This window comes from Propioniciclava sp. (assembly GCF_036744435.1).
GTDB lineage: Bacteria > Actinomycetota > Actinomycetes > Propionibacteriales > Propionibacteriaceae > Propioniciclava.
Window position 1 is genome coordinate 1 of sequence record NZ_DAIOIA010000007.1, and the last position, 50579, is coordinate 50579.

Annotated in this window: 43 protein-coding genes, 1 tRNA gene and 2 pseudogenes; 17 read left to right on the forward strand and 29 right to left on the reverse strand. The window is 70.3% G+C overall.

Going from position 1 to position 50579, the window contains the following annotated elements; translation table 11 throughout:
* Positions 1-108: 108 nt before the first annotated feature.
* The 10 genes from V7E09_RS01735 to V7E09_RS01780 all read right to left on the reverse strand — a co-directional run bounded on the left by V7E09_RS01735 (position 109) and on the right by V7E09_RS01780 (position 9934).
* Entirely contained in the window at positions 109-1344 is a 1236-nt protein-coding gene (locus V7E09_RS01735; RefSeq protein ID WP_324522942.1) for an MFS transporter, read from the reverse strand.
* Positions 1345-1356: 12 nt separating this feature from the next.
* A complete protein-coding gene (locus tag V7E09_RS01740) occupies positions 1357-2859 on the reverse strand; it encodes an ABC transporter ATP-binding protein (RefSeq protein ID WP_324510284.1) in 1503 nt (500 codons plus the stop codon).
* On the reverse strand, positions 2859-3593 hold the full coding sequence (locus V7E09_RS01745) for an energy-coupling factor transporter transmembrane component T (RefSeq protein ID WP_324510285.1): 735 nt from the start codon (positions 3591-3593) through the stop codon (positions 2859-2861). The genes V7E09_RS01740 and V7E09_RS01745 overlap by 1 nt, the downstream gene beginning before the upstream one ends.
* Positions 3594-3611: 18 nt before the next feature.
* Positions 3612-4220, reverse strand: coding sequence for an MptD family putative ECF transporter S component (locus V7E09_RS01750; RefSeq protein WP_324510286.1), 609 nt, complete (start codon positions 4218-4220; stop codon positions 3612-3614).
* A gap of 51 nt (positions 4221-4271) precedes the next feature.
* Entirely contained in the window at positions 4272-6035 is a 1764-nt protein-coding gene (locus V7E09_RS01755) for an ABC transporter ATP-binding protein (protein WP_324510287.1), read from the reverse strand.
* On the reverse strand, positions 6032-7672 hold the full coding sequence (locus V7E09_RS01760; RefSeq protein ID WP_324510349.1) for an ABC transporter ATP-binding protein: 1641 nt from the start codon (positions 7670-7672) through the stop codon (positions 6032-6034). Before V7E09_RS01760 ends, V7E09_RS01755 begins: the two co-directional genes overlap by 4 nt.
* Positions 7673-7855: 183 nt before the next feature.
* Positions 7856-8563 (reverse strand): TetR family transcriptional regulator, encoded by a 708-nt coding sequence (locus V7E09_RS01765; protein ID WP_324510288.1) that lies wholly within the window; start codon positions 8561-8563, stop codon positions 7856-7858.
* Between the two features lie 198 nt (positions 8564-8761).
* Positions 8762-9187, reverse strand: coding sequence for a hypothetical protein (locus tag V7E09_RS01770; RefSeq protein WP_324510289.1), 426 nt, complete (start codon positions 9185-9187; stop codon positions 8762-8764).
* 43 nt (positions 9188-9230) lie between these two features.
* Positions 9231-9303: transfer RNA gene (locus tag V7E09_RS01775), tRNA-Ala, on the reverse strand.
* 79 nt (positions 9304-9382) lie between these two features.
* Positions 9383-9934, reverse strand: coding sequence for a hypothetical protein (locus V7E09_RS01780; RefSeq protein ID WP_324510290.1), 552 nt, complete (start codon positions 9932-9934; stop codon positions 9383-9385).
* A 107-nt stretch (positions 9935-10041) separates the two neighbouring features.
* On the opposite strand from V7E09_RS01780, the gene V7E09_RS01785 reads away from it, so the two are divergent.
* The 3 genes from V7E09_RS01785 to V7E09_RS01795 all read left to right on the forward strand — a co-directional run bounded on the left by V7E09_RS01785 (position 10042) and on the right by V7E09_RS01795 (position 15040).
* Positions 10042-10992, forward strand: coding sequence for a DUF4192 domain-containing protein (locus tag V7E09_RS01785; RefSeq protein ID WP_324510291.1), 951 nt, complete (start codon positions 10042-10044; stop codon positions 10990-10992).
* Between the two features lie 1049 nt (positions 10993-12041).
* On the forward strand, positions 12042-12674 hold the full coding sequence (locus V7E09_RS01790) for a helix-hairpin-helix domain-containing protein (RefSeq protein ID WP_324510292.1): 633 nt from the start codon (positions 12042-12044) through the stop codon (positions 12672-12674).
* 86 nt (positions 12675-12760) lie between these two features.
* Positions 12761-15040, forward strand: coding sequence for a ComEC/Rec2 family competence protein (locus V7E09_RS01795; RefSeq protein WP_324522943.1), 2280 nt, complete (start codon positions 12761-12763; stop codon positions 15038-15040).
* An 81-nt stretch (positions 15041-15121) separates the two neighbouring features.
* On the opposite strand, the gene V7E09_RS01800 is transcribed toward V7E09_RS01795, so the two are convergent.
* The 7 genes and pseudogenes from V7E09_RS01800 to V7E09_RS01835 form a co-directional block, all read right to left on the reverse strand.
* Positions 15122-16234, reverse strand: a complete 1113-nt coding sequence (locus V7E09_RS01800) for an aromatic amino acid lyase (RefSeq protein ID WP_324522944.1) — start codon at positions 16232-16234, stop codon at positions 15122-15124.
* Positions 16225-16989, reverse strand: a pseudogene (locus tag V7E09_RS01805) (aromatic amino acid lyase); the annotation flags it as partial. The gene V7E09_RS01800 and the pseudogene V7E09_RS01805, both read right to left, overlap by 10 nt.
* Complete coding sequence (locus V7E09_RS01810) at positions 16902-18017, reverse strand: S-methyl thiohydantoin desulfurase domain-containing protein (protein WP_324522945.1); 1116 nt, start codon at positions 18015-18017, stop codon at positions 16902-16904. The gene V7E09_RS01810 and the pseudogene V7E09_RS01805, both read right to left, overlap by 88 nt.
* A gap of 128 nt (positions 18018-18145) precedes the next feature.
* Positions 18146-19884 (reverse strand): annotated as a pseudogene (locus V7E09_RS01815) (urocanate hydratase).
* 378 nt (positions 19885-20262) lie between these two features.
* Positions 20263-21129: a sugar phosphate isomerase/epimerase family protein gene (locus V7E09_RS01825; protein WP_324510298.1), complete on the reverse strand. Its 867-nt coding sequence runs from the start codon at positions 21127-21129 to the stop codon at positions 20263-20265.
* Positions 21126-22286: a Gfo/Idh/MocA family protein gene (locus tag V7E09_RS01830; RefSeq protein WP_324510299.1), complete on the reverse strand. Its 1161-nt coding sequence runs from the start codon at positions 22284-22286 to the stop codon at positions 21126-21128. Before V7E09_RS01830 ends, V7E09_RS01825 begins: the two co-directional genes overlap by 4 nt.
* 71 nt (positions 22287-22357) lie before the next feature.
* A complete protein-coding gene (locus V7E09_RS01835) occupies positions 22358-23401 on the reverse strand; it encodes a LacI family DNA-binding transcriptional regulator (RefSeq protein ID WP_324510300.1) in 1044 nt (347 codons plus the stop codon).
* Between the two features lie 333 nt (positions 23402-23734).
* Here V7E09_RS01835 and V7E09_RS01840 point away from each other — a divergent pair, with 333 nt between their 5' ends.
* The 6 genes from V7E09_RS01840 to V7E09_RS01865 all read left to right on the forward strand — a co-directional run bounded on the left by V7E09_RS01840 (position 23735) and on the right by V7E09_RS01865 (position 30848).
* Positions 23735-25021, forward strand: coding sequence for an ABC transporter substrate-binding protein (locus V7E09_RS01840; RefSeq protein ID WP_324510301.1), 1287 nt, complete (start codon positions 23735-23737; stop codon positions 25019-25021).
* A 94-nt stretch (positions 25022-25115) separates the two neighbouring features.
* Positions 25116-26039 carry a carbohydrate ABC transporter permease gene (locus tag V7E09_RS01845; protein ID WP_324510302.1) on the forward strand — a complete coding sequence of 308 codons (924 nt, stop codon included), beginning with the start codon at positions 25116-25118 and terminating at the stop codon, positions 26037-26039.
* A gap of 136 nt (positions 26040-26175) precedes the next feature.
* Complete coding sequence (locus tag V7E09_RS01850; RefSeq protein ID WP_442956819.1) at positions 26176-26967, forward strand: carbohydrate ABC transporter permease; 792 nt, start codon at positions 26176-26178, stop codon at positions 26965-26967.
* Between the two features lie 37 nt (positions 26968-27004).
* A complete protein-coding gene (locus V7E09_RS01855) occupies positions 27005-28327 on the forward strand; it encodes a Gfo/Idh/MocA family protein (protein ID WP_324510304.1) in 1323 nt (440 codons plus the stop codon).
* On the forward strand, positions 28324-29433 hold the full coding sequence (locus tag V7E09_RS01860; protein WP_324522948.1) for a dienelactone hydrolase family protein: 1110 nt from the start codon (positions 28324-28326) through the stop codon (positions 29431-29433). The genes V7E09_RS01855 and V7E09_RS01860 overlap by 4 nt, the downstream gene beginning before the upstream one ends.
* Positions 29430-30848 carry a tagaturonate epimerase family protein gene (locus V7E09_RS01865; RefSeq protein WP_324510306.1) on the forward strand — a complete coding sequence of 473 codons (1419 nt, stop codon included), beginning with the start codon at positions 29430-29432 and terminating at the stop codon, positions 30846-30848. The genes V7E09_RS01860 and V7E09_RS01865 overlap by 4 nt, the downstream gene beginning before the upstream one ends.
* A gap of 192 nt (positions 30849-31040) precedes the next feature.
* Here V7E09_RS01865 and V7E09_RS01870 read toward each other — a convergent pair whose 3' ends face one another.
* The 9 genes from V7E09_RS01870 to V7E09_RS01910 form a co-directional block, all read right to left on the reverse strand.
* On the reverse strand, positions 31041-31376 hold the full coding sequence (locus tag V7E09_RS01870; protein ID WP_324510307.1) for a cupin domain-containing protein: 336 nt from the start codon (positions 31374-31376) through the stop codon (positions 31041-31043).
* 11 nt (positions 31377-31387) lie between these two features.
* Positions 31388-33433 carry an FAD-binding protein gene (locus V7E09_RS01875; protein ID WP_324510308.1) on the reverse strand — a complete coding sequence of 682 codons (2046 nt, stop codon included), beginning with the start codon at positions 33431-33433 and terminating at the stop codon, positions 31388-31390.
* 8 nt (positions 33434-33441) lie between these two features.
* Positions 33442-34206 (reverse strand): 3-ketoacyl-ACP reductase, encoded by a 765-nt coding sequence (locus tag V7E09_RS01880; protein WP_324510309.1) that lies wholly within the window; start codon positions 34204-34206, stop codon positions 33442-33444.
* A 22-nt stretch (positions 34207-34228) separates the two neighbouring features.
* Positions 34229-35329 (reverse strand): sugar kinase, encoded by a 1101-nt coding sequence (locus tag V7E09_RS01885; protein ID WP_324510310.1) that lies wholly within the window; start codon positions 35327-35329, stop codon positions 34229-34231.
* 3 nt (positions 35330-35332) lie between these two features.
* Entirely contained in the window at positions 35333-35974 is a 642-nt protein-coding gene (gene eda / locus V7E09_RS01890; protein WP_324510311.1) for a bifunctional 4-hydroxy-2-oxoglutarate aldolase/2-dehydro-3-deoxy-phosphogluconate aldolase, read from the reverse strand.
* Positions 35975-36093: 119 nt separating this feature from the next.
* A complete protein-coding gene (locus V7E09_RS01895; RefSeq protein WP_324510312.1) occupies positions 36094-36576 on the reverse strand; it encodes a SixA phosphatase family protein in 483 nt (160 codons plus the stop codon).
* 144 nt (positions 36577-36720) lie between these two features.
* On the reverse strand, positions 36721-37743 hold the full coding sequence (locus V7E09_RS01900; protein WP_324510313.1) for an LLM class flavin-dependent oxidoreductase: 1023 nt from the start codon (positions 37741-37743) through the stop codon (positions 36721-36723).
* A 107-nt stretch (positions 37744-37850) separates the two neighbouring features.
* The gene (locus V7E09_RS01905; protein ID WP_324522949.1) at positions 37851-40145 is read right to left on the reverse strand and encodes a hypothetical protein; all 2295 of its coding nucleotides are present in this window, start codon (positions 40143-40145) and stop codon (positions 37851-37853) included.
* The gene (locus V7E09_RS01910; RefSeq protein ID WP_324510315.1) at positions 40145-41296 is read right to left on the reverse strand and encodes a Gfo/Idh/MocA family protein; all 1152 of its coding nucleotides are present in this window, start codon (positions 41294-41296) and stop codon (positions 40145-40147) included. The genes V7E09_RS01905 and V7E09_RS01910 overlap by 1 nt, the downstream gene beginning before the upstream one ends.
* A 135-nt stretch (positions 41297-41431) precedes the next feature.
* On the opposite strand from V7E09_RS01910, the gene holA reads away from it, so the two are divergent.
* The 3 genes from holA to lepA all read left to right on the forward strand — a co-directional run bounded on the left by holA (position 41432) and on the right by lepA (position 44690).
* Positions 41432-42427, forward strand: coding sequence for a DNA polymerase III subunit delta (holA, locus tag V7E09_RS01915; protein ID WP_324510316.1), 996 nt, complete (start codon positions 41432-41434; stop codon positions 42425-42427).
* A 90-nt stretch (positions 42428-42517) separates the two neighbouring features.
* Positions 42518-42778, forward strand: coding sequence for a 30S ribosomal protein S20 (rpsT, locus tag V7E09_RS01920; protein WP_324510317.1), 261 nt, complete (start codon positions 42518-42520; stop codon positions 42776-42778).
* Between the two features lie 79 nt (positions 42779-42857).
* Entirely contained in the window at positions 42858-44690 is a 1833-nt protein-coding gene (lepA, locus tag V7E09_RS01925; RefSeq protein ID WP_324522950.1) for a translation elongation factor 4, read from the forward strand.
* A 61-nt stretch (positions 44691-44751) separates the two neighbouring features.
* Here the strand turns inward: lepA and V7E09_RS01930 are convergent, their stop codons facing one another.
* The 3 genes from V7E09_RS01930 to V7E09_RS01940 are packed head-to-tail and all read right to left on the reverse strand — an operon-like array spanning position 44752 to position 46324.
* Complete coding sequence (locus tag V7E09_RS01930; RefSeq protein ID WP_324510319.1) at positions 44752-44934, reverse strand: DUF6191 domain-containing protein; 183 nt, start codon at positions 44932-44934, stop codon at positions 44752-44754.
* Between the two features lie 17 nt (positions 44935-44951).
* Positions 44952-45710 carry a rhamnogalacturonan acetylesterase gene (locus tag V7E09_RS01935; protein ID WP_324522951.1) on the reverse strand — a complete coding sequence of 253 codons (759 nt, stop codon included), beginning with the start codon at positions 45708-45710 and terminating at the stop codon, positions 44952-44954.
* Entirely contained in the window at positions 45674-46324 is a 651-nt protein-coding gene (locus V7E09_RS01940; protein WP_324510321.1) for a rhomboid family intramembrane serine protease, read from the reverse strand. Before V7E09_RS01940 ends, V7E09_RS01935 begins: the two co-directional genes overlap by 37 nt.
* A gap of 57 nt (positions 46325-46381) precedes the next feature.
* Between V7E09_RS01940 and V7E09_RS01945 the strand changes: the two genes are divergently transcribed.
* Genes V7E09_RS01945 through V7E09_RS01965 form a run of 5 tightly spaced genes read left to right on the forward strand, consistent with a single transcriptional unit; the run spans position 46382 to position 50524 of the window.
* A complete protein-coding gene (locus V7E09_RS01945) occupies positions 46382-46684 on the forward strand; it encodes a YciI family protein (RefSeq protein WP_324510322.1) in 303 nt (100 codons plus the stop codon).
* Positions 46684-47523 (forward strand): S-methyl-5'-thioadenosine phosphorylase, encoded by an 840-nt coding sequence (locus tag V7E09_RS01950; protein WP_324510323.1) that lies wholly within the window; start codon positions 46684-46686, stop codon positions 47521-47523. Before V7E09_RS01945 ends, V7E09_RS01950 begins: the two co-directional genes overlap by 1 nt.
* Positions 47524-47552: 29 nt before the next feature.
* Positions 47553-48812, forward strand: a complete 1260-nt coding sequence (hemW, locus tag V7E09_RS01955) for a radical SAM family heme chaperone HemW (protein ID WP_324510324.1) — start codon at positions 47553-47555, stop codon at positions 48810-48812.
* Positions 48813-48842: 30 nt separating this feature from the next.
* Complete coding sequence (locus V7E09_RS01960; protein WP_324510325.1) at positions 48843-49763, forward strand: DUF3097 domain-containing protein; 921 nt, start codon at positions 48843-48845, stop codon at positions 49761-49763.
* Complete coding sequence (locus V7E09_RS01965; RefSeq protein WP_324522952.1) at positions 49763-50524, forward strand: inositol monophosphatase family protein; 762 nt, start codon at positions 49763-49765, stop codon at positions 50522-50524. The genes V7E09_RS01960 and V7E09_RS01965 overlap by 1 nt, the downstream gene beginning before the upstream one ends.
* Positions 50525-50579 lie beyond the last annotated feature (55 nt).

Sequence of the window (50579 nt, forward strand, 5' to 3'; positions counted from 1 at the left end):
AGGTCACCCGCCGAGGCCCCGCCACCGCGCCGACCGCCTCCGAGATCGACGCCTTCCTGGCGAACTGGAGCGCCCAGGCGGACATGGCCTCCTCCTGAGAGACCGTTCTCACCCCGCTGGGGTCGGGGCCGTGCTTCGGAAGCGGGGATGAACCAGGACGAAACCGGTGACGAGCGCCATGATGCCGGTGGCGATGATGATCGGCAGCGGAGCCCACCACCCATAGAGCGCGGTGCCTGCCGTGGGGGCGATGACGAAGCTGAGGCCGCTGGTGGCGGCGGCGAGCCCGGCGAGCCCGCCTTGCTCCTCCCGGCTGACCAGCAGTGTCGGCCCGGCCGTGTAGCCGGGCGTCGCGACGCCGAGGCCGAAACCGATGAGCAAGATGGCGGCGAACAGTGCCACGGCACCGAGGTCGGGGATCAGCAGCGCGAACCCGAGGACGGCCACCGTGCCGCCGACGCGCAGCAGGGTGGGCGGCGTCCAGCGGCTGCGGGGAACGACGATCGCCTGGGCGACGATCATGCCCACCCCCGCGGCCAGCAGCACCCCGCCTGTGACGAGGCCGGTGGTGCGGGAGTCCAGGTGCAGGCGGTCCTGGACGATGAACCCGGCGATGACCTGAATGAAGCCGAGTGCGGTGAACATGCCGAATCCGGCGACCAGGAACGGCCACACCCGCGTATCGAACGGGCTGACGTGGGCGGGCCGCTCGATGAGTTCCTGGCTCGGTTCACGGCGCAGCCGGAAGATGAGAAGCAGGAGCGCGACGCACAACAGCAGCGGAACCACGATCAACGGGGTGAGGATCCCGGCCGCGGAGAGGACACCGCCCAGCACGGAGCCCCCCACCATGGCGATGCCCTGGACGGCGCCTACCCCGGCCAGGCCCTTCACGCGGGCTTCCCCGTCGGTCGTGACGTCGGCGATGTAGGCCTGGGCGGTGGGCGGGACGGCGGCCAGCGCCGTGCCGAATCCGATGCCCCGCAGCAGCACGAACAGCAGGAAGAGGGCGGTGCCGGTGATGACGCCCGTCATCCCCAGGTGGGCCAGCAGCGCGAAGAGCGCCATCACCGTGGTCCCGAGGGCGAAGGCGGCCACGAGGACCGGTTTGCGGCCCCAGGACTGGGATCGGCGCCCCCAGAACTGACTGGTGGCGACCACCATGATCGCGGCGGCGCTGATGGTGACGCCCACCTGCCATTCGGCCAGGCCCACCTCGCGCGACAGCGGCGCGATGATCGGGTTCAGCGTCATCTGGCCGAGGTAGGCGAGGAAGACCGCGGCCAGCAGGAGCGGGATCTGCGGCTTGTGGCGGGTGTCCGTCGCTGTCGGGTCTGTGTCCATGGGTGTGGTTCCTTACGAGGTCGGCTCGTGGGTGAGGTGGATGCGGGTGTGGGGGACTTCCTGGAGGAGTTCTTCGTCGTGAGTGGTGACGATCACCAGCGCCCCCGCAGCGGAGAGGTCTTCCAGGAGGTGGGCGACGCGCCGCATGTTGTCGGCGTCGAGTCCGCTGCTGGGCTCGTCGAAGACGAGGATGTCGGCGCCGCTGGCGACCGCCGCGGCGATCGCGAGGCGCTGTTTCTGCCCCCCGGACAGGCTCAGCGGGTGGTCGGAGTCGCGACCGGTCAGGCCCAGCTCGTCGAGGATCTGCCGGGAACGGTCGTCGGTGAGCTTCGGGTTGGAAAGCAGCAGCTCGTGGGCGACGGTGTCGCTGAAGAGCTGGTAGTCGGTGTCCTGCATCACGAAGAACGCCTGACGTACCCGCTGGCGTGTGGTCAGGGTCGCCCCGTCGACCTGGACGGCGCCCGAACGCAGCGGGGTGAGGCCGGCGATCACGCGGGCGAGCGTGGTTTTGCCCGCGCCGATGGGGCCCGTGATCGCGACGATCTCGCCGGGGCGGGCGGCGATGTCGCGGGTGAGCCGCTGCAGCACCGTCGCTCGTCCTGCCCGCGCCGTCGCCTCCTGAAGGGACAGCTTCCGGCCCGACGCCGAGTCGTTCGCGGCGCGCGTCCTCGGTTCTGCACGGTGAGTGATCGGCACCTGAATGTCCGGCTCGGCAGGCCGGGCGGTCGGCGCGTGCGCGCTCGGCTCAGCCGGGTCCGGGGTGGGGGCGTCGCGGGTGGCGCGCAAGCCCAGCTCCCGGAGCCGCTCGGCGGGCAACGCCCGGGCCACCGCCGCTGGCCATGCGTGGGTGATGGCCCCCTCGTCCAGGCGGACGATCCGGTCGGCGCGTCCGGTGAGGAACGCAAGGCGGTGCTCGGCGACGACGATGGTGTGGCCCAGATCGTGCAGCCGGTCGAGGACGGAGCCGAGCCGCGCGGTCGCGTCGGGGTCGAGGTTGGCTGAGGGCTCGTCCAAGAGGACGACGTCGGGGTGCGCGGCGATCGCCGAGGCGAGGGCGACGAGCTGCTTTTGCCCGGACGAGAGCCCGAAGATGGGTCGTCCGCGCAGGTTCCCGATGCCGGTGAGGCGGGCGGCCCGCGTCACATCGGCGTCGATCTGCGCGGTGGGCATGCCGAGGTTCTCGCACGCGAACGCGATCTCGTCGTCGACGGTGGTGGTGAAGAACTGGGAGCGCGGGTCCTGGAACACGACGCCGACGCGCTGCGCGATCTCCCAGCTCCGCATCGTCGCGATGTCGCTGTCGCCGATCCGCACGGTGCCGGTCAGGGTGCTCGGATAGGCGTGCGGAATCAGCCCGCACGCCGCCTTGACGAGGGTGGATTTGCCGCACCCGCTCGCCCCGGTCAGGACGACGAACTCGCCGGGCGCGATGGTCAGGCCGACCCCGGTGATGCTCGCCGCTTCGCGTCCGGCGTAGGTGAAGGTGACGTGGTCGAAGGTGACGCCCGTGCCCATCAGCGCACCACGCCGCCTTCGACGCCGACCACCACCGCGGTGGCGACCGCAAGGAGGGCGAGGTAGGCGGCGTCGGCCGCGCTGAAGCGGAGCGGGATGCGGGTGGTTCTGGTTCCGGGCCGTTCCAGTCCGCGCGTGATGGCGGCGGCGCTGAGCTCTTCGGCGATCGTCGTGCACCGCTGCACGAGCGGGACCACGACGAGTTCGGCCGTCCGGGCGGGGGCGCGCAGCAACGTGAGAGGGGTCAGCGGGATGCCTCGGGTGCGCAGCGCGTCGGCGATCTGGCGGAGTTCGTAGCCGATCGTGGGCGTGAACCGCAGCATCACCGCGAGCGTGACCGTGACGGCCCGCGGGACGCGGAGGCGCTCCAGGGCGGCCACGAAACGTGACACGCTCAGCGCCCGGGTGAACAGCAGGCCGGCGCCCATCAGCGGGCCGATGCGCACGAAGACGGTCAGCGTCGGGATCAGCAGGCTCAGCGGGGTCGCGGCCGCCCAGAGCTCGATCGACGCCCTCAGCCCGGCGAACACGACCCACAGGACGACCATCGCCGCACCCCCGCGCGGGCTCGCGACGACAGCGATGAATGCGGCTGTGAGGAGCACGAACACGGCGGTGGCTGCCAGCGTGTGCAGGCTGAACGTCACCGTGCCGATCAGCAGGATGTGCACCAGGACGGTCCGGGGATCCAGGACGATGCGTGGTCGCGGCGAGTGAACCGTTGCGGTGGTCACCAGGGGACCACTGGTCACCTATGCCTGCCCGGGTGAGAAGTGCTTGCGCAGCATGCGTCGCGCGAACAGCATGACCACCACCGCGAGGGCGACCATGACGCCGAGGGCGACGAGCGCCAGCTGGCTTTGCGCGGCACTGATCACGTCATTGATGTAGCCGGGGTCCTGCCCGATGCCCTCACCGGAGGCCCGGAACGAGTCGGCCGCGAACATCGCCGCGCCGAACACGCCGCCGTAGTTCGCGAGCGTGAACGCGATCCACGCACCCGTGATGCGGGAGAGCTTCGCGGCGCCGCCGCGGGCGAGCACCACCTCGCCGAACACTCCGGCGATCAGCATGAGCACCGTCAGCGGCCATCCTCCGAGCACGCCCCAGGCGACGCCAAAGATCGTGGCGGTCAGGAAGGCGGCTCCCCTCTTCTGCACGCGCGTGACGATGATCGCGTAGAACACGGCGCCCAGGAGCGCGAGGAGGGCCGGGTTGAAGAGGTACACCATCGGGTGGAGGGAGGTGACGGTTCCGGTGACGATGCTGAGCACGAACAGGAGGGCGGTGAAGATCCCGATCGTGGCGAGATCGCGCACCCCGAGGCGGTTGGTTGCGGTCGGGGCAGTCGGCGAGGACATGGCGGTGCCTTTCGAATGGGTTGGTCGCGGGTTCAGAGGAGGCGCGCGGTGTTAGGCGGTGACGACCGGCGCGCCCTGGTCGGCGTCGATCAGCCGCCAGCCCGCCGCCCGGGAGCGCTCGTTCCAGAAGTCGGCGTAGCGGCCCCCCGCAGCCAGGAGTTCGGGATGCCGGCCTCGCTCGACGATGGCGCCGTGCTCGTCGAGGACGAGGATCTGGTCGGCCTCGACGACCGTGGTGAGCTTGTGGGCGATCACCAGAAGCGTCGCCCGCTCCCGGAGCCGGGCCAGCGAGCGGTTCACGTAGCGTTCGTTTTCTGGATCCAGGGCGGCGGTGGCTTCGTCGAGCAAGACGATGGGGGCCTGCTTGAGGATCGCGCGGGCGATGGAGACGCGTTGGCGCTCACCCCCGGACAGGGCCGAGCCGCCCTCCCCGACGCGGGTGTCCCAGCCGTGCGGGAGCCGTTCGGCGATCTCGGTGACGCCTGCCAGCGCCGCGGCCTCGTCGATCTCCGCCTCGGTGGCGGCGGGGCGGCCCAGACGGATGTTGCCCCGCAGGGTGTCATCGAAGAGGTAGACGTCCTGGAACACCAGGGCGAGTTGCGCCATCAGATCCTCGGTGGTGAGGTCGCGCACGTCCGCCCCGCCGACGCGCACCGCGCCTGAGTCGACGTCGTAGAAGCGGGTGATGAGCCGCGTCATGGTCGTCTTGCCCGATCCTGACGGGCCCACCAAGGCCGTAAGGGTCTGGGGCTCGGCGGCAAAGGTGATGTCGGTCAGGACCGACGTGCCCGGCTCGTAACCGAAGTCGACCTTCTCGAACGTGACGCGTCCGGGCTGGGTCAGGGAAGTGGACGCTGCCGGGGCGTCCATCGGTGCGGTGTCCATCACCTCTTGGATGCGGGTGAGTTCGCCGCTGGCCGATCGGACGGCGCCGCCGAACTCGCCGATGTCGCTGAGGGGCTGCACGAACCGGGTCGCGATGCCGAGCAGCGCCAGCAGGTCGACGCCGCTGAGCGTGCCGCCCAGGGCGAGGAAGGCGGCGAGGACGATGACCGCCGCGAAGACGAACTGGATGACGATCGTGTTGAGCAGGAGGCCGAGCAGCGAGTCCGTCAGGCTGGTGCGCACCGCGCGTTGCTGCGCCTCGATGGCGTCGTCCAGGGGCTGGTACCGTCCGCCGCCGGTGCGTCCGGCCGCGCGGAGGGCTCCCTGGTTCCGGGCGAACTCGATGACCCGGTCGCTGGCTTCGACCGCCGTGTCGTGGGTGCGCTGTTCGCTGCGCGCGACGAACCAGGCGGCGAGCCGTCCACCGGCCCAGATGAGCGGGGAGGATGCGACGAGGACGAGCCCCAGGCGCCAGTCGAAGAACAGCATCAAGACGGCGACGGTGGCGGGCGCAGCGATGGCGACGGCGAGCGGCGTCATCAGGTGGGCGGCCGCGGTGCCTGCGGCCAGGGTGCCCTTCGACGCGATCTGGGCGATGCTGCCGACGCGTCCGGCGAACCAGCCGAGCGGCAGGCGGACGAGGTGGTCGCCGATGTTGAGGTGCATGGTGCGCAGCACGGTGATCGCGATGGAGAAGCCGCGCATCGCCTGCACGTAGTGCGCGACGGCGCACAGCAGCACGACCAGCGCCAGCACGCCGATCCACCGCCATGTGGCCGGGTAGTCGCCCGCGACCAGGCTGCGCGCAATCGGAACGAGCAGGCTCACGGCCGCGCCCTGGAGGATGCCGTAGGCGGCCACCCAGATGAGGAAAACGGTGTAGCCGCGCTGATGGTCGGGGCCCAGGATGGTGCGAAGCTGGCGGATCATGCCAGTGCTCCTTCGTGATCGGGTGTCGGCTCGTAGGCGCGCCACATGCGTGCGTAGAGGCCTGCTTCGGCGAGGAGTTCCTCATGCGTGCCGGATTCCGCGACGCGTCCCCGGTCCAGGACGACGATCCGGTCTGCGCCGGCGATGGTCGCCAGCCGGTGCGCGATCACCAGGAGCGTGCGTCCGGGGACGAGGTGGGCGAGGGCGTCTTGGATGCGGGCCTCTGACTCGGGGTCGGCGAAGGCGGTCGCCTCGTCGAGGATGAGGACCGGAGGATCCGCGAGGATCGCCCGCGCGATCGAGACGCGTTGGCCTTCGCCGCCTGAGAGCAGCGCGTCCTCCCCGATGACGGAGTCGTAGCCGCGCGGCAGCGCGAGGATGCGCTCATCGATCTGCGCCGCCCGGGCCGCGGTACGCACCTGCTCCAGCGAGGCGTCCGGAAGCGCCAGCCGGATGTTGTCGGCGACGCTGGCCCGCACGAGCTGCACGTCTTGGAGGACCATCCCGACGTGCCGGTAGAGCTCGGCGGTCGCGATGTTGCGCAGATCCACGCCACCCAGCAGGATCCGCCCCGCCTCGACATCGTGGAAGCGCGCCAGGAGGGTGGCCAGCGTCGATTTGCCGGAGCCCGAGGGGCCCACCAGCGCGGTGACGGTCCCGGGTTCCAGGTCGAGGGTGATGTCGTTCAGCACCCGGTGTTCGCCGTCGTAGCTGAAGCCGACCCCCTCGAAACGCACCTGGGCCGACGTCGGGGTCTGGGGGTCTGCCGGTTCGGGAAGGACGGGGGTGTCGAGCAGGGTGACCAGCCGGCCGGCGGCGGCCGCGGCCTGGCGGCGTGCCTGCATGCTGAAGCTGACGGTCATGATGGCCGTGGGCAGGGTCATCGCCACGAGGGCGGCGACGACGGCGTCCACGGGGTTGACCCAGCCGGAACTCACGAACCAGGTGCTTCCGATCAGGTTGACCAGCAGCACGACCGGGGCGGAGATGGCGATGGTGGCCAGGGCGTCGGTGCGCAGCATCGGTCGTACCCAGGCGCCGTACGCGTCCCCGAACTCGATCGCCGCCTCGCGATAGGCCTGATGGGCGCGTCCGGTCTGGCCGAAGGTCTTGACGACCGCGATGCCGGAGACGAACTCGACGATGGTCTGGCTGATCTTGGCGATGCCCGCGTTCATCTCGCGCATCTTCTCGCCCAAACCGCGCGTCATAGATGCGTAGACGGCCAGGTATATGGGGATCGTGATCACCCCGAGGATCGCGAGGCGCCAATCCAGCCACAGCAGGTAGCCGATGCCAGCCAGCGGCACGGTGATCGCGGCGGTCGTCTCCACGGCGCCGTGCGCGACGAGGTAGTGGATGTCGTTGATGTCGTTCTGGGTGGCTTTACGCACCAGTCCCGAGGAATGCTGGGTGAACCAGCCCAGCGGCACCCGGCCGAGCCGCTCCACGATGCGACGGCGCAGGATGCCTTGCATGCGCGTGTCGGCGAAGTGCGTCACCGACAACGCGCCGCCGCTCAGCACCGTACGGAGCACGAACCCCCCGACGACGACCCCGGCGATGGCCCACACGGTCCCTGCGGGAGCGGCGGCCCCCTGGGCGATGAAGAGTTTCGCGAGCTCCGCGATCCCGATGTAGGGGGGCGATCGCGGCGACGGAGCCGACGATCTGCAGCAGCACCGCGGTCACGATGGCCCCGCGCACCGGGGAGATGAGCGCGGAGAGCGCCTGCGGATCGGGAGCCTCCACGCCCTTCTCTTCGGTGGCTTCGTTCTTTGCGGACGCCTCAGTCGGCGGGTCTGCATGGGTGGTCGTGGTCATCGCTGCTCCTCGTGGGTGTGCTCGGGGGCGAGTTCGTGGTCGATTCCGGCCAAGACGATGCGCAGCTTCCCGTGGAACCACGCCGCCGGATCCTCGCGGATGGCCCGCACCATCTCCCCGCGTAGTTGCGCCGCGGCCTCGCTGGAGCCGTGCTGCGTGGCCCATTCGGCCTCCATCGCTTGGCGCACGGAGGCGGGCTGCGACTCCAACGTGGCGGCCATCGCCTCGACGCCGCGTCGGCTGTCGGCGGCCAAATCAAAGACCAGGTCGACGGCGAGCACCGCATTGCGCGGTGAGAAACCGCGGTCGACCAGGGCGAGCCCGATGCGATCCGATAACTCCACCATCGACGCGGGCACCACGCCACGGGTGGCCTCGGTCACCGCACCGGGGTAATGCTCCCAGGCGTGCCAGGACGCCAGCGACCACCGCTCCAGCAACTCGCGCCAGGAACCCTCCAGGTCGGGCCACTCGATGCGCCGCAACGCCAGATCCAGCCCCATCCGGACCAGCGCGTCACGATTCGCAGCATGCCGGTACAAGGTGGCCTGCCCGACGCTCAGCCGCTCGGCGACACCGGCGAAGGTCAGATCCCGGAACCCGACCGCGAGCACCGCCTCGGCGATCTCTGCCTCTCCGATGGCCGGCGGACGGCCCGGCCGACGCCGGCCCCGGCCCCAGGCCGTACTTCCTCTTAGGGTCACCTAAGTAGATTAAGATAGATAGCTCTCGAAAACAACGCGTGTCAGCAGGTGGGACTGGACGCATGGATAGGCGCGGGCCGCCCGGGAGCAGCAACCTCGAGTGAGGGTGCATGAGGTCCGCCCCCGGTTCGACAGCCTCGATGGGTGGAAGGTTGGCGCATCACACGGCCCGTGACAACGGCGAGAGCGTCATGTCGATCACCCGTATCGCCCAAGGTCCGATGTCACGACGCTTGTCTTCCTCGGCCGCGCCGCCAAGAAGACCGCCTGCACCTGCTCGCCGCGCACTTCGCCGACGCCATCGACCTCGACGCATTGAAGCGCCACCAAGACCGCATCCGTGCGGGCCTGGCCGACGTGAACCGCCGCGCCGTCGAGCACAGCGAGCATCACACGGGCGGGCGGGCGTTCCTCCATGACTCGCTGCGGCTGCTGACCGATGCACACCACGCCTACACGCACTCGGGCGACGCCGACAGGCGGATCGCGAACCAAGCCTTCTACACGCGCATGGACATCACCGACGACGAACAGCTCCGCCCCACACTCGCCGAGCCCTTCGCCACGATCTTCCGCGAAGCCCACCAGGGCGGCAATGAAGGCAAGGAAGCGAAACGGGAACACTCAACATCTTTCGATGTCGCGTGTTCCCGTAAGACACTTTGGGTGGAGCTAAGGGGATTCGAACCCCTGACCTCTTCCATGCCATGGAAGCGCGCTACCAACTGCGCCATAGCCCCAGGTTTCCCTGCGGAACGAGGTAGAACGTTACCTCCTCGCGGGGAGTTCCGCCAAATCGTTGCCGCAGGGGTGGGCTCGTCAGCCCGTGATCGGCAGGGCGGACATCTGGCGTCCGGCCTGGGTGGTCAGGATGAGGGTGGCGTCGCCGCGGGGGATCTCGAATCGCACGTAGCCGGTCGCCACTTCGCCGGCGGCCAGGCGTCCGGTGTCGAGTTCGGGGGCGGGGGCACCCGGGGAGGGATCGTAGACCTGCGTGCCCATGTTGGAGAACATCACGAATCCGTAGGTGATGGCGCCCTGATCGGCGGTGACCTTCACCCGGACCACTAGAGACTCGTCGCTCTCCCACGAGTGGCTGAGCACCTCCCAGCGTCCGGTGCTGTTGGTGGCGCCCGGCAACGAGAAGGGCATGCCGGGACCGGCCGAATCGGTCGGCGCGGAGGCGCTGGGAGAGGGGGCGGGCGTGCTGGTGCCCGGCCGGATGAACACCACCGCAAAGACGGCGGCCACCACCACAACGGCGAGCGCGATGAGCCAGCGGGCACTGCGGGGACGCTTCGGCGGGGCGTAGGCGTTGATGTCGACGGGGCGGCGCTGGTAGGGATCCTGCTGCGGCCACTGTTGCGTCATGCGGCGAGGCTACCTGACCGGTCGCCACCCCACCGCTGTCGGCTGTGGATGGCCCGCCAGCCTGTGGATCATGGCTCCAGAGCGCGGCGCCGGCCCAACTGTCCGGCATGAGTCATCCTGACCTCGAGCGACTCACCATCGCCACCACGACCGACCTGGTCGAGATCCTGCCCATGCTCTTGGGGTTCCACCCCGAGGAGTCCCTCGTCGTGGTCGCCGTCGATGCCAACCAGGTCGTCGTCACTGCGCGCACCGACCTACCAGGCCCGACCAGCACCCTCAGCCCGGCACTCGGCCAGTTGTGGGCCCGCTTCCCGAGTGCATGTTTCGTGTTCATCGGGCTGTCCTCGCGCCCGCACCGCGCCTGGGAGGCCCTGCGAGCGTTGGACGCGGACCTGCCCGAGGGCACGCAACGGCGCTACCTCGTCGCCGACGGCGAACGCTGGTACGAGGCACCCACCGACCCGACGGGCACCCCCTATGACCGGGTCGGCAACGTCCACCTGGCCCGGGCTGCGTTCGGAGGGCGTCCGGTGCGCTCCAGCCGCGACGAACTCACCGCACTGCTGGAGCCCGCCTGGTCCCCGGCTGACGTCCGGGCGGCACTCGTGCGGGTGGAGGCGCGGCTCGGCGGGGTGAGGGATCTGCGGGCGCGCGCCGACGCGCTCCTGGCCGCCCACACGCTGGAAGGCCCTGACCTCACCCTCGACGACGCGACGCTGCTGTGCCTGGCCTCTCACGACCAGGACTTCCTCGACGCCCACCTGTGGGCCCTCACGAAGGACACGGCGGCCACTCACCAGAGGTTGTGGCTGCAGGTGGTGCGCGGCAGCGTCCCAGCCTGCTCGGGCGGGGCACTGATCGGGCTGGGGATCAGCGCCTGGCTGGCGGGGGAGGGTGCCGTGCACACGGTCTGCCTGGAGAAACTCGGCCGGGTCGCCGGGCCGCCCGACTGGGTGGATCTCCTCGACCTGATCAACACCGCCGCCCTCAGCCCCGACGACTGGGAGACGCTGCGAGAACAGAGGCGGACGCTGCTCCCCCTCTTCGGAGGCTAGGGGAGCGACAGCTGGAACGAGGAGCAAATGCCGCCAGGCGGCGAGACCGCGGTAGAAACCGAATCGCCGTCGAAGCATCGCTCGGGGAAAGCCTCGTTCGGGGAAGCGACGAAGGGTTCGGGGAAGCGACGACGGAGTGTCCCAGGCAGGGAGCACCTAACGCCCCTGCCATGAGGCATGGAACCCGGCCACCGAGCCGGTGTCCAAGGCGCTGCCGTGCGCTGTCGCTGTTGCTGTCACGCACCACGAGCTGCTCCACAGTCGACTCAATGTCGAGGGCGACGACACCTCTGTGCATCAGATGGGTGCCCAACCCGCATCCGCTCGCCTGGAATGACACGTTCCACCAGGGGGCGATGAGGCTCGTGGGGACCAACGGCGCCGTGCCGAGGATCTGCAGGCTAGTGCGCGTCACTGCAGACGGAAGGCTGTGGATGAGCAGACGTCGAATCCCGGTTATCCACATTCGCGGGCGATGCTGACGCTGCGGCGGGGCCGCCGCCCAATCTTGCGGCATGAGTAGGAACGCAGGGTCGCGCGAGGCAGTCCGGGCCAGGCTCGACGCGCTGCTGGACGATGTCCGGGGCGCGCGTCGCGCCGAACCGGACACGGGCGAGCCGTGGCGGGAGCCGGAGAACGCCGCTGAGTGGGCGCCGCCCGCGTCGAGGGGGCGTATCCCTCCTTCGAGCGCCTCCCCGGCCCATGAGCCGGGGTATCCGGTGCGCCCCGCGGCCACGACGGGGCGCCTGGTATCGGGGGCCAGCCGGTTCGCCCCGGCGACCAGCCGAACCACGACCGACGCCGATCACGGGCTGCCGCCGTCGCCGACACCCGACCCCGGCCCGATCCCCGCCGGTGCCGGGTTCCCCCGTCCCCGCGGCGAGGCCCCTCCAGGGCCCGGTGCGCGCGGTGTGGACCGTCGAGGCCCTGCCTTCCACGCTGCCGATCTTCGAGAACGCGGACTCGAAATCGGACAGCCCGACGACGGTGCGGGTGGACGGCCGAGGCGGGCTGACGTCTGCCGAGGAACGGTTCGCCCCGCAGCGGACGTGGGGGCCGCCCTCCTGGCGCGGTTCACCGGCCGTCACCTCGTGGTCGTCGCGGCGATCGGGTTGATCGGGCTCGTGGCCGCGGTGTGGACGATGAGCCAGGCACGCGCCATCCCGGTCGAGGCGGCCACCCCCACCCCACTGGCGACGACGGCCCCGCTCACCTCCGAGGCGAGCGCGACCCCGCAGCCGACCATCCGGGTCCATGTCGTGGGGGCCGTCGCACGGCCCGGAGTGGTCAGCGTGCCCGAGGGGGCACGGGTCGAGGACGCCCTGGCCGCGGCCGGTGGTCTGCTGCCGCAGGCACGACCGGGGGAGCTCAACCTCGCGCAGGTCCTGAGCGATGGGGCGCAGATCCTGATCGGAACCGGCGAGGCCAGTGGCGAGGTTCGAGGCGACACGGGCACGTCGGCCGCGGCGGGCACGGGTGCGGCCGCGGGCACGCCAGTGGACCTCAACAAGGCCAATGCCGAGCAGTTGGACGGCTTGCCGGGGGTGGGTCCGGTGACGGCGCAGCGCATCCTGGCCTGGCGGGAGGCACATGGCCGGTTCACGCGCGTCGACGAACTGGCTGAGGTCGAGGGGATCGGGGCCAAGACGCTCGAGCGGCTCACTCCGCTCGTGCGCGTATGAACGCCGCCGTCTCCGGGCCTGGGCCGGAGCCGAGGCCACCCCCTGGCGAGGAGGATGCACCCGCCGGGCCGGTGGCGGTGTGGGTGATGCCGCTGCTGGCGGGGGCGGTCTGGGGGATGACGGCGGCGATCCGATCCGAGGCCGCGGCAGCGATCGTCGTCGCCGGGATCCTCGTCGTGGTGGTCGGGCTGCTGGCCTGGCGACGCCGCAGCGTCGTCGCAGCAGCCGTGGCCTGCTTGGGTGCCCTGTGTGCGCTCTCGGGCGTGGTGCACGCCGCCGCGTCCACCTTCGATCCGGTGGCGGCCCTGGCTCGGGAGGGGGCGAGCGCGACGGTGGTGGTCCAGGTGGGAGCGGGCCGCACCTGGGAGGCCACCGCCACCCGTCCGGCGTTGTGGCGTGGGACGGCGACGCTGCAGCACCTGCAGGCCCGCGGGCAGGCATGGGACTCAAGGGCCGACGTGGTCGTGATGGCCACCGGGGACGCCGCCCGCACGTGGGCGGAACTGCAGCTGGGGGCGCGCGTCACGACATCAGCCCGCCTGCAGGAGCCCGAGCCCGGGGAGGCCGCCTGGGCCGTGGTGCGGGTGCGCGGCGCCCCGAGCGACGTGGCGGACGCCGGACTGCCGTGGAACGTGGTGGGGGCCCTGCGCGAGGGGCTGCGCGCCGCGTGCGCGCCGCTGCCCGAAGACGCGCGTGCTCTCGTGCCCGCGCTGGTGGTGGGCGACACCGAGGCCATGAGCGATGACCTGCGGGATCGGTTCGTCGCCACCGGGCTCACCCACCTGACGGCTGTGTCCGGCGCCAACCTGACGCTGATGCTCGGCTTCCTGCGGCTGCTCGCCGTGTGGGTGGGCGTGCGAGGCCGATGGATCGCCGTCGTGTTGTCGGGCGGGGTGGCCGGGTTCGTGCTGTTGTGCCTGGGGGAGCCGAGCGTGCTGCGCGCCGCGGCGATGGGACTGGTGGGCCTGGCGGCGCTCGGGCACGGGGGCGGGCCACGCGCTGGGGTGCGGCGCCTCGCGGTCGCTGTCATCGTGGTGGTGCTGCTCGCCCCGGCCATGGCCCTGTCGGTGGGGTTTGCCCTGTCGGTGCTCGCCACCGGCGGGCTGCTGTGGTGGGCGCGTCCCTTTGCCGAGGCGCTGGGCCGATGGCTGCCGCGGTGGCTGGCCGATGCGCTCGCAGTCCCGCTGGCGGCCCAGGTGGCGACCGAACCTGTCGTGGTGGCGCTCGCCGGGCAGGTGAGCGTCGTGGCGGTCCTGGCGAACCTGGCCGCGGCACCCTTCGTCGGCCCGGCGACCGTCCTGGGGTTGGGGGCGACCCTGGCCGCGCCGGTGCTGATGCCGCTCGCCCACGGACTCGCCTGGCTGGCCGGGTGGTGCGCGGTCGGGATCGCGCAGGTGGCGCGCTGGGGCGAAGCATTGCCCGGGGCCGCAGTTCCACTGCATGCCGACCTCGGCGCCCAGGCGGTGGTGGCGGCGATGTGTCTGCTGGCAGCCGCCGTGCTGCCCGCGATCCTGCGCCGACCGATCGCCACGCTGACGCTGGCCGGTGCCCTGGCGGTGGCGCTGGTGCGGCCCCCGGTGAGCCCAGGCTGGCCCGATCCCGGGTGGCGGGTGGCGACCTGCGATGTCGGGCAAGGTGACGCCACCATCGTGCGGACGGGCCCCCGGCAGGCCGCCGTGATCGACACCGGTCCCGACCCGCGGCTGCTGAGCCGCTGCCTGGACCAACTCGGCGTGGAGGCCGTCCCGTTGCTGATCCTGACCCATCTGCACGCCGACCATGCGGGCGGGCTCACCGCGCTGACCGGCCGCGGAGTCGCCATGGTGGTGACCTCCAGCGTCCGGACGCCCGCGGCGGCTGACCGGTCGATCGGCGAGGTGCTGCCCGGGGTGCCGCGCGTCGTCGCGGCGGGAGGCGAGCGGTGGGGGCTGGGTGCGGCCACGCTCACCATCGTCGCGGCGCCCCGCCCGGCGACGATCACCACCCACTCCGAGGGCGAGTCCTCCGCGGAGAACGATGCGTCGCTCCTGATCCGGGCGGAGGTCGACGGGCTCAGCCTCGTGGTGGCCGGCGACGCCGAAGAGTCGACGCAGACGTCCCACGCGCGCCTGGGGGCCGCGGTGGATGCGGACGTCCTGGTGGTGCCCCATCACGGCTCAAGACGCCACAGCGCCGCCTTCTTCGACGCGGTCAGCCCGACAGTGGCGCTGATCAGCGTCGGTGCCGGCAACGACTACGGGCACCCGGCGGACTCGACGGTGCGCGCGGTCACGCAGACCGGTGCCCGCGTGTTCCGCACCGATGAACACGGCAGCATCACCGTTGCGCCCGCACCTGGGGGCCTGTCCGTCACCCCGCAGCGATGAGCCGGCGCCAAGCTGGCAGCTTCCAGGGCGAGACCACCGCACCAGTCTCAACGGCCAGGCCACCACCGGTCCCGGGGCGGGTCAGTGGAGTTGATCGTGACGGGCGACGTCGCGGTCGAACCACGACACCGGCGGGGGCGTCACCGGTGCGCGCATCTCCGCGAGATCGTCGCCGCGCTGCTCCCGGCGCAGAGCCTCCACCACCCAGTCGACAACCTCGGCCGTGGTCTGGGAACGTCGGGTGACATCGACGATCGCCTGCCGAAGCCGCTGCACCGGGCCCGCCAGCCGGCACGGGCGGGTGCGCGTTTGCACGGCGATGACGGTGACCGCCAGCAGGGCTTCGACGGCGAACAGTCGCTCCACATGATCCAGCGCGACCTCCGTCAACCGGATCGACGGGTACGCCAGGGACGCATGGTCCTCGATGCCGTCGCCGACCGTGGTGCCGCTCAACGAGATCGGCGTCGCCGAGTGCTTCACCTGCGCCACCAGGGCGGACGCCGTCTGCGCGAGAATCAGGGGCGTCACGTACCCGGTTGCGGAGGTGACGTGTTGCACCTGCCCGACCAGCGGGACCCCTTGGCGCAACTGCCGGACCAGGATCGCGACCCGGCGCTCGGCCAACTGGGCCACGTGCGCCAACCCGATACGCAACGCGTCGAAGGCCACGGCGATGCCCGTGATCGAGAAGTTCCCGTTCGAGATGAACGCCCCCGTGTCCACGTCGAGGAAGGGATTGTCGGGGGCGCAGCTCAGCTCCACGTCAAGCAGCCGTTCCAGATCGTCGAGTTGGTCCAGGAGCGCGCCATGCACCTGCGGAACCGTGCGCACGGAGATCGGGTCCTGCAGCGAAGCGGTCGGCCGGACGCCTTGCGCGAGGTCACCGTCGGCCAGAACTTCACGGATGCGCCGACCGCTCACCTGCTGCCCCGGATGCGGCCGGGCGGCCAGCACCGTGGCTCCCAGGGGGCTCAGGTTCGCGCCGATCGCCTCCAGGGTGAGCGCCGCCACCAGGTCGGCCCGCGCCGCGACCAGCGCGGTGCGGCGGTGGGCCAGCGACGCGCTCGCGACCGACAGCGCGTTCGAACCCACCAGGGCGAGGGCGTCCTTGGCCTCCAGGACGAGCGGGGGCAGTCCCGCCGCCGCGAGGGAGGTAGCCCCCGGGGCGATCTCGTCCGTCCGGGCAGCCACGCCTCGCCGGCACCGATGAGGACCTGCCCGATCGCGGCGAGCTGAGACAGGTCGGCCGCACCCACCGACCCCTGGTCGGGGATGACGGGAATCACGTCACGCAGCAGCAGTTCCAGCAGCCCCTCGAAGAGGGCGGGGGAGGCGCCCGAGGCGCCCGCGGCCAGCGTGTTCAGGCGGGTCAGCAGGGCGGCGCGACTCTCGATGCGCGACAGCGGCTTGCCGATGGCGGCCGCGTGGCTGAGGATCACGTAACGCTGGAAGTCGCCCATCAGCTCGGCGGGGATCTCGTGGTCGCGCAGTGGCCCCAGCCCCCGGTTGACCCCGTAGGCGGGGACGCCGGACAGCACGGTGGCGTCCACGACAGCCCGGGCGGCGTCGAGCCGAGCCAGGATCCGCGTCCGGTCGACGCGCACCGACGCGTGACCGATGGCGACATCGGCGACGTCGGTGGTGGTCAGCGCCCCGCCGATCTCGACGACGCGCGGGCGGCCGCTCATGACGCCGCGGGTCGTGGGGCAGCGGAGCGCGGACGCACCGGGAGCCGAGGTGGTCGCCCGGGGGGCGGGGAAGAGCCGGGTAGCGGCGTCGGCGGCGCCCTCGGTGTCGAGGTCGGGGGCTGCCATGCTGCCCGGGGAGGGGACCGCTCGCACGTCAGGGAGGGTGTCGCTCATGGGGCGGGGGTGTAGCGGGCGGTGCCTGGGCGCAGGGCGGGATTGAGATGGGTGAGGAAGTCGATCCCCATGATCGCTTCGCATTCCGCGAGGCCGGCGCGGTCGATGCTGGAACCGGACACGGGCAGCCGGCCGGCGGGGGAGACCAGCAGTGCGACGTCCTGGCCGCCCCGGGCGGCGTCCTTGACGGCCAGTCCCTCGCCGGTCGCCTTGTCGAGGATGACGATGGTGTCGGGGTAGGTCGCGACGCGACCGGAGGCGTGCTCCACGGCCATGTATTCGTTGAGGTAGGGCACGGTGTGCTCGCCGATCCGGAAGGTGCCTCGATCCCAGCCTCCGACGGTGCGGGTGCGCTTCTCGATGCGCAACGGTCCCTCGTCGATCAGGTCGGCCTGAAGCCTGGCCTGGGCGGCGGCGACGATGGCGTCGGGGCCGTCCTCGCGGGCGGCGGCGATATCGGCCCCCAGGTCCAGGGCCAGGGAGATGGACCCGTGGGCTCCGTTCGCCTTCACCCAATCGAGTTCGACGGGGTTGCGCGCCGAGGCGATGAATCCGCCGACCCGCACCGAGATGTCGCGCAGCACGTCGTCGACCGTGTTGAGGTTGCCGCGGTTCACCGACACGAAGTGGCCGTGCAGTTCCCGGTTGCCGCCGCTGACCACCTGGATGGACGCATAGCCGGGGCGTTCCCCCAGGCCGAGGCCGCCGAGCTTCCCGGTGGGGTGAGCGCGCACATCGCCTGCGGTGTCGAGCACGGTGACGCCGAGCATCGCCGACTGGATCCATCCGTTGAGGGTCGTGGAGTAGCCGTTCTGGGCGGTCATCACCGCGCCGATGGGCACGTCGGCGGCGCGGATGAGCTCCTGCAGCGCATGGACGTAGTCGGCGGGCCGGATCTCCCAGTTTTTCGCTGCGGGCGCTCCGATAGCCGTGACGGTCGCCACCCATGTATCGGCGGGCACCTCGTCGACCGAGGCGAGCACCGGCCGCTCCAACGCGGTGGCCAGGTTCCCCATGAGTTCCCCGTGATGCTTCCAGCCGCCCCCGCCGCAGGCGAGCAGACCGCCTCCCAGCACGGCGTGGCGGGCATCGATGGGGGTCAGTTCTTTCATGGTGTGCTCCTGGGTTGTGGGACGGATGGGTGGTTGTGCCAGGGGTGTCGGCGATAGCGTCTCGGGACCGGAGGGCCCCGGTTCCCTTGGCTCTCGCGCACGCGACCGGTGCGCGAGGTGCGACCGGTTCAGCGAGGTGGGAGGTGGCCCCGGGTGCCCAGCCACGTGAGCGGCGCCGCCCCGGTCTCCCCGCCGGAGGCGATGCTGGCGGCGGCCTCGTCGTAGCCGGCGCTCGCGTGACGCAGGACGCCGAGGCCGGTGTCGGCGTCCAGGCTGCGGCGCAGCCGCGCGGCCGTCTCCGGGCGTCCATCGGCGACGATGGAGACACCCGCGGACTGCATCCAGCCCGCATAGCCACCGCCCCCGGAGTGGATCGCGACCAGGTCGGCGCCGGTGGCCGCCAGCGCCATCGCGTCCAGCAGGGGGAAGTCGGTGACGCCGTCGGAGCCGTCGCGCATCCCCTCGGTGCCGATCCGCGGATGGGTCATCGAGGCCGAGTCGAGATGGTCGCGGCTGAACAGCACCGGCGCCTCCAGCGTCCCGTCGGCGACCAGATCGTTGGCGGCGACCGCGAACGCGGACCGCTCGCCGTGACCCAGCCAGCACGAGCGCGCGGGCAGCCCCTGGGCGGGGATCTGGGTGCGGGCCAGCTCGATCCAGCGCGCGACCTCGGGGCGGCGCTGCCCGAACAGGCGAATCGCCAGGTCGTCCAGGGCGCGCTGGTCGGCGTCCGAACCGGACAGGCACACCCAGCGGAACGGTCCGATGCCGCGGGCGAACAACGGCCGCAGGTACGCCTCCATGAACCCGGGGATGCGGTTCACCTCGCCGGCGGCGTCCTCGCCGAGGTGCTCCAACGCCTGGACGCGCAGGTTGTTGCCGTTCTCGAACACCACCGAGCCCCGCTCGGCGAACGTCAGCATCGCCGTCACCTGAGCGGCGATGGAGGCCCGCGCGTCGCGTTCGAGCCGCTCGGGATCCTCGGCTTGTGCGCTGCGCCACTGCGTCAGCGAGTAGCCGGAGGGGACGTAGCCATAGCGGGCGTCGTGGGCGGCGGTCTGGTCGGTGACGATGTCGGGGACCACCCCGCGGGCGGCGAGGGCGGGGTAGACGTCGGCGGCGTTGGCGATCAGCCCGACCGCCACCACCGTGCGCGCCTGGCGGGCGTGGGAGAGGGCCTCGAGCGCCACCTCGACGTCGGTCGTGACCAGGTCGAGCGCGCCGGTGTCGGCGAGCCGGGAAGCCTTGGCCGGGTCCACCTCGACGGTCAACGAGCTGAGGCCGATCATCGCCGCGCTGATGGGCTGGGAGGAGCCCATGCCGCCCATGCCCGAGGTGAGCACCCAGCGTCCTGCCAGGGCGTCCGCCTCGCGCCCGGGCGCCGCGTCGAAGCTGCGCCGGGCGATGGTGCCGAACAGTTCATAGGTGCCCTGCAGGACGCCCTGGCGTCCGATGTACTGCCAGGCACCCGCCGTCAGCCCGCCCCACATGGTCTGTCCCGCAGCGGCCCGCTCATAGAAGCGTTCGGCGGTCGCCCAGCGGCCAACCGTGTTGTTGACCGCCGACAACACTAGGGGGCGGACTCCCCGGTCTCCAGCACCCCGACCGCGGCGCCCGAGGCCAGCACGAGCGTCTGCTCCTCCTGCAGGGTCAGCAGCGCCCGGGCGATGGCGTGCGCCTCGTCCCAGTCGCGAGCAGCCTTGCCCAGGGAGCCGTAGACGATGAGCTCGTCGGGGTTCTCGCCCACCTCCAGCACGTTCTCGAACATGCGCAGGAGACCCTCGGCGTGCCAGTTCCGCGCCCGCAGGACAGGGCCGCGCTGGGCTCGATAGGGGGATCCGGGTCCGTCCAGAATGCTGCTGCTCATAGGTTCTCCTCCAAGGTGGGGTGGTGCCGCGCGTCGTCGCGGGGTCGGCGGTGGTGGTGGCGCGCCGCCGGACGCCGAGGACGGCGTCGACGTGGATGTAGGGTCCGGCGGGTCGCGTCAGCGACAGCGGCGGGTGCGCGCGGACGCCGTGCAACAGCTCTCGACCCGCACGGCGGGGGTCGAGGCGGCGGCGTTCACGCGGGTGAGCATGGGCGAACTGTACCCGGCCTGGGTGGGTGGTCTGTTCCCGGGAGTGCTCGCCCCGCGCCCGGGGCCCGCAGCCCACGCGGCACGACGCCCGCTCCTCGGAAGATTCCGATAAGCGGGCGTCAGTGTGCCGAGGCTGGGAGTCCCGAGCAGGAGAGCCGAGACGGTGGGCTACAGGAACGGGGCGACCAGGCGGTCGTAACGCTCCTTCATGGTGGCGAGGGTCTGCTCGCCCGGGGTGGCCCAGATGGCCTCGTTGAAGATCTCCACCTCGATGTCACCGTCGTAGCCGGTTGTGGCGACCCAGCCGGTGATGGTCGGGAAGTCGATGTAGCCGTCCCCGACATGGCCACGCGACAACAAGGCGTCGGCGGCCAGGGGGAGCGTCCAGTCGCAGATCTGATAGGACGCGATGCGTCCCTCGCGCCCGGCTCGGGCGATCATGTCGGCCAACTGGGGATCCCACCACACGTGGTAGGTGTCCACCACGACGCCCACCTCGTGGGGCGCGAACCCTGCGGCCACGTCGAGGCATTGCCCCAGTGTGGAGAGCACCGCCCGGTCGGCGGCGAAGATCGGGTGCAGCGGCTCCAGCACGAGCCGGACGTCGTGCTCGCGGGCGTAGCCCACCAGTTCGCCGATCCGCTCGCTGACGCGCCGGCGGGCAGCGACGATGTCCTTGTCGCCGTGGGGAAGCGCCGGAGCCGACGGCCCCGGGCAGGCGGGCAGCCCGCCGACCACCATGATGAGTTCGTGGGTCCCCAGCGTTTGCGCTTCGCGGATCGCCGCGCGGTTGTCCTCCAGGGCCGCGGCGATGCCCGCCTGATCCGCGGCGGACAGGAACCCGCCCCGGCACAGCGAACTGACCCGCAGCCCGGCGTCGCGGACGATCCGGGCGGCGTTCTCCAGCCCGGCTTCGGCGACGCGGTCGCGCCACAGGCCGACGGCCTCCAGGCCCGCGTCCCGGGCGCCCGTGACGGCCTGCTCCAGCGTCCAGTGCTTCGTCGTCGCCGTGTTGAGCGAGAGCCGGTAGGTCATGCCTGCAGCGCTTCCATCTCGATCCGGCGACCCTCGGCCGAGGACGTCAGGCCATTCTCGGCCAACTGGACGCCGCGGGCGGCCGAGAGCAGGTCGTAGCGGTGCGGGCGCCCGGTGACGACATCGCTGAGGAACTCCTCCCACTGGGCGCGGAAGCCGTTGGCCAGATCGGCATTGGCGGGAACCTCCAGCCACTGGTCCCGGAAGTGCTCGGTGGTGGGCAGGTCAGGATTCCAGACCGGCTTGGGGGTGTGGGCGCGCTGCTGGGCCACGCAGTTGAACAGGCCGGCGACCGCCGAGCCATGGGTGCCGTCGATCTGGAACTCGACCAGCTCATCGCGGTGGACGCGGACCGCCCACGAGCTGTTGATCTGCGCGATCACGGGGTCGCCGCCGGGGGTGCGGAGCTCGAAGATGCCGTAGGCGGCGTCGTCGGCGGTGGCCTCGTAGGGCTGGCCCTGCTCGTCCCAGCGGGTGGGGATGTGGGTGACGGCCTTGGCGGTCACGGCCTCGACTTTGCCGATGATGCCTTCCATCACGTAGTTCCAGTGGCAGAACATGTCGACGGTCATGCCGCCGCCGTCCTGTTTGCGGTAGTTCCAGCTGGGTCGCTGGGCGGGCTGGTGGTCGCCCTCGAACACCCAGTAGCCGAACTCGCCGCGCAGGGACAGGATGCGCCCGAAGAACCCTTCCTCAACCAGGCGGCGGAGCTTCACGAGTCCGGGCAGGTAGAGCTTGTCGTGGACGACGCCCGCGTTCACACCGGCGGCGGCCCGGACGCGCTCGAGTTCGACGGCCTCCTCCAACGTCTCCGCGGTGGGCTTCTCGGTGAAGATGTGCTTGCCGGCCTCCATGGCCTTGGTGAGTGCCGCCTTGCGCTGCGAGGTCACCTGGGCGTCGAAGTAGATGTCGACGGTCGGGTCGGCCAGGACGGACTCCAGATCGGTCTCCCAGCGTTCGATGCCGTGCTTGGCCGCGAGCGCGGCGATGGCGTCGGGGCGGCGTCCGATGAGGATGGGCTCGACCTCGATCCGGGTGCCGTCGGCCAGTTCGAGGCCCTCGTCTCGCAGCGGCAGGATCGACCGCAGGAGGTGCTGGCGGTAGCCCATGCGTCCGGTGACGCCGTTCATCGCGATGGTGAGCTTCGTGGTACCCATGCCGGGCTCCTCCTCCGTTGGAATGCGCTTTCCCAGAGGCTAGCACGGGGACCGGTTCGCAGGGGAGTGCGTCAGCCCCGGTTCCGTCGCGGGGTCGAGTCGCGCATGACCGGGACGGCGTCCACCACGACCGAGCCGGTCCCGTCGCCCGGGCCATGGAGGGCCAGATCAAGCCCCAAGCGGGCAAGCTGCCCGGTGGGGACGCGCACCGTCGTCAGCCCGGGTGTCACGTCGATCAGGGTGGACACGTCGCCGAAACCGGTGAGGCCGACGTCTCGTGGGATGCGGATGCCGGACCGGCTCGCCTCGCGCCGGGCGCCCAGGGCCATGACGTCGCTGGTCGCCACGACCACGTCGTAGTCGAGCCGCGCCTCGATGGCCAGCCGCATCCCGATGGTGCCGCCGGTGCGGGTGAAGTCCGAACTGATCCGGTGCGTGGGCGGGAGCGGGTGACCCAGGTCGGCCATCCGGGACGCGAACCCGGCCGCGCGCGCGGCGGCGGTCGAGTGGCGCTCGGGGCCGGTGAGCAGTAGCGGGTGGCGGTATCCCAGGTCGACGAGGTTCTGGGCGAGCGCGCTCGCGCCGGCCTCGTTGGCGACCTGCACGCAGTCGACGCCGGGAAAGTCCATGCCGAGGGCGACCACGCGGCCGCCTCGCCCGACGTATTGCTCGATGGAGGTGCGGAGCGCCCGCTGCAGGTCGGGATCCTTCCAGCGGGCGCCGACCAGGATGATCGCCCGCACCCGCATGGAGTCCAGTGAGGTGATCACGTCCCCCAGGGCCTCGATGCGGTTCCCGGTGGTGGCGAGGGTGAGGAAGAGCTTGTGCTCGGTGGCCGCGGTGGCGATCTTGTCGGCGATCTCGGCGAAGTAGGGGTCGGTCAGGTCGTGGACCACGACGCCGATCGTCCGGGTCGCCCCACGGGCCATGGCTTGCGCGTTGGCGTTGGGGGCGTACCCCAGGAGTTGGGCTGATTCGATGACGCGACGGCGCAGTTCCTCACCCACGGTGCGCGTCTCGGAGCCGTTGATGGCGCGCGAGGCGGTGGCCAAGGAGACGCCCGCGTGACGGGCTACGTCGCTCAGCGTGGGGGCGCTTCGGGTGGCGCGGACCATGGGGCCTCCTGTCGGCGGGCCGGACGCCTGCACCCTAACGAGCCGGTGAGCGTGCGGCAATCGACGTGCCGACGAAGATCGGGAAAGCGGTTTATCAAGGGCGGTTGCCGCTTCCTGGCGGCAGGGTTGTGCGGCTGGGTCAGGGGTGGCGTCGACGGGGTGGACCCTGCGGCGAGGGGTGTGGTGTGGGTGCTTGTAGATGAAGTATGAATCGTTTTTTTCGTGGACGGATCGGCCGTGGCTTCTTGACGGTGGGCCGTGGCGGCCCTAGTGTCTCGGTAAGCGCTTCCCGGCAACGGGGTCGGTGGGGCACGAAACGAAAGAGGGCAATCAATGTCCATCACCAAGAAACTCGCCGCAGGCGTGGTGGTGCTCGGCCTGGCTCTCGCCGGTTGTGGCTCACCTCAAAGCGGAGGCACCACCAACGGCCAGGGCCAGACGGTCATCAGGTTCACCTGGTGGGGTAACGACACGCGCAACAAGCTCACCAACGACGTGATCGCCAAGTTCGAAGCCGCCAACCCGGACATCGACGTCCAGGGAGAACCGGGCGAATGGTCCGGCTACTGGGACAAGCTCGCCACCCAGGTCGCCGCCAACGACGCCCCCGACGTCATCCAGATGGACGAGAAGTACATCGCCGAGTACGGCAAGCGCGGGGCCCTCCTGGATCTTGAGAAGGTCGGAGTGACCACCGACAAGTTCATGGACGGGACGGTCGATACCGGCCGCGTCGAAGGCACCTTGTACGGGCTGAACGCGGGCATCAACGCCCCCGTGGTCGTTGCCAATCCGAAGGTGCTGGAGGCGGCTGGCGTCGCCATGCCCGACGACACGACCTGGACGTGGGACGACCTGCACCGGATCGGCAAGCAGATCTCCGAGAAGAGCGCCTCCGGCACCTACGGGACGCAGAACATGAGCTACGTCGAGCCCGCGCTGCGCGCCTACCTGCGTCAGCAGGGCAAGGACCAGTTCAACACCAGCGGCATGGGGTTCGAGCCCGCCGACCTGACGAGCTACTTCCAGTGGGGTCTCGACGTCCAGGCCGACAAGTCCGCCCCCAGCGCCTCGGAGACCTCCGAAGACATGGGCAAGGCTCTCGACCAGACGCTGGCCGCCACCAACCGCATCGGCTTCTCGGTCTACTGGTCGAACCAGATCACCGCGCTGGAGAAGGCTTCGGGCACCGAGATGAAGCTCCTGCGCCTGCCCAGCATCGAGGGATCAGCCAACAAGGCGGCCCTGTGGTACAAGGCATCCATGCTGTGGTCGGGCTCCTCGCGGACCAAGAACCCCGAGGCCGTCGCCAAGTTCATCAACTTCCTCGCCAACGATCCTGACGCGGGCACCATCATGGGCACCGAGCGTGGCGTGCCCGCCAACAAGGAGGTGCGCGGGGCGCTGGAGCCGTCCCTGAGCACGGTGGACAAGAAGGTCGTCTCCTACCTCGATTCCATCGAATCGGAACTGGGAGCAACACCTCTGGTCACGCCAGTCGGCGGTGGTAATTTCGGCGTGGTTCAGATGCGCATGGTGCAAGATCTGATCTTCGGACGCAAGTCCCCGATTGAAGCGGCAACTGGCCTCTACGACGAGGTCAAGAGCCAGCTCAAGTGAACTCAAGGCCACGGGTGGGCGGGCGTCGACCGTCCACCCGCGGTCCCCGCCTACGCCCGTACCGTTCGAGCCGCACATCGCGGGAGGAGAAGCCATGAGTGCTCTCAGCGAACTCGGCAAGCTCAGAGGTCGGGGCAAGGAAGAGACACCGGACAACGTCGCCGGGTATCTCTTCCTTCTGCCCTGGCTGATCGGCCTGGTGCTCATCACCATCGGCCCGATGCTTGCCTCCCTCTACCTTTCATTCACCGACTACAGCCTGCTCGCACCCCCCGAATGGATCGGGCTGGAGAACTACCAGCGGATGCTCGGCGATGCCCGACTCCTGAACTCGTTGCGGGTGACCTTCACCTACGTGTTCGTCTCCACGCCGTTGCAGCTGGCGCTGGCACTGGGCATCGCCGTCCTGCTGAACCAGGGCATGCGCGGCCTCCCGTTCTACCGGTCGGTCTTCTACCTGCCCTCGCTGATGGGCTCCTCGGTCGCCATCGCCATCTTGTGGCGTCAGATCTTCGGCACCTCGGGCCTGGTGAACCAGGTGCTGATGGGGCTCGGATTCACCGACCTGCCCGGCTGGATCTCCGACCCGGACACCGCGCTGGGGACCATCATCCTGCTGCACATCTGGACATTCGGCTCCCCGATGATCATCTTCCTCGCAGGCCTGAGGCAGATTCCCACCATGTACTACGAAGCGGCCGCCGTGGACGGTGCGTCAAAGTGGACACAGTTCTGGCGCATCACCATGCCGCTGCTGAGCCCCATCATCTTCTTCAACCTGGTGCTCCAGATCATCGGCGCGTTCCAATCCTTCACCCAGGCGTTCATCGTCTCCGGTGGAACAGGAGGCCCGTCCGACTCGACGATGTTCTACACGCTGTACCTGTATCAGAAGGGCTTTGCCAACTTCGACATGGGTTACGCGTCCGCCATGGCGTGGCTGCTGCTGATCATCATCGGCGTCTTCACCGCCCTGAACTTCTTCGTCTCCAAGTATTGGGTGTTCTACGATGACTGATCAGCACACCGACAGCACCCGCGCTGTCGTCGACAACGACGTCAGCCTCGACACCGGGGGCGCCGGCGACCTTCACGTGGTGAAGCGTCGGGGGCGCACCGGCTCGACCATCAGATCGATCATCAAGCACATCCTGATGGTCGCCGCCGCACTCCTCATGATCTACCCGCTGTTGTGGATGCTGGTCAGCTCGTTCCGGCCCACCGACGAGATCTTCCGCGACTCGGGCCTGCTCCTGACCGGACTGCACGTCGAGAACTACACCGAGGGCTGGAACGCCCTGCAGTACCCGTTCAGCCGCTACCTGATCAACTCGGTGATCCTCGTGCTGGGGTGCATCCTCGGCAACGTCATCTCCTGCTCGCTGGCCGCCTACGCATTCGCGCGCTTGAAGTTCAAGTTCAAGAACATCTTCTTCGCCATCATGCTGTTGACGATCATGCTGCCGATGCACGTCATCATCGTTCCGCAATACATCATGTTCTCCCAGTTCGGCTGGGTGAACACGTTCCTGCCGCTCATCCTGCCCAAGCTGCTGGCCACCGACGCCTTCTTCGTGTTCCTCATGGTCCAGTTCATCCGCGGTCTGCCCAAGGAACTCGACGAGGCCGCCCGCATCGACGGCTGCGGACACTGGCGGATCTTCTTCAACGTGATCATGCCGCTGATGACGCCCGCCATCGCGACCACGGTGATCTTCACCTTCATCTGGACGTGGAACGACTTCTTCAGCTCGCTGATCTACCTCACCAAGCCGGACATGTTCACCGTTCCGATCGCACTGAAGTCCTTCTTGGACTCCACGGGTGGCTCCAACTGGGGCGCGATGTTCGCCATGAGCATCGTGTCGCTCATCCCGGTGTTCCTGGTCTTCCTGTTCGGCCAGCGCTTCCTCATCCGCGGTATCGCCACGACCGGCATCAAGTAATCCACCAGGCTCACGACCGAAGGAGATTCCGATTCCCATGCAGCGCTACGGCCTCATCGGAGCGGGGCACCGCGCCCAGATGTACACCGACGCGATCGGGGGTGCCCACAGCGACGTCGCCACCTTGGTGTCCATCGCCGACAGCAACCCCGGCCGCGCCGGCTACCACCGCGATCGGATGGTGAGCGAGTACGGCTACGCGCCGGACGCCATCACCCTCTACGGACCGGACCAGATCGAGGCGATGATCGCCGATCAGCGGCTCGACCGGGTCATCATCACCAGTCCCGACTACACCCATGCGGGCATGATCACCCGCGCGTTGCGCGCCGGTGTCGACGTGGTGGTGGAGAAGCCGCTCACCATCGACGCGCCCTCGGCACAGTCCATCGTGGCGGCGGTGAAGGAGACGGGACACCAGGTGGTCGTCACCTTTAACTACCGCTACAGCCCGCGCAACTCCGCTCTGAAGGAGCTCATCGCCTCGGGACGGATCGGCACGCCGCTCTCGATGACCTTCGAGTGGGTGCTCGACACGGCCCACGGAGCGGACTACTTCCGGCGCTGGCATCGGGACAAGGCGAACTCGGGCGGCCTGCTGATCCACAAGGCGAGCCATCACTTCGACCTGATCAACTGGTGGCTGGCGGATGTACCGAAGCGGGTCTTCGCGTCCGGCGGGGTGAAGTTCTACGGTTCCGCTGCCGCGGACTCCCGCGGGCTGCCACCGCGTCCCCCGCGGGGAACCCACGACGGCGAGCACGGCCCGTTCGAACTGGACCTGCGCGACGACCCGCGGCTCAAGGCCCTCTACCTCGACAACGAGCAGTACGACGGCTACCACCGCGACCAGGACGTGTTCGCCCCCGGTGTCACCACCGAGGACAACCTGGCCGTGATCGTCGAGTACCAAGGGGGCCCGACCCTCTCCTACGCCCTCAACGCACACAGCCCGTGGGAGGGCTACCGCGTGGCGGTGAACGGCACGCTCGGACGCGCCGAACTCGAGGTCATTGAGCGGGCCAGGATCAGCGTCGACGCCGACGGCAAGGTCATCGTCGACCCCTCCGCGATGGCCGACGCGGTCGGCGTGCGGGACAAGGGCGAACGGCTCACGGTGCAGAAGCACTTCGAAGCAGCCGAGGACGTGCCGATTCCCGAAGGCGTTGGCGGGCACGGCGGCGGAGACGCACTCCTGCTGTCCGATGTCTTCAACGGTCCGCAGGAGGACCCGTTGGGGCGTCCCTCGGACTATGTCGACGGCCTGCGGGCGATCTCGGTGGGCATCTGCGGAAACGTGTCCCTGGCCAGCGGCCGGGCCGTCACGCCGATCGAGCTCGGCCTCAACCTGGCTCGATGACCACCACCGGGGGGTTCGGCGGCTACGCGGACTGGGCGGACTACCTCGCCCGGCGTCCGCGGATCCCCGGACCCTTCGGTGAGCTGTTCGGCGTCCCGCAGCCCGGTATCGCGCAGCCGCACCTCGACGGGGTCTGGGGGGCTGACGGCGTCACCACGAGCCTGCTGAGTTGGGAGGCGGGCTTCGGTCCCCGTCAGCACGCCTACCTGCTGCACCCCGCGGGCGCCGACCCGGCCACGCTGCCGGGCGTGCTGGCGCTCCACTCCCACGGTGGCATCACCTGCGTGGGTGCGGCACGCATGGTGGGCACCGCGGAGGTGCCCGCGCACGTTCGCGCCTACCGGCGTGACCTGGAGGGCGACGCGTGCGTCGCCGACGACCTGGCACGCGAGGGATTCACCGTCCTGGTCCCCGACGCCTTCGGCTGGGGCAGTCGGCGCTTCGATCTCGGGGTCGACGACCCCGTCGCCTACGATGCGGCCGCGCGTGCGCACGAGCATCACGTGGCCAAGGCCTGCGCCCTGCTCGACACCAGCTGGGCGGGCATGGTCGCCCACGACGACCTGCTGGCGCTGGAGGTGCTCGCGGGACGCTGCGCTCCCGGGCCGATCGGCGTCCTGGGCTTCTCCGGGGGAGGTGGACGCGCCGCCATCCTGGCCGCCCTCGACCACCGGCTCGGCAGCATCGTCGTCATCGCCATGATGACCACGCTCGCGAGCCTGTTCCCCGATCACGTCGACCACTCCTGGCTGCTGCACACGCGGGGGCTCGCCGCCGGACCCGATCTGCCCGGGCTGCTCACCTCCCGGGGGGACGCGGCCGTGCTGGTCGGCTACGGACGCCAGGACTCCCTCTTCCCGCCGTCCGGTGTGAAGGCGGCCGACGCTCTCCTCAGACAGGCCTTCGCCCACGCATCGGGCAGCTACACCAACGTCACGGTGGAGGCGGGCCACGCGTTCACCCCCGCCCTGCAGCAGCGGGCCCGACAGCACCTGCGTGCGACCTTGGGCAACCCCGCCCGGCCCCAAGAATCGACATCCCGTGAACCCAACCACGCGATCTCCGTCGTGTGTCCCGCACCACCGATGAGAAAGGTACTGACATGAGCACCGACTACGCCGCCTCGCGCGTCTCCCACGAGGGGGCCGAGTTCTGGCTGCAACGCAACGACGACCTGAGCAAGTCGCTGGTCGTCAAGAACGCCCCCGAGTCGGTCACGGCCGCCTTCGAGGGGCGCTACGAAGGCGACCTCTTCGTCGCACCCGCGACGGGCGACAATGCTGCGGCGCTGCGGTCGGCGCTGCCGTGGCTGAAGCCCCGCCTGTGGGGCCTGGAGACCTCCGCCGGAACCGGTGACCGTCTCGGCTTGGCCACGCCGGGGCACGTGCAGGCGTTCAAAGACGTGGCGGGGGTCAACCCGGTGTTCGCTCAGCAGTCCACCCGCGAGATGGGACGCACCCACCGCACCCCGCGCAACGTCCTGGACGATGCCACCTGGGGAGCCTTCCAGGAGGGCTGGACCGCCGGGGTCGGGGCGGACGCCGACCACCAGAAGACCGAAGAGTCGCTGAGCGAATGCGCCGAGGCAGGCTTCGTGTTCTACACCGTCGACCCGGGCGATGTCATGGACATGGCGGCCCACGACGACGACGAGGCGACCGTCCGGACCAAGGCCGCCGCCCTCGACCTGAGCTCGCTGGACACCTCGCTGGACGACGTGGTGGCCCGGTACGCCGGACAGACCATCGCGTTGGAGTCCGGTCCGCTGGTGCTCGATGAGGAGGGCGTCGTCCGCGCGATCGCCAAGGCGGGCCCGGCCCTGGTCCGTGGCTTGGAGCTCATCCACCACCTCGACAGCCTGAACATCGAGCACGAACTCGAGTTCGCGATTGATGAGACCGACAAGCCGACCACCCTGGTCGAGCACGTCGTCGTGGTGAAGGAACTACAACGCAACGGCGTCGAGCTGATCAGCTTCGCCCCCCGCTGGGTGGGGCAGTTCGAGAAGGGCGTCGAGTACATCGGCGACCGTGCGGCGTTGGCGAAGAACTTCTCCGACCATGCCGAGATCGCCCGCGTGCTGGGACCGTACAAGCTGTCGCTGCACTCGGGTTCGGACAAGTTCTCGATCTACCCCTCCTTCGTGGAGGCGACCCGCGGGGTGGCCCACCTGAAGACGGCGGGCACCAGCTGGATCGAGGCGCTGCGGATCGTCGCCGCCCACGACCCGGCCCTGCTGCGGGAGATCCTGGCGCTCTCGCTGGAGAGCTTCGAGGAGAACCGGCACAGCTACCACCTGTCCTGCGACACCGCGAAGATCCCCACCGATGTGCCGGACGACCGCGTGGGCGAACTGGTGACCGCGTTCGACTCGCGCCAGGTCATGCACGTGGGCTACGGCGCCGTGCTGGACGCCTTCGGACCGCAGATCAAGGGTCTGCTCGTCGAGCACGAGGACGAGTACGCCACCTTGATGAAGGAGCACTTCCTCGCCCACCTGACCCCGTTTGGCGCTCGCTGACCCATCCGTGGGCGCCGCGTCAAGCGGCGTCGGCCCCCGATCCTCACAGGGATCGGGGGCCGACGTGTGTGCTGGGTACAGGCAGCCTGTGCCCTGGAGGCCGCGCCCCGACCATCCGAGGCGTGGCGCCGCGTCCGGAGCCATCGGGGCGCGGCGGACCTGCGTCGTGGTGGACGTGGCCCGACACGGCGGTCAGGTGGGCAGGAAGTCCTCGCGCTGCGGGGTGAACACGTCCACCAGCACCGTGTCGGTGTGGATGATGACCCCGTGGGGCACGTTCGAGGGCACGTAATAGCTGGCCCCGGCGCCGAGGCGCTCGTCGGGGCGTCCCTCCATCAGCAGTGTCAGGTCGCCGGAGACCACGTAGCCCACCTGCTCGTGCGGGTGGTGGTGCACCGGCGCGACGGTGCCCGCCGTGAACGTGAACTCGACCACCATCATCGTCCCGCCGTGGCTCAGCAGGCGTCGCTGCGCGCCCTCGGGGGTGGTGACGGGGTCCGTGGCGGCGCTGCGCGCGATGATCTGCATCCTGAGGCTCCTCAGCCGATGTTCTTGTCGGTGCGGTAGCCCCGCCACGTGTTCTCGAACGCCTCGTCGTGCACGGGGATGGGGCGTCGCTCCCGCCAGGTGAAGGTGGGGGCTTCCACCCCGTCCCAGGCGGTCACCTGGATCACGTCGTCGAGGGCGCCGCCGTCCAAACGCAGCCGGAACAGCTCTGGCAGCGACGACGTCACGCTGGCGTCCAGGGCGGGGAGGTGTCCCTGCGGGTCGGTGTAGAGGACTGATCCGCGCGAGAGGCCGCCGCTGTCGACGTAGTGCTCCATGGCGTTCAGGTAGACGTACTGGCTAGTCAGGATGTCCCGAATCAGGAACAGTCGGCTGACCGAGCGTCGGCTGTCGGCATCCGCGGCGATCGTCGTGTCGTAGCCGGTCAGCAGCGCGGTGACTTCCTGGCGTGCCTGGGCCACCGATTCTCGCGACCGCACCACACCGGCCTTGTCGCTCATCAGGCGGCGGATGTGGGACAGGGCTGCATCGGTGGTGTCCGTACCCGACGCGGCACGCTGGCCCGCCCCTGACAGGAGCGCGGACGCACGCTGGGTGACCTTGTGGGCGGACGCCTGGAACACCTCAGCGGAGACCGGGTCCTCCCGCCGGGCTTGGGCGATGTAGGACGCCGCCCGGGTCGCTCCGACCTGGCCGGAGTTCAGCGCGGCCCCGCCCGGACGGTAGACGCCGTGCGCCCCGGCGGCCTCGCCGACCGGGAAGAAGCCCGTCAGGTTGGACTGCCACCATTGGTCGACCTCCAGGCCGCCGTTGTTGTGCTGCGCGCACACGGCCACCTCGAGCATGTCCGTCTCCAGGTCCACGCCGGGATTGCGCTGGAGATAGAACTCATAGGCGGGCCGGTTCATGTGCTGCAACCGCTCGATGGGGGTGCTGTCGCCCAGCCCCGTCACCCCGGTCGCCTCCAGGTACGCGTACGCCTTCGGGGACAACGCGGAGGCGTCGAAGTGCTCGCGCGCCGGGTTGGCCCGGAAGTCGAGCCACACGCGGCGCCCGCGCAGCTTGGTCTCTTGATAGACCAGCAGGTCGATCAGGGAACTGCCGTCGGGGGCCTTACGGACGTCGAAGGGCCACTGGTAGCCCTTGAGGAAGATCCGGGAGAGCTGATCGCCGTAGTCGGGCAGGAACTCGCCGAGGAACTCCCGGGCGTCTCCGCCGTCGGCGTCGGTGGACACGAACCGGGGGAGCGCCTGCATGTAGGTGCCCGACACGTTCCAGCGCGGGTGGATCGACGCCAGCCCGAACTGCCACTCGGTCAGGTTCTTGCCGTGGACGCCTGCGCGCAGCGCGGCACCGTTGGCGCCCCACTGGCCGTTTGGGTACACGGAGTCGGCGTACATCCCGGCCGGGCCGCCCGTGGCGTAGACCAGGTTGGTGCACCGCAGCAGCAGGAACCGGCTGGGCGCGGAGGCGTCCACATCGAGCCGGACGCACAGCAACCCGACGACGGCTCCCTCGGCGACGACGAGGTCGACGACGCGACACAGGTCCAGGACGGGAATGCCGTGGCCTTCGGTGACCCGGCCCTCCAGCTTCTCCACCATCGTCCGCGATGTGTAGGGGCCCACCGAGGTGGCCCGCTGCCGGGGGTCATGGTCGGTCTTGTAGCCGACGTACTCGCCCGAGGAGTTGTGGGGGAAGGGCACGCCCGACTCGACCAGGTGGAAGAAGGCCCGGGGCGACCAGGCGGCCTCGGCGAGGGCGATGTCGCCGTCCATGGAACCGCCGGAGAACAGCGTCTGGGCCATCTCCTGCACCGAGTCGGGTTCCGACCCTGCGAGCGTGAGCTTGTAGTAGGTCTGCTTGTCCGAGCCCGCGTTCCGGGAGGCACCCGCGCGGCGCTTGTCGGTCACCATGACCACGTCGCGCTGGCCCAGCATGACCAGGCGGTCGGCGGCGCAGTACCCGGCGGCGCCGGTGCCGACCACGACGGTGTTGGCGGTCACGACCGGGATGGGGCGCCCGTCGATCTCGACGTGGCCGTCCGCGTGCGTGTCGATCCACTGCGACTGATCCATGGCGTCCCTCACAAGGTCTTGATCTGCATGCCGCCACCGACGGTGATGACGTCGCCGGTGGAGTAGGGCATCAGGCCCGCGGTCAGGGCGACGACGGCGCCGCCGACGTCGGAGGGCTGGCCCCAGCGCGGCATGGGAACCGCCCCGGAGGCGAAGACGGCGTCGTACTTCTGCGTGACGCCCGCCGTCATGTCGGTGGCGATGACGCCGGGGCGCACCTCGTAGACGACGATTCCCTCGGGGGCCAGGCGGACCGCCCACAACTGGGTGGCCATGCCGACGCCCGCCTTGGAGAGGCAGTATTCGCCGCGGTTGGTGGAGATCGTGTCCGCGCTGATGGAGGACACGTTGACGATGGTGCCGGTGAGTCCGCCGTCGGCGGGGGCGCCTTGGTCGATCATCGCCTTGGCAACCCGCTGGGTCAGGAAGTAGGGCCCGCGGAGGTTGACTTCCATCACCCGGTCGTAGCTCTCGGGCGTGGCCTCCAGGAGGTCGTTGCGTTCGGTGGGGGCGACGCCCGCGTTGTTGATGAGGGCGTCGATGCGCCCCCACTGCGCGAGCGTCTCCTCCACGTAGCGAGCGTGGTCGCCCAGGTCAGCGACGCTGCCTTGGGTGTAGCGCACCTCACCCAGCGTCGAGAGTTCCGCCAAGACGTCGGCGGGCGCGGGGCGGGTGGCCATGATGGAGACCCTCCACCCCTGCGCCAGCAGCGCCTCGGTGATGCCGCGACCGATGCCGCGGTTCCCTCCGGTGACCAGGGCGACCTTGCTCATGGTGTTTCCTTCCTGGGATTTCTCAGCGATCGACGCGCGCGCTGCCGCCGCCGGCGAGCTTGAGGATCTCGGCCTTGGTGGCCATCGTCGTGTCGCCAGGCGTCGTCATCGCCAGGGCGCCGTGGGCGGCGCCGTACTCCAGCGCCGTCTGCAGCGGCTGTCCATCGAGCAGGCCGTACACCAGCCCGGACGCGAAGGAGTCGCCGCCGCCGACGCGGTCGAAGATCTCCAGGCCGGGCCGCTGCGTGGACTGCAGGACGCCCGTCTCCGCGGACCAGGCGATAGCCGCCCAGTCGTTGATGGTGGCCGTCTTGACGCTGCGCATCGTGGTGGCGATCACGCTGAAGTTGGGGTACGTCTTCGCCGCGTTGGTGATCATGGCGGCGAAGCTCTCCAGCGGGAGGGCGTTGAGGTTCTCGTCCACCCCTTCGATCTCCAGGCCGAGGCTGGCGGTGAAGTCCTCTTCGTTGCCGATCATCACGTCGATGTGGGGCGCGATGGTGGTGTTGACCTCGCGGGCCTTCTCCAGGCCGCCGATGGACTTCCACAGGCTGGGCCGGTAGTTGAGGTCGTAGGAGATGACGGTGCCGTACTTCTTCGCCGCGGTGACGGCGGCGATGACGGTCTCCGCGGTGGCCTCCGACAAGGCGGCGTAGATGCCGCCGGTGTGCAGCCAACGCACACCCAGCTTCCCGAACAGGTGATCCCAGTCGACGTCCTCGGGACGCAGCTGCGAGGCGGCGGTGTTGCCGCGGTCGGAGACGCCGACCGCACCCCGGACGCCGAAGCCGCGCTCGGTGAAGTTGAGGCCGTTGCGGACGGTCCGTCCGATGCCGTCGCTGTCGCGCCACACGATGTGGCGGGCATCCACGCCCCCGGCGAGGATCAGGTTCTCCACGAGGCGCCCGACCTCGTTGTCGACCAGCGCGGTGACGACCCCGGCGCGCAGGCCGAAGGCGCGGGACAGGCCGCGAGCCACGTTGTATTCGCCGCCGCCCTCCCACACGTCGAAGGAGCGGGCGGTCCGGATCCGGCCAGCGCCGGGATCCAGGCGCAGCATGACCTCGCCCAGGGAGACGACGTCGTAGAGGCAGTCCTCGACGGGACGCAGGGTGATCGACATGGCTCAGGCCTCCTTCAACGACGCGACCAGGGCGACGGCCTCGCGGCTGAGTCGCTCGATGGTGGCGAAGTCGCCGGCCTTGACGGCGTCGCGCGGGCACATCCAGGAGCCGCCGCAGGCGGCGATGGACTTCACCGCGAGGTAGTCGGCCAGGTTCTTCGGGCTGACGCCGCCGGTGGGCACGAAGGTGATGTCCGGGAAGGGCGCCGCCAGTGCCTTGATGGCGGCGACGCCACCGGAGGTCTCGGCGGGGAAGAACTTCACCGCGTCGAGGCCCAGTTCCATGGCCGCCAGGATCTCGGTGGCGGTGACGGTGCCGGGCAGCACCGGGACGCCGCGCTCCTGGGCCCGGCGCACGACGGCTGCGCTGAGGCCCGCCGAGACGATGTAGGTGGCGCCCGCGTCGACGGCCTGGTCGACCTGCTCGGCGGTGCGGACCGTGCCCGCACCGAGGACGATCTCGGAGTTGGCCGACATGCGTGCGATCGCGTCAGCCGCGGCCGGGGTGCGGAAGGTGACCTCGGCGACCGGCAGGCCGCCGGCGACCAGCGCGTCGGCCAGGCCGGGAGCGCTGTCGGCGTCGTCGATCACGACCACCGGGATGAGGGAATGGGCAACGATGGGAGACAGACGGGCGTCCATCACGGTCCTCTCGAGACGGGAAGCGCTTTCCAAAGCACATTATCAGGCCCCCGTGCGTCCGGGGTAGGCCGGGGCGAAGGGGCGTGCCGTCAGTTTATCGGACCTTGATCCGGCAAGGCTGTTCAGCCCCGGTCTGCCCAGGTGAGGCGCGCACCGGCCAGGTCGGTCCAGCTGCCCTCAAGGTCGATCCGGGCGACGGTGGCGGTGGGGAAGTGGGTGCTGAGCAGGGCCACCGCCTCCGCGTCGCTACCCGGACCGGTCAGCTCGTCGACGAGCGCAGGAACTCCCGGGGCGTGCGCGACCAAGGCGGCGATCCTGATGCCGGTTGCGTCGAGGTCCGCCAGAGCGCGCGTGAGGGTCACCGTCGAGGAGTCGTAGAGGGAATCCAACGACTCGATCGGTGCGGCCAGCCCGAGGCCGTGTGCGGTCTCTTGGGCGCGATCGGCGGTCGAGGCGAGAATCAGTTCGATGCCCGTGTCGGCGAGCAGCCCGCCCAGCCGGGTGGCCTGGGCGCGGCCGTCCTCGGTGAGCCTGCGTCCGCGGTCACCGCGCCCGCGTCCGGTGAACTCCGCCTCGGCGTGCCGGATCAAGTACAACCGCTTCATGGCACCAGGCTAGGGCGCCCCACGGTGCTGGTGGGGCCATGCCGCGCAGCGGGCACGGTGAGCTCCCGCGCGAGGATGGCCGAGATCTCGCGGGGCGCGCTGGGAACACCGGCGGTGTCCGCAGCGCGTCCCGAGGTCGGACGGTCAGCGCCAGCCCAGGCCCGGCGCCACCAGGGTGAGGATGTTGTTCAACGCGGTGACGTTGTAGTCCACGCCGAGTTGGCTGGGAATCGTCAGCAGGACTGTGTCCGCCGCCTGAATGGCCTCGTCCTCGGCGAGTTCTTCGACGAGGCGGTCCGGCTCGGCCGCGTAGCTGCGTCCGAAGATCGCGGCGCCGGAGTCGAGGTGCCCGATCTGGTCGGAGCTGTTGCGGTCCGCGCCGAAGTAGCGGCGGTCCTCGTCGCTGACCAGAGCGAAGACCGAGCGGCTCACCGACACGCGCGGCTCGAAGTCGTGTCCGGCCTCCTGCCACGCTTCGCGGAACTTTTCGATCTGCTTGCGCTGCTGCACATGGAACGGCTCTTCGGACTCGTGGTCCTTCAGGGTGGAGCTCATCAGGTTCATGCCCTGCTCCGCCGCCCAGACCGCGGTCGCGTTCGAGCCCGCACCCCACCAGATCCGCTGCCGCAGGCCGGGGGACTGGGGCTCGATGCCCAGGGGGCCGGGGAACGGATTGGGGAACATGGGGTGGGGGCTGGGCTCGGCGAAGCGGGCGCCGTCGATCACCTTGAGGTAGGTCTCGGTGTTCGCGCGGGCGACGTCGGCCATGGTCATGCCCTCAGGCGCCCCGTAGCCGAAGTAGCGCCAGCCGTCGACGACCTGCTCGGGCGAACCACGGCTCACGCCGAGCTGCAGCCGACCCTCGGAGATGAGGTCGGCGGCCGCGGAGTCCTCGGCCATGTAGAGCGGGTTCTCGTACCGCATGTCGATGACGCCGGTGCCGATCTCGATGCGTGAGGTCTTCGCGCCGATCGCGGACAGCAGCGGGAAGGGGGAGCCCAGTTGCCGGGCGTAGTGATGGACCCGGAAGTAGGCGCCGTCGACGCCGATCTCCTCGGCGGCCACGGACAGGTCGATCGATTGGTGGAGCACCTCGCTGGCGGAGCGGGTTCCGCTCTGGGGGTGCGGGGACCAGTGCCCGAAGGACAAGAATCCAATCTTCTTCATGTTTCAACTAACGCGGTACTGGCGGCGAACATTCCCGCCGCGGCCCCCGCCCCGCGCACACCGCGGCCCTGACCTGCCGGGCGAGCCCGCCACGCCGGGAAGGCGTGTCACGCCGACGGTACGGCCAGGTTCAGGCGCACCGGGCCGAGCAGCCCTGAGGGCAGCAGGGCGCCTTCGTAGCGGTTGGCCATCGAGTTCGTGACGGCGACCTCCACGATGTTCTCCCCGGCGACGGTGGCCTGTGTGGCGATGCGGCAGCGGTAGGGCGCCCAGAACGACGCGGCGACCGGCTCACCGTTCACCCGGATGCTGGCCGCATCCCCCACCTTCCCCAAGTCGAGAAGGAGGTCGGACGCCGCGTCCAGCTCGAACGCCGCCCGGTACGTGACCGTTCCGGCGAACCGCTCGCACGGCGGGGTCCGCGTCCAGTCGCCGAGACCGGCGATGTCGGGGTGGTCCGTCGACCAACCGGAAAGGGCGACGTCGGGGCCGGGCGTGCAGGTGTCGGGAAGCGTGGTGGCGCAGGCCGGGACCGCGTCGGTCAGCCAGATCGAGGCCCGGCGCTGCAGGGTCCACGTCGGCGGCGCCGCCACGATCTGCCCGGTCCACGGGTCCCACACCGCGCCCGCGGTCTCCACCACGATCGCGTCCTCGCCCTCGTTGGTGAGTTGGACGCCCGCCAGCCCGGCCAGCGAACCGGCCCGCACGCGCAGGTCCGCCGCCTTGCCGGAGGCCACGCGAGGGCCCTCCGGGGTGAGTCCCTCCCACCAGCGGTCGCCCTCGGCGATGACCACGGGCCCCTTCGGCAGTGCCGCACGCACCGCGTCCGCGTCGGCCGGTCGGCACACCACCGTCGAGAAGCCCGCCCCTGGCAGCGAGGAGACCGGCGCGTAGACGAAGCCGATCTGGTGCTCATACAACGGGGCGACCTCGTCCACGGGGACGCGGTCGCCCACCACCGCGACCGCCACCGAAGGCGTCTCGGTGAGGGCCTCGCCGAGCATGCTGGTTCGCGCCAGGTAGGCCAGGAAGGTCGGAAGCTTGGGCCACCAGGCGTGATGGAGCCCCACGTCGGGCTCGGACTCGTAGGCGCGGTTGTCGCGCACCGAGGCGAACAATGCGTGCACCAGGAAGGCGGTCGTGCCCCGCACCGACAGCCAGTCGGCGAGCCACTTCATCTCATCGAAGCTCAGTTGCCAGCCATAGGCGCCGTACACCTCGTTGACCACCGGGACGACGTCGGTGGGGTCGGCGCGGCGGCGCAGGATCGCCGCGCTGGCAGCCGATCGGGGGGCTGCGCTCTGGTCGCCGTGCAGGGCGGTGGGCCCTGGAAGCACCCAGCGCCACACCACGTCCTGCCCGGGCCAGGTGAAGGACGCCAGTGCCTCTACCTCGTCGGCCCGCTTGGGGTGCCCGGTCAAGGCGATGCCGTGCGCGTCGCACCAGGCGCGCTGGGCGGCGTGGTAGATGCGTCCCACGCGCGCGCCTACCGCGTCCTCCAGGGTGCGGGCCCAGGGGCCGCCGTCGAACACGTCCTCGAGGTGCAGCAGCGTCTCCTCGATCGAGGCCCCTGCCGCCGCGGCGAGGTCGGCCTCGAAGCCGGGCGTCCACGACACGGCGTCCGCGTGGGCATGTCGGCCGATCGCCTCGGGTTCGTCGGTGAACATGGCCACGATGGTGGACCCGAACCAGGTGCCCAGATGCTGGGCGTACGCGTCGTGGGTGAGATGCAGGAAGGCGGCCACGGCGGCGGGGTTCATCAGGTCGGCGGACGCGGGCGCCAGGGCGGAACCGTCGTCCTGCCAGGCGTGCGCACCCCGGATCGTGCCCCCGCTGGGGGCGTCGAAGAACGAGGTGACGCGGACGCGGCCGGTCCCCAGGTCGGTGGCGGTCAGGCGGACCAGGCCGCCCTCCTCCGGGGTGACCAGCGTGCGTCCGGACGCCGTGGTGACGACGGTGGCGACGCGCCGGTCCCACAGCGAGCGCCCCAGCTGGGGGCGGACGTACCGCACCTCTTCGGGGGCCAGGTCGACCTCGACGCTGGCTCGGCGCAGGCAGCGGGACGCGTACTCGGGGTTCTGTTGGGTGACCAGGCCATTCGCGGCCCCGGAGGGATAGGACGCCTCGTCGTAGAGCACGACGCGCAGCCCCAGTTCGGCGCAGTGGGCGACGATGGCCCGCATGAACTCCCACCAGGTGGGAGTCAGGTAGCCGATCTCCTCGCTGAGCCCGATCCTGGCGCAGGGGCACACCGTCCCGAAACCCGCCTCGGCGAAGGCATCGAGTTGCTCGAGGAGTTCCGGCAGCGGAGTGTCGTCGTTGAGGAACCAGAAGGCCCAGGGCCGCGACGCGGAGGGCGGGGAGGCGAAGGCCGAGGCCAGGCCGGCCCAGTCGGCGGTCATCAGGCGCGCCCGGTGGGACGCCACAGCGCCGTTGCGGTCGGATCCCCCCAGGGGGCCCCCGCCGCGGCGAAGCCGCATTGGTGCCGCAGCGCCTCGTCCATCCAGTACTCGACGTCCGCGACGACGGGATGACCGGCCTCGCCCTCCCCGTGCCAGGTGAGGTGCTCCGGCGCGATCTGCACCGGGGCTGGGCGGTCCTGGGTGGCCTCCAGCACGGCCATGAACCCCACGGTTTCAGCGAGCGGCACCAATGCGTCGGCTCGCCCCTGGAGATGGTCGACGAAGTTCTCCAGCAAGTCGGTCCGCGGGAAGGTCTCGTGCGTCGTGACGTCTCCGCCCCTCAGGTGGAGGACGTCCTCGGTGTACTCGTAGGTGGCGACGCCGAGCGTCCCCTCGACGGTGACCATCGCGGACCCCTGGCCTGCGGCGGCCAACGTCAGGGCCGCGCAGACCGGGGGGCCCGCAACCAGGTCGATGCGCACGAAGCTGGTGTCGTCGGCCTCGATGGCGTGGGCGTGATACATCTCCGTCGTGATGCCGGCGAGGTCTTCGATGGCCGTGGCGCCGGCCACCCACAAGGCGGTGGCGATCGAGTGCGCGAGGGGGTTGGTGACGACGCCGTCGGCGACCCGGGCGCCGCCGAGAGTCCGGTGTCCGGCCCACGGTGCGCGGGCGTAGTACGCGCGGTCGCGTTGCCAGGCGCCGCGCGCGTTGATGCCGGTCACGGTGCCGAGCGTCCCGTCCGCGATGAGCGTGCGCAGCCGGGCGGCGCCGGCCGAGCCAAGGCTTTGGAAGCCGATCTGGATCTTCCTGCCGGTCTCGCGGGTGACCTCCAGGACCTGCCAGAACTCCTCCAGCGAGGCGAACGGCGGCTTCTCCAAGAACACGTCGGAGCCGGCCCGCAGCGCTTCGGTGGCCAGGCCTGCGTGGGTGCCGATCGGGGTCGCGATGCTGACGATGTCGGGGGAGTGCGCGGTGAGGAGTTCGGTGAGGCTCGGGTACCACGCGACGTCTCGGTCCGGCAGGGGGCCGCCGGGGTCGGCGGTGGCGAGGAGGTTCATGCGTCCCTGGCCCGCGAGGCGGTCGATGCGTTCCAGGTGGATGCGGCCGAAACCTCGGACGCCGACTTGGGCGATGGTCGTGACGGGCACGGGTGCCTCCAAGCGTGGGAATGCGTTTACCCAGAACACTAGCGCAGCCACCAGGGGCGCTCCGGACTCGCGTCGCGGTTGCCGCCGGGTGCCCGGTCGTCGCCGGGTGTCGGTCCGCGCTGGCAGGATGTGGGTGTGGACGAGAAGGCGATCTTCGGCGCGGTGACGCTCGTGAGCGGACCGGAGGCGTTGCTGGCGGAGCGGGCGGTGCGGGCCTTGACCCAGCGCGCGCTCCTCGATCGCGGCGAAGCGTCGGTGACGACCCTGGAGGGGGTCGGACTGGATGCCTCCGCCTTGGTCCAGGCCACCACCGGATCCCTGTTCGCCTCCGACGCGGTGGTCGTGGTCAACCCGATCTCTGAGGTCCCGCCCGAGTTGTTCGACACCCTCGTCGGCTACGCGAAGATCCCGCAGGAGGATCTGGCGCTCGTGCTCGTGCACCCCGGCGGGGTCAAGGGGAAGCGCCTGCTCGATGCCCTGAAGAAGGCCAAGGTCGCCGTCATCGACTGCCCGACGATCAAGCCGTGGGAGTTGGCGGGATTCGCGGTGAATGAGGCCAGGGCTGCTGGCGGGCGCATCGACCAGGGCACCGCCGCGCGTCTGGTGGAGGCGCTGGGGGCGGATGCCCGCGCGGTGGCGGGGGCGATCCGGCAGCTCCTGGACGACTCCGACGACCGCGTCATCTCGGAGGCCGCGGTGCGGCGCTACTTCACCGGGCGCGCGGACGTGACGAGCTTCACGGTCGCCGATCATGTGATGGCCGGTCGTCGTAACGACGCGCTGGGGGCGCTGCGGTGGGCGCTCGACACCGGCGTCGCTCCCGTGCTGGTGACCAGCGCGCTCGCGACCGCGCTGCGACAGCAGGGGCGGTACAGCGATCTGGCGGGCCAGCGCATGCGTGATGGCGATGTCGCCCGTCAGATCGGCGTCCCACCGTGGAAGGTGAAGGATCTGGTGCGACACTCCCGCGACTGGACCCCGCGCGGGCTCGCCGACGCGCTGACCCGCGTCGCGGTGGCGGACGCCGCTGTCAAGGGGTCGGCCGCGGATCCGGCCTTCGCGTTGGAGCGCCTGGTGCTCGATGTGGCCGGGCTGCGCGGCAGGCGGCCCGAATCCAGCATGGGGCGCTGATTTGGGGCGCGGGCTAGGCGCTGGTAAGCTTGGTCATCGCGTCCAATGTGGGCGCACCCCTTAGATCGAACCTGAACCGAAGGCTTGCCCGTGGCGAACATCAAGTCCCAGAAGAAGCGGATCCTCACGAACGAGAAGGCGCGTCTGCGCAACAAGGCCGTGAAGTCCTCTCTCAAGACGCACATTCGCAAGTTCCACGAGGCCGCCGAGGCCGGGGACGCTGCGAAGGCGCAGAAGCTGGCCCAGGTCGCGTGCCGCGAACTCGACGTGGCCGTCAGCAAGGGCGTCATTCACAAGAACCAGGCGGCGAACCGCAAGTCGGCCGTCGCTTCGGCTGCTGCCGCACTCTGACGAACGTCCGCGACGTCGCCCCGCCGCCTGAGGCCGGGGCGACGTTGTGTCGTACCCGCATCCGGAGAGGGGGACGCGCGTGAGCGCGCCGCAGCCTGGGGCGACGCCCCCGCAGATCATCCGTAACTTCTGCATCATCGCCCACATCGACCACGGGAAATCGACCCTGGCCGACCGGATGCTCCAACTCACCGGCGTGGTGGATGAGCGCTCCATGCGCGCCCAGTACCTCGACCGGATGGACATCGAGCGCGAGCGCGGCATCACGATCAAGAGCCAGGCCGTCCGGATGCCCTGGCGTGTCGGCGACGCCGACTACGTGCTCAACATGATCGACACCCCTGGCCACGTCGACTTCACCTACGAGGTGTCCCGCTCGCTGGCCGCCTGTGAAGGCGCGGTGCTGCTGGTGGACGCCGCCCAGGGCATCGAGGCGCAGACGCTGGCGAACCTTTACCTGGCGATGGAGGCGGACCTGCAGATCATCCCGGTGCTCAACAAGATCGACCTGCCCGGCGCGCAGCCGGAGAAGTACGCCGAGGAACTGGCCTCCCTGGTCGGCTGCGAACCCGCCGACGTCTTCCGGGTCTCCGGCAAGACCGGTGAGGGTGTGCCGGAGTTGCTCAACGCGATCGTCGCCCAGATCGACGCCCCCGTCGGTGACGCGGACGGTCCGGCGCGCGCGCTGATCTTCGACTCGGTCTATGACACCTATCGCGGCGTGGTCACTTACGTGCGCGTCGTCGACGGGTCTTTGAAGCACCGCGAACGGGTCGCCATGATGTCGACCCGCACCACCCACGAGCTCCTCGAGGTCGGCGTGATCAGCCCCGAGCCGATCCCCGGCAAGGCGCTCGGCGTCGGCGAGGTGGGCTATCTCATCACCGGGGTCAAGGACGTGCGGCAAAGCCGCGTCGGTGACACCGTGACGCTGCAGCACAACCAGGCGACCCAGCCGCTGGCGGGGTACAAGAACCCGAATCCGATGGTGTACGCGGGTCTCTATCCGATCGATGGCGCCGACTTCCCCGAACTGCGGGAGGCATTGGAGAAGCTCCAACTCAACGATGCCGCGCTCACCTATGAGCCGGAGACCTCCGGGGCACTGGGGTTCGGCTTCCGTATCGGGTTCCTGGGCCTGCTGCACATGGAGATCGTGCGCGAACGCCTGGAGCGGGAGTTCAACCTGGACTTGATCTCGACCGCTCCCAACGTCGTCTACCGGGTCGTCATGGAGGACGGCAGCCAGCACCAGGTCACCAACCCGAGCGAGTTTCCCGAGGGGAAGATCGCCGAGGTGTGGGAGCCGGTCGTGCATGCCACCATCCTCACCCCCACCGACTACATCGGCACGATCCTGGAGCTGTGCCAGCAGCGACGCGGCTTGCAGCGCGGCATGGACTACCTGTCGTCTGATCGGGTGGAGATCCGCTACACGTTGCCGCTGGCCGAGATCGTGTTCGACTTCTTCGACGCGCTGAAGAGCCGCACGAAGGGCTACGCGTCGCTCGACTACGACGAGGCGGGCGAGCAGGCCGCCGACCTGGTCAAGGTCGACATCCTGCTGCACGGCGAGCCGGTGGACGCCTTCAGTTCCATCGTCCACACGGACGCCGCCTACTCCTACGGGCTGGCGATGGCGAAGAAGCTGAAGGAACTCATTCCGCGCCAGCAGTTCGAGGTGCCGATCCAGGCCGCCATCGGGGCGCGTGTGATCGCCCGTGAGACGGTGCGCGCGATGCGCAAGGACGTGCTGGCCAAGTGCTACGGCGGTGACATCAGCCGTAAGCGCAAGCTGCTGGAGAAGCAGAAGGAAGGCAAGAAGCGCATGAAGATGGTCGGCCGGGTCGAGGTGCCCCAGGAGGCCTTCGTCGCCGCGCTGTCCACCGGAGAATCCCGCGATCCGAAGTGACGGGGCAAGGGCGCCCGCCCCGTTGTTCCGAGCGCGGGCGACAGGCCTGGCCTGTGCGCGGTCAGCGCCCGGAGGCAGGCTCCTGTGGCGGGAGCGGCCGGTGGACGATGATGACCCCCGAGTCCAGGTCCAGCGGCGGCGGTCCTGAGCCGGCCTGATCGGTGCGATGCACGAGGACCTTCTGGTGTTCCTTGAACTCGCGCCAGTGCCGCAGCCCCGGGTCGAACACCTCCAAGAAACTCATGGCCTGCGCAACCAGCGTCAGGCCGGGGAGCCTGCGCGCGCCTGGGCGAGGAGCACCGGGGCGAGCATGGCGGCGACCATGGCGGCGACGACGGACGCGCCGAAGAACGAGTAGTGCGTGTCGTCGGCGATGCCGTCGGGATACAACGGATGCGTGCCGGGAGCGAACTGCGTAAACAGCCGCCGCGACTCCTCCGGGCCGAGTTCGGCGTGCAACTGCCGGGTGGCGGAGGTGAGGTCGAAGCACTCGATGCCCTCGCGGAGCGCGACGTCGCGGGTGGCCAGCGGATAGTCGCCGTGGGTGGGGACGGGGCGGTCGCCGTCGAAGCGGCGGCGCTCCACCGAGCTGAGGAGGATCGGCACCAGCCCATGCCCGCGGGCATCGGCGATGAACCTGCTCAGGTTGGCGCTGAAGCCTTCTCGGGAGGCGAGCGTGCGGGGCTCCTTTTGATCGTTGTGGCCGAACTGCAGCAGCACCGTGTCGCCGGGGAGGGAGGCCGCCAGCAGGGCATCCCACAGGCCCTCGGCGCGGTAACTGGCCGTCGTGGCGCCGCCCTTGGCCGTGTTCAGGACGGGGACCACGCGCGGAGGCAGGCCCGCCTCCGCGAGGCCGGCGCCGAGATACATGTTCAGCGGTGCGCCAAGGTGGGCCCCCCAACCCGACATCGGAGTCTCGTGCGCCGGGCAGGCCGCGACCGTCGAGTCCCCGCCGAGCAGAACCGCGGGGAACGCGCGCGCCGTCATCGTGCGCCCCGGGGACGGCGGTGCAGCCACCATGCGGCCAGCGCGCCGCCGAGGACGCCACCCAGGTGTGCCTGCCAGGAGACTCCGGGCATGGTCGGGAACACACCCCACAGCATCCCGCCGAAGAACCCGAACACGGCCGCGGCTACGAGGATCTGAACCCAGTTGCGTGCGAACAGCCCGCGCAGCAGCAGGAAGCCCAGCCAGCCGAAGACCAGTCCGGAGGCGCCCGCCGTGACCGACATCGGCGCTGAGATCAGCCAGGTGACCAGCCCCGACACCACGATCGAACTGAGGGTGGCGATCCAGAACTCCCGACGCCCGGCCATCCGGGTCAGCGTCCCCAGCACCAGGAAGGGGACTGAGTTGGCGATCAGGTGGGCGAATCCGAAGTGCAGGAACGGTGCGGTGAAGATCTGCGGCAACTCGGTGACGTCGCGCGGGCTGACGCCCAGGCTGTCGAGGGCTCCACCCGTCAGCGCGTCCACCCCTTCCAGCAGCCACATGAACGCCAGCCACGTCCCGACGAAGAAGAAGGACGCGACCGGGCCGGGCCTGCGGTCGATCACCACGGGGTAGCCGGGCTGCGGGGCCGACGAGGTCGGGGCGGCCACGGGAGGCTGCCAGGGGCCGGTCGGAATGCTCATGGCCTCCAGTGTGCCTGGTGGCCCCCAGCCGAAGCATCAACTCCTAGGATGACCAGCATGAGCCTGTTCACCGTCTGGTACACCTACAGCGACGACACCGCCTTGCGCGACACGGTGCGTCCCGATCACCGCGCCTTCTTGGGGGAGTTGGCCGCTGAGGGCACCATCGTGTTGTCCGGGCCGGTCTCCTCGCCCGAGGGTGCCCCCGCCGCCGCCCTGCTTCTGGTGCGTGCCGAGAGCGCCGACGACGCGCTGGCCCGGCTGGCCAACGACCCGTTCCAGGTCAACAGCGTCGTCGCGCACATGGACGTGCGGGAGTGGACGCCGGTCCTGGGCGACCTGTTCGACGCCCTGGCCTGATGACGCAGGCCCGCGCCGACATCGGCATCATCGGGGGATCGGGGTTCTACTCGTTCCTTCCGGGAGGAGCCCGCGTCGAGGTGGACACCCCCTTCGGGGCTCCGTCGGCGCCGATCACTCTCGGGGAGATCGCCGGCAGGCGGGTCGCGTTCCTGCCCCGGCACGGTGAGCGGCACCAGTTCGCACCGCACCGGGTCAACTACCGAGCGAACCTGTGGGCGCTCAAGGCGCTGGGGGTGTCCACGGTGCTGAGCGCCTGCGCGGTCGGCTCCTTGCAGCCGACGCTCGCACCCGGCGACTTCGTCGTTCCCGACCAGGTCGTCGACCGCACCTACCGGGCGGGACACACCATATGGGAGGCGGAAGGGCCCGTCGTCCACGTGCCCTTTGCCGACCCCTACTGCGCGTCGGCGCGGGGGGTCTTCCTCGCAGCGGGGGACGGCGACCCCACGCTGATCGACGGGGGCACTCTGGTCGTGATCAACGGGCCACGGTTCTCCAGTCGGGCCGAGTCCCGCTGGCACGCTGCGGCGGGCTGGTCGGTGGTCGGTATGACCGGCATGCCGGAGGCGTCGCTGGCTCGCGAACTGGCCCTGTGTTACGCGACCGTGTGCTGTGTCACCGACGCCGATGCCGGGGCGGAGGGGGAGGCCGGGGTCACCGCGGGTGATGTCAAGGCGGTGTTCGCCAGCAACATCGGCCGCCTCAAGCGGCTCCTGGAACGTGCTGTCGCGGTCGTTCCCTCGCAGCAGTGCGCGTGTGCCGAGGCGTTGGACGGGTTACCCTTGCCGTTCCCGTTGCCCGCTGTGGGCGACGGCGTCGGCCCGATCACCGGGTAGCGCCCCGCCGGTGGCGGCGGCTAGGAGGCATGCATGCAGCATCACGGCGCGCCTTGGCGTGCGCGGGAGCACCGGTGAGCCCGTCCGCGCTCCCCGACGGGGAGCCAGCACCACAAGACGGTGCCTTACCGCCCGAGGCACTCGCGGGTCAGCGCGATCGACGGCTGTCGGCCTACGTCCACGTGCCGTTCTGCGCGACCCGGTGCGGTTACTGCGACTTCAACACCTACACCGCGGCCGAACTGGGAGCTGCGCCGGGCGCGTCCCAGCGCAGCTACCTGGACGCGGTGGTGGCGGAGATGCGTCTGGCCTGCGGCGTTCTGGGGGACCCCCGCCCCCTCCAGACCGTGTTCTTCGGTGGCGGCACCCCGACGCTGCTGCCCGCGCGCGACCTGGCTGGCCTGCTGCGGGCAGTTCGCGACACGTTCGGGCTGGCCCCCGACGCCGAGGTGACCACCGAAGCCAACCCCGACTCGGTGACCCCCGCCTCCCTGGAGCGGCTGGCCGAGGCCGGGTTCACCCGGATCAGCTTCGGTATGCAAAGCGCAGTGCCGCACGTGCTGGCCACGCTCGAACGCACCCACACCCCCGGACGCGCGCTGGAGGCGGTGGGCTGGGCCCGGGCGGCCGGTTTCGGTTCCGTCAGTCTGGACCTGATCTACGGCACCCCGGGGGAGTCGCTCGACGACTGGCGTACCTCGGTCGAGGCGGCCCTGTCGGTGGCCCCCGACCACGTCAGCGCCTACTCCCTCATCGTGGAGGACGGCACCCGGTTCGCCGCGCGGGTCCGTCGCGGCGAGGTGCCCCTGCCCCAGGAGGACGACCTCGCCGACAAGTACGACCTCGCCGACGGGCTGCTGCGGGCGGCGGGCCTGGACTGGTACGAGGTGTCGAACTGGTCCAGGCCGGGTCACGAGTGCCGTCACAACCTCGCCTACTGGGTGGGGGACGACTGGTGGGGATTCGGGCCCGGAGCGCACAGCCACATCGGCGGCGTTCGCTTCTGGAACGCCAAGCACCCGCGCACGTACGGGTCGAAGCTCGGGCAGGGGCATTCCCCGGCAGCCGGACGCGAACGCCTGGACGCCGAGGAACGTCGCATCGAACGCGTGTTGCTCGAACTACGTCTTCGGGACGGGCTGCCGGAGACCGTCCTCACGCCGGCGGAGCGCCGCCGCCTGCCCGACCTGGTGCGCCGCGGCTGGCTGGTCCGTGAGCGCGGCGGCGTCCGGGTCACCGATGCGGGTCGGCTCCTGGCGGACGCGGCGGTGCGCGACCTGCTCGACTGAAGAGGCGTCGCGTCCCGGGGGCAGGTGCCGATGCGCGTCGGCTGGCCTGCCCCGCCGCGGGCCGCGGCCATCGTAGGGTGGGGGATCGTGAATCGGTATTCGTCGGACGTGCTCGCGAAGGGCTGGCAGCGGGCCAACAAGCCCACCGCGACGCCCACTCCGGTCTCCACGGACCTCGTGCTGGAGGAGCCCACCTCGGGGTTCGTCGGTGCGGTCGTCGGCTGGGAGAACGGCGTGGTGATCCTCGAGGACCGGCGCGGCAAGCGTCGTAGCTTCCCGTTCGGGCCCAACTTCTGGCTGGACGGGCAGCCGATCGATCTCACCGGGCCTACGCGCAGCGGCCCGACAGCCCGCGACACAGCGCAGGAGTACAACCGCACCCACACGGCGTCCGGCTCCCGCGTCGGTCCTGCGGAGAAGGCCAAGGTCGCGCTGCCCAGTCGCATCTATGTGGAGGGGCGTCATGACGCCGAACTCGTCGAGAAGGTCTGGGGCGCCGACCTGCGCCACGTGGGTGTGGTCGTGGAGTACCTGGGCGGCATCGACGATCTGCCCGCCATCGTGGCCGAGTTCGCCCCTGTGCAGGGGCGGCGGTTGGGCGTCCTCGTCGATCATCTCGTGCCGGGCACCAAAGAGTCCCGCATCGTGTCCCAGGTCAGCGGTGACTACGTGTTCGTCACCGGGCACGAGTTCATCGACATCTGGGAGGCCGTCAAGCCCGAACGGCTCGGCCTGACGGTGTGGCCGCGGATCCCGCGCGGCACCGACTGGAAGCACGGCATCTGCGCGGCGCTCGGCTGGCCGCACGCCACCCAGGCCGACATCGCCACCGCCTGGAAAACCATCCTGGGGAGGGTTCGTGGCTGGCAGGACCTCGACCCGCACCTGCTGACCGAGGTCGAGCGGCTCATCGACTTCGTCTCCGCCGACCACATCGACCGGGAGTCCTAATGCGCACCGAGGCCGTCACGACCCTCATCCGCGAGGTGACCGATCAGGTGATCCTACCGCGCTTCCGGCACCTCGCCCCGGAAGAGGTCATCCAGAAGCAGCCGGGTGATCTCGTCACGGTTGCCGACCGGGAGGCGGAGGCCGTGCTGACCGCCGTCCTGCACGCCGCGACGCCGGACGCGGCGATCGTCGGAGAGGAGGCGACCTTCGCCGATCCCAGCCTGCTGGGCCGGCTCGACCATGCGGAGCACGCCTGGGTGATCGATCCCGTCGACGGCACCCGCAACTTCGCCCACGGAAGCGAGGACTTCGGGGTGATGGTCGCCGAGGTGCGGGCCGGGCAGACGGTCCGTGGGTGGATCTGGCAGCCCCGGCACGATCGGTTCTTCGAAGTCGAGCGGGGAGGCGGCGCGACCTGCAACGGGGAGCAGCTACCCCCGCTGCGCCCGCACGGGGCACCGTGGACGGCTGCCGTGTGGATGAAGCTCCAGCGAGAGGCCGATCCGCGGCTGCTCCTGCGCCGGACCCGCGGATCCTGCGCGATCGACTACCCGGCCTTGGCCTGCGGAGAGGTGGACGCGCTGGCCTATCGGTCGGTTCATCCGTGGGACCATCTGGCCGGAGCCCTGCTGGTCACCGAACTCGGCGGCGTGTCCCGGCTGGACGGCCGACCCTACGGCTCGGGAATGACCGGCTCGCTCATCGTCACCGCCGACAGCGCCGCACCCGCGCGCGCCGTGGAGGAGTTGGCCCGCACCTGAACGTTACTAGGTGAGCAGCCGCAGCGAGCGGCTCGGGCGGCGTCCCGAGGCGGCC

Bases quoted from the DNA above. Each gene is read 5' to 3' on its own strand.
- V7E09_RS01880 (WP_324510309.1), bottom strand. From the start codon at position 34,206: ATGAGCAAGGTCGCCCTGGTCACCGGAGGGAACCGCGGCATCGGTCGC.
- V7E09_RS01850 (WP_442956819.1), top strand. From the start codon at position 26,176: ATGGTCGCCGCCGCACTCCTCATGATCTACCCGCTGTTGTGGATGCTG.
- V7E09_RS01810 (WP_324522945.1), bottom strand. From the start codon at position 18,017: ATGAAAGAACTGACCCCCATCGATGCCCGCCACGCCGTGCTGGGAGGC.
- V7E09_RS01785 (WP_324510291.1), top strand. From the start codon at position 10,042: ATGAGTCATCCTGACCTCGAGCGACTCACCATCGCCACCACGACCGAC.
- V7E09_RS01865 (WP_324510306.1), top strand. From the start codon at position 29,430: ATGAGCACCGACTACGCCGCCTCGCGCGTCTCCCACGAGGGGGCCGAG.
- V7E09_RS01735 (WP_324522942.1), bottom strand. From the start codon at position 1,344: ATGGACACAGACCCGACAGCGACGGACACCCGCCACAAGCCGCAGATC.
- V7E09_RS01830 (WP_324510299.1), bottom strand. From the start codon at position 22,286: ATGGGTACCACGAAGCTCACCATCGCGATGAACGGCGTCACCGGACGC.
- V7E09_RS01855 (WP_324510304.1), top strand. From the start codon at position 27,005: ATGCAGCGCTACGGCCTCATCGGAGCGGGGCACCGCGCCCAGATGTAC.
- V7E09_RS01740 (WP_324510284.1), bottom strand. From the start codon at position 2,859: ATGGGCACGGGCGTCACCTTCGACCACGTCACCTTCACCTACGCCGGA.
- V7E09_RS01950 (WP_324510323.1), top strand. From the start codon at position 46,684: ATGACGCAGGCCCGCGCCGACATCGGCATCATCGGGGGATCGGGGTTC.
- hemW (WP_324510324.1), top strand. From the start codon at position 47,553: ATGCATGCAGCATCACGGCGCGCCTTGGCGTGCGCGGGAGCACCGGTG.
- V7E09_RS01825 (WP_324510298.1), bottom strand. From the start codon at position 21,129: ATGACCTACCGGCTCTCGCTCAACACGGCGACGACGAAGCACTGGACG.
- V7E09_RS01795 (WP_324522943.1), top strand. From the start codon at position 12,761: ATGCCGCTGCTGGCGGGGGCGGTCTGGGGGATGACGGCGGCGATCCGA.
- V7E09_RS01905 (WP_324522949.1), bottom strand. From the start codon at position 40,145: ATGACCGCCGACTGGGCCGGCCTGGCCTCGGCCTTCGCCTCCCCGCCC.
- V7E09_RS01860 (WP_324522948.1), top strand. From the start codon at position 28,324: ATGACCACCACCGGGGGGTTCGGCGGCTACGCGGACTGGGCGGACTAC.
- V7E09_RS01875 (WP_324510308.1), bottom strand. From the start codon at position 33,433: ATGGATCAGTCGCAGTGGATCGACACGCACGCGGACGGCCACGTCGAG.
- V7E09_RS01965 (WP_324522952.1), top strand. From the start codon at position 49,763: ATGCGCACCGAGGCCGTCACGACCCTCATCCGCGAGGTGACCGATCAG.
- V7E09_RS01835 (WP_324510300.1), bottom strand. From the start codon at position 23,401: ATGGTCCGCGCCACCCGAAGCGCCCCCACGCTGAGCGACGTAGCCCGT.
- V7E09_RS01930 (WP_324510319.1), bottom strand. From the start codon at position 44,934: ATGAGTTTCTTGGAGGTGTTCGACCCGGGGCTGCGGCACTGGCGCGAG.
- V7E09_RS01900 (WP_324510313.1), bottom strand. From the start codon at position 37,743: ATGAAGAAGATTGGATTCTTGTCCTTCGGGCACTGGTCCCCGCACCCC.
- V7E09_RS01780 (WP_324510290.1), bottom strand. From the start codon at position 9,934: ATGACGCAACAGTGGCCGCAGCAGGATCCCTACCAGCGCCGCCCCGTC.
- V7E09_RS01935 (WP_324522951.1), bottom strand. From the start codon at position 45,710: ATGGTGGCTGCACCGCCGTCCCCGGGGCGCACGATGACGGCGCGCGCG.
- V7E09_RS01940 (WP_324510321.1), bottom strand. From the start codon at position 46,324: ATGAGCATTCCGACCGGCCCCTGGCAGCCTCCCGTGGCCGCCCCGACC.
- V7E09_RS01885 (WP_324510310.1), bottom strand. From the start codon at position 35,329: ATGTCGATCACCCTGCGTCCCGTCGAGGACTGCCTCTACGACGTCGTC.
- V7E09_RS01750 (WP_324510286.1), bottom strand. From the start codon at position 4,220: ATGTCCTCGCCGACTGCCCCGACCGCAACCAACCGCCTCGGGGTGCGC.
- V7E09_RS01755 (WP_324510287.1), bottom strand. From the start codon at position 6,035: ATGATCCGCCAGCTTCGCACCATCCTGGGCCCCGACCATCAGCGCGGC.
- V7E09_RS01840 (WP_324510301.1), top strand. From the start codon at position 23,735: ATGTCCATCACCAAGAAACTCGCCGCAGGCGTGGTGGTGCTCGGCCTG.
- V7E09_RS01945 (WP_324510322.1), top strand. From the start codon at position 46,382: ATGAGCCTGTTCACCGTCTGGTACACCTACAGCGACGACACCGCCTTG.
- V7E09_RS01870 (WP_324510307.1), bottom strand. From the start codon at position 31,376: ATGCAGATCATCGCGCGCAGCGCCGCCACGGACCCCGTCACCACCCCC.
- V7E09_RS01895 (WP_324510312.1), bottom strand. From the start codon at position 36,576: ATGAAGCGGTTGTACTTGATCCGGCACGCCGAGGCGGAGTTCACCGGA.
- V7E09_RS01960 (WP_324510325.1), top strand. From the start codon at position 48,843: ATGCGCGTCGGCTGGCCTGCCCCGCCGCGGGCCGCGGCCATCGTAGGG.
- V7E09_RS01845 (WP_324510302.1), top strand. From the start codon at position 25,116: ATGAGTGCTCTCAGCGAACTCGGCAAGCTCAGAGGTCGGGGCAAGGAA.